Source organism: Cellvibrio sp. BR (assembly GCF_000263355.1).
Classification (GTDB): domain Bacteria; phylum Pseudomonadota; class Gammaproteobacteria; order Pseudomonadales; family Cellvibrionaceae; genus Cellvibrio.
On the sequence record NZ_JH668201.1, the window covers coordinates 1,048,537 to 1,106,207 of the forward strand.

Annotated in this window: 57 protein-coding genes, 1 tRNA gene and 1 pseudogene (2 of these 59 only partly in view); 19 read left to right on the top strand and 40 right to left on the bottom strand. The window is 47.1% G+C overall.

Translation table 11 applies throughout. The features are described from left to right. The 3 genes in view from O59_RS09790 to O59_RS09800 are tightly spaced (at most 44 nt apart) and all read left to right on the top strand, a layout consistent with a single transcriptional unit that may run on beyond the window. A protein-coding gene (locus O59_RS09790) for a leucyl aminopeptidase (protein WP_007642096.1) crosses the window boundary here: on the top strand, positions 1-125 show its 3' end. 1,474 nt of this gene lie to the left of the window's left edge; 125 of the gene's 1,599 nt are visible here — the last part of the coding sequence; its start codon lies off the left edge, out of view; the stop codon is at positions 123-125. Further along, a complete protein-coding gene (locus O59_RS09795; RefSeq protein ID WP_007642098.1) occupies positions 126-545 on the top strand; it encodes a DNA polymerase III subunit chi in 420 nt (139 codons plus the stop codon). A gap of 44 nt (positions 546-589) precedes the next feature. Continuing rightward, positions 590-1,207, top strand: coding sequence for a hypothetical protein (locus O59_RS09800; protein WP_007642099.1), 618 nt, complete (start codon positions 590-592; stop codon positions 1,205-1,207). Positions 1,208-1,235: 28 nt separating this feature from the next. Here the strand turns inward: O59_RS09800 and O59_RS09805 are convergent, their stop codons facing one another. After that, positions 1,236-2,444 carry a sugar efflux transporter gene (locus O59_RS09805; protein WP_157152524.1) on the bottom strand — a complete coding sequence of 403 codons (1,209 nt, stop codon included), beginning with the start codon at positions 2,442-2,444 and terminating at the stop codon, positions 1,236-1,238. Positions 2,445-2,580: 136 nt separating this feature from the next. Here O59_RS09805 and O59_RS09810 point away from each other — a divergent pair, with 136 nt between their 5' ends. Together O59_RS09810 and ylqF are read left to right on the top strand one after the other, a co-directional pair. Then, complete coding sequence (locus O59_RS09810) at positions 2,581-2,901, top strand: hypothetical protein (protein ID WP_007642101.1); 321 nt, start codon at positions 2,581-2,583, stop codon at positions 2,899-2,901. Between the two features lie 30 nt (positions 2,902-2,931). Further along, a complete protein-coding gene (gene ylqF / locus O59_RS09815) occupies positions 2,932-3,870 on the top strand; it encodes a ribosome biogenesis GTPase YlqF (RefSeq protein ID WP_007642102.1) in 939 nt (312 codons plus the stop codon). A gap of 67 nt (positions 3,871-3,937) precedes the next feature. On the opposite strand, the gene O59_RS09820 is transcribed toward ylqF, so the two are convergent. The 4 genes from O59_RS09820 to O59_RS09835 form a co-directional block, all read right to left on the bottom strand. Further along, on the bottom strand, positions 3,938-6,199 hold the full coding sequence (locus O59_RS09820) for a PQQ-dependent sugar dehydrogenase (protein WP_007642103.1): 2,262 nt from the start codon (positions 6,197-6,199) through the stop codon (positions 3,938-3,940). 170 nt (positions 6,200-6,369) lie between these two features. Beyond that, positions 6,370-7,326, bottom strand: coding sequence for a DUF4380 domain-containing protein (locus tag O59_RS09825; RefSeq protein ID WP_007642120.1), 957 nt, complete (start codon positions 7,324-7,326; stop codon positions 6,370-6,372). A gap of 137 nt (positions 7,327-7,463) precedes the next feature. Beyond that, positions 7,464-8,351, bottom strand: coding sequence for a thioredoxin (gene trxA / locus O59_RS09830; protein ID WP_007642122.1), 888 nt, complete (start codon positions 8,349-8,351; stop codon positions 7,464-7,466). Between the two features lie 6 nt (positions 8,352-8,357). Beyond that, positions 8,358-8,891, bottom strand: coding sequence for a YaeQ family protein (locus O59_RS09835; protein WP_007642124.1), 534 nt, complete (start codon positions 8,889-8,891; stop codon positions 8,358-8,360). A gap of 29 nt (positions 8,892-8,920) precedes the next feature. Between O59_RS09835 and O59_RS09840 the strand changes: the two genes are divergently transcribed. Next, positions 8,921-9,775 (top strand): RluA family pseudouridine synthase, encoded by an 855-nt coding sequence (locus tag O59_RS09840; RefSeq protein ID WP_007642127.1) that lies wholly within the window; start codon positions 8,921-8,923, stop codon positions 9,773-9,775. A 3-nt stretch (positions 9,776-9,778) separates the two neighbouring features. On the opposite strand, the gene O59_RS09845 is transcribed toward O59_RS09840, so the two are convergent. The 3 genes from O59_RS09845 to O59_RS09855 form a co-directional block, all read right to left on the bottom strand. Further along, a complete protein-coding gene (locus O59_RS09845) occupies positions 9,779-11,593 on the bottom strand; it encodes a glycoside hydrolase family 9 protein (RefSeq protein WP_007642129.1) in 1,815 nt (604 codons plus the stop codon). Between the two features lie 134 nt (positions 11,594-11,727). Next, positions 11,728-12,441 carry a DnaA regulatory inactivator Hda gene (gene hda / locus O59_RS09850; RefSeq protein ID WP_007642131.1) on the bottom strand — a complete coding sequence of 238 codons (714 nt, stop codon included), beginning with the start codon at positions 12,439-12,441 and terminating at the stop codon, positions 11,728-11,730. Between the two features lie 2 nt (positions 12,442-12,443). Beyond that, positions 12,444-13,853, bottom strand: coding sequence for a DUF2066 domain-containing protein (locus O59_RS09855; RefSeq protein ID WP_157152525.1), 1,410 nt, complete (start codon positions 13,851-13,853; stop codon positions 12,444-12,446). Between the two features lie 248 nt (positions 13,854-14,101). On the opposite strand from O59_RS09855, the gene purM reads away from it, so the two are divergent. The 4 genes and pseudogenes from purM (at position 14,102) to O59_RS09875 (ending at position 17,087) form a co-directional block, all read left to right on the top strand. Then, on the top strand, positions 14,102-15,157 hold the full coding sequence (gene purM / locus O59_RS09860) for a phosphoribosylformylglycinamidine cyclo-ligase (RefSeq protein WP_007642138.1): 1,056 nt from the start codon (positions 14,102-14,104) through the stop codon (positions 15,155-15,157). A 4-nt stretch (positions 15,158-15,161) separates the two neighbouring features. Then, positions 15,162-15,833, top strand: a complete 672-nt coding sequence (gene purN / locus O59_RS09865) for a phosphoribosylglycinamide formyltransferase (RefSeq protein ID WP_007642140.1) — start codon at positions 15,162-15,164, stop codon at positions 15,831-15,833. A gap of 10 nt (positions 15,834-15,843) precedes the next feature. Next, positions 15,844-16,485 (top strand): annotated as a pseudogene (locus O59_RS09870) (DUF3108 domain-containing protein); the annotation flags it as partial. Positions 16,486-16,604: 119 nt separating this feature from the next. Continuing rightward, positions 16,605-17,087 carry a peptidylprolyl isomerase gene (locus O59_RS09875; protein WP_007642144.1) on the top strand — a complete coding sequence of 161 codons (483 nt, stop codon included), beginning with the start codon at positions 16,605-16,607 and terminating at the stop codon, positions 17,085-17,087. A 54-nt stretch (positions 17,088-17,141) separates the two neighbouring features. Here O59_RS09875 and O59_RS22015 read toward each other — a convergent pair whose 3' ends face one another. The 3 genes from O59_RS22015 to O59_RS09890 form a co-directional block, all read right to left on the bottom strand. Further along, entirely contained in the window at positions 17,142-17,327 is a 186-nt protein-coding gene (locus tag O59_RS22015) for a hypothetical protein (protein WP_007642146.1), read from the bottom strand. 26 nt (positions 17,328-17,353) lie between these two features. Further along, entirely contained in the window at positions 17,354-17,923 is a 570-nt protein-coding gene (gene dcd / locus O59_RS09885) for a dCTP deaminase (protein WP_007642150.1), read from the bottom strand. 62 nt (positions 17,924-17,985) lie between these two features. Next, positions 17,986-18,414, bottom strand: a complete 429-nt coding sequence (locus tag O59_RS09890) for a MerR family transcriptional regulator (protein WP_157152526.1) — start codon at positions 18,412-18,414, stop codon at positions 17,986-17,988. 288 nt (positions 18,415-18,702) lie between these two features. Between O59_RS09890 and O59_RS09895 the strand changes: the two genes are divergently transcribed. The 6 genes from O59_RS09895 to O59_RS09920 all read left to right on the top strand — a co-directional run bounded on the left by O59_RS09895 (position 18,703) and on the right by O59_RS09920 (position 25,109). Then, entirely contained in the window at positions 18,703-18,930 is a 228-nt protein-coding gene (locus O59_RS09895) for a hypothetical protein (protein WP_007642161.1), read from the top strand. A 141-nt stretch (positions 18,931-19,071) separates the two neighbouring features. Continuing rightward, a complete protein-coding gene (locus O59_RS09900) occupies positions 19,072-19,467 on the top strand; it encodes a GtrA family protein (RefSeq protein WP_040391830.1) in 396 nt (131 codons plus the stop codon). A 1-nt stretch (position 19,468) separates the two neighbouring features. Beyond that, positions 19,469-20,425 (top strand): glycosyltransferase family 2 protein, encoded by a 957-nt coding sequence (locus O59_RS09905; RefSeq protein WP_040391831.1) that lies wholly within the window; start codon positions 19,469-19,471, stop codon positions 20,423-20,425. 28 nt (positions 20,426-20,453) lie between these two features. Then, positions 20,454-22,304: an NPCBM/NEW2 domain-containing protein gene (locus O59_RS09910; protein WP_007642164.1), complete on the top strand. Its 1,851-nt coding sequence runs from the start codon at positions 20,454-20,456 to the stop codon at positions 22,302-22,304. Positions 22,305-22,365: 61 nt separating this feature from the next. Continuing rightward, positions 22,366-23,337: a glycosyltransferase family 2 protein gene (locus O59_RS09915; RefSeq protein ID WP_040391832.1), complete on the top strand. Its 972-nt coding sequence runs from the start codon at positions 22,366-22,368 to the stop codon at positions 23,335-23,337. 2 nt (positions 23,338-23,339) lie between these two features. Continuing rightward, positions 23,340-25,109, top strand: a complete 1,770-nt coding sequence (locus tag O59_RS09920) for a glycosyltransferase family 39 protein (RefSeq protein ID WP_007642166.1) — start codon at positions 23,340-23,342, stop codon at positions 25,107-25,109. Between the two features lie 25 nt (positions 25,110-25,134). On the opposite strand, the gene O59_RS09925 is transcribed toward O59_RS09920, so the two are convergent. The 3 genes from O59_RS09925 to O59_RS09935 all read right to left on the bottom strand — a co-directional run bounded on the left by O59_RS09925 (position 25,135) and on the right by O59_RS09935 (position 29,825). After that, positions 25,135-26,523 (bottom strand): MATE family efflux transporter, encoded by a 1,389-nt coding sequence (locus O59_RS09925; RefSeq protein ID WP_007642168.1) that lies wholly within the window; start codon positions 26,521-26,523, stop codon positions 25,135-25,137. Positions 26,524-26,637: 114 nt separating this feature from the next. Then, positions 26,638-29,136, bottom strand: coding sequence for an ABC transporter permease (locus tag O59_RS09930; RefSeq protein ID WP_007642170.1), 2,499 nt, complete (start codon positions 29,134-29,136; stop codon positions 26,638-26,640). A 5-nt stretch (positions 29,137-29,141) separates the two neighbouring features. Further along, complete coding sequence (locus tag O59_RS09935; RefSeq protein WP_007642172.1) at positions 29,142-29,825, bottom strand: ABC transporter ATP-binding protein; 684 nt, start codon at positions 29,823-29,825, stop codon at positions 29,142-29,144. Positions 29,826-29,845: 20 nt separating this feature from the next. On the opposite strand from O59_RS09935, the gene O59_RS09940 reads away from it, so the two are divergent. Then, positions 29,846-30,550, top strand: a complete 705-nt coding sequence (locus tag O59_RS09940) for an arylesterase (RefSeq protein WP_232283063.1) — start codon at positions 29,846-29,848, stop codon at positions 30,548-30,550. Between the two features lie 33 nt (positions 30,551-30,583). Here O59_RS09940 and recJ read toward each other — a convergent pair whose 3' ends face one another. The 10 genes from recJ to O59_RS09990 all read right to left on the bottom strand — a co-directional run bounded on the left by recJ (position 30,584) and on the right by O59_RS09990 (position 41,347). Beyond that, positions 30,584-32,320, bottom strand: coding sequence for a single-stranded-DNA-specific exonuclease RecJ (gene recJ, locus O59_RS09945; RefSeq protein ID WP_007642175.1), 1,737 nt, complete (start codon positions 32,318-32,320; stop codon positions 30,584-30,586). A gap of 105 nt (positions 32,321-32,425) precedes the next feature. Then, positions 32,426-33,823 carry a threonine synthase gene (thrC, locus tag O59_RS09950; protein WP_007642176.1) on the bottom strand — a complete coding sequence of 466 codons (1,398 nt, stop codon included), beginning with the start codon at positions 33,821-33,823 and terminating at the stop codon, positions 32,426-32,428. 15 nt (positions 33,824-33,838) lie between these two features. Then, positions 33,839-35,143, bottom strand: coding sequence for a homoserine dehydrogenase (locus O59_RS09955; protein ID WP_007642177.1), 1,305 nt, complete (start codon positions 35,141-35,143; stop codon positions 33,839-33,841). A gap of 145 nt (positions 35,144-35,288) precedes the next feature. Beyond that, the gene (locus O59_RS09960; protein WP_007642179.1) at positions 35,289-36,086 is read right to left on the bottom strand and encodes a DsbC family protein; all 798 of its coding nucleotides are present in this window, start codon (positions 36,084-36,086) and stop codon (positions 35,289-35,291) included. A gap of 57 nt (positions 36,087-36,143) precedes the next feature. Continuing rightward, entirely contained in the window at positions 36,144-37,040 is an 897-nt protein-coding gene (gene xerD, locus O59_RS09965; protein ID WP_040392124.1) for a site-specific tyrosine recombinase XerD, read from the bottom strand. A gap of 192 nt (positions 37,041-37,232) precedes the next feature. Continuing rightward, complete coding sequence (gene rplS, locus O59_RS09970) at positions 37,233-37,583, bottom strand: 50S ribosomal protein L19 (protein WP_007642187.1); 351 nt, start codon at positions 37,581-37,583, stop codon at positions 37,233-37,235. A 10-nt stretch (positions 37,584-37,593) separates the two neighbouring features. Further along, positions 37,594-38,367, bottom strand: a complete 774-nt coding sequence (gene trmD / locus O59_RS09975; RefSeq protein WP_255321699.1) for a tRNA (guanosine(37)-N1)-methyltransferase TrmD — start codon at positions 38,365-38,367, stop codon at positions 37,594-37,596. A gap of 60 nt (positions 38,368-38,427) precedes the next feature. Further along, entirely contained in the window at positions 38,428-38,964 is a 537-nt protein-coding gene (gene rimM / locus O59_RS09980; protein WP_007642189.1) for a ribosome maturation factor RimM, read from the bottom strand. A gap of 33 nt (positions 38,965-38,997) precedes the next feature. Beyond that, positions 38,998-39,246 carry a 30S ribosomal protein S16 gene (gene rpsP / locus O59_RS09985; protein ID WP_007642190.1) on the bottom strand — a complete coding sequence of 83 codons (249 nt, stop codon included), beginning with the start codon at positions 39,244-39,246 and terminating at the stop codon, positions 38,998-39,000. Positions 39,247-39,439: 193 nt separating this feature from the next. Beyond that, positions 39,440-41,347, bottom strand: a complete 1,908-nt coding sequence (locus tag O59_RS09990) for a beta-ketoacyl synthase (RefSeq protein WP_007642193.1) — start codon at positions 41,345-41,347, stop codon at positions 39,440-39,442. Positions 41,348-41,492: 145 nt separating this feature from the next. On the opposite strand from O59_RS09990, the gene O59_RS09995 reads away from it, so the two are divergent. Next, on the top strand, positions 41,493-42,497 hold the full coding sequence (locus tag O59_RS09995) for a GlxA family transcriptional regulator (RefSeq protein ID WP_007642195.1): 1,005 nt from the start codon (positions 41,493-41,495) through the stop codon (positions 42,495-42,497). Between the two features lie 70 nt (positions 42,498-42,567). Here O59_RS09995 and O59_RS10000 read toward each other — a convergent pair whose 3' ends face one another. After that, a complete protein-coding gene (locus tag O59_RS10000; protein WP_007642197.1) occupies positions 42,568-43,062 on the bottom strand; it encodes an Hsp20 family protein in 495 nt (164 codons plus the stop codon). Positions 43,063-43,201: 139 nt separating this feature from the next. Further along, the gene (locus O59_RS10005; RefSeq protein WP_007642199.1) at positions 43,202-44,125 is read right to left on the bottom strand and encodes a TIGR01777 family oxidoreductase; all 924 of its coding nucleotides are present in this window, start codon (positions 44,123-44,125) and stop codon (positions 43,202-43,204) included. 275 nt (positions 44,126-44,400) lie between these two features. On the opposite strand from O59_RS10005, the gene O59_RS10010 reads away from it, so the two are divergent. Further along, the gene (locus O59_RS10010; RefSeq protein WP_007642201.1) at positions 44,401-44,712 is read left to right on the top strand and encodes an HPF/RaiA family ribosome-associated protein; all 312 of its coding nucleotides are present in this window, start codon (positions 44,401-44,403) and stop codon (positions 44,710-44,712) included. 93 nt (positions 44,713-44,805) lie between these two features. Here the strand turns inward: O59_RS10010 and O59_RS10015 are convergent, their stop codons facing one another. From O59_RS10015 to O59_RS10080, 14 genes are all read right to left on the bottom strand, one after another. After that, complete coding sequence (locus O59_RS10015) at positions 44,806-45,555, bottom strand: SapC family protein (protein ID WP_007642203.1); 750 nt, start codon at positions 45,553-45,555, stop codon at positions 44,806-44,808. Between the two features lie 179 nt (positions 45,556-45,734). Continuing rightward, positions 45,735-45,811: transfer RNA gene (locus O59_RS10020), tRNA-Pro, on the bottom strand. Positions 45,812-45,982: 171 nt separating this feature from the next. Next, positions 45,983-46,342, bottom strand: coding sequence for a MerR family transcriptional regulator (locus tag O59_RS10025; protein WP_007642204.1), 360 nt, complete (start codon positions 46,340-46,342; stop codon positions 45,983-45,985). Next, entirely contained in the window at positions 46,323-46,631 is a 309-nt protein-coding gene (ihfA, locus tag O59_RS10030; protein ID WP_007642205.1) for an integration host factor subunit alpha, read from the bottom strand. Before ihfA ends, O59_RS10025 begins: the two co-directional genes overlap by 20 nt. A 12-nt stretch (positions 46,632-46,643) precedes the next feature. Beyond that, on the bottom strand, positions 46,644-49,019 hold the full coding sequence (pheT, locus tag O59_RS10035; RefSeq protein WP_007642206.1) for a phenylalanine--tRNA ligase subunit beta: 2,376 nt from the start codon (positions 49,017-49,019) through the stop codon (positions 46,644-46,646). A gap of 15 nt (positions 49,020-49,034) precedes the next feature. Continuing rightward, complete coding sequence (gene pheS, locus O59_RS10040; RefSeq protein WP_007642207.1) at positions 49,035-50,048, bottom strand: phenylalanine--tRNA ligase subunit alpha; 1,014 nt, start codon at positions 50,046-50,048, stop codon at positions 49,035-49,037. A gap of 125 nt (positions 50,049-50,173) precedes the next feature. Continuing rightward, complete coding sequence (gene rplT, locus O59_RS10045) at positions 50,174-50,533, bottom strand: 50S ribosomal protein L20 (protein WP_007642208.1); 360 nt, start codon at positions 50,531-50,533, stop codon at positions 50,174-50,176. Between the two features lie 31 nt (positions 50,534-50,564). Further along, the gene (rpmI, locus tag O59_RS10050) at positions 50,565-50,762 is read right to left on the bottom strand and encodes a 50S ribosomal protein L35 (RefSeq protein ID WP_007642209.1); all 198 of its coding nucleotides are present in this window, start codon (positions 50,760-50,762) and stop codon (positions 50,565-50,567) included. Between the two features lie 61 nt (positions 50,763-50,823). Next, positions 50,824-51,372 carry a translation initiation factor IF-3 gene (infC, locus tag O59_RS10055; protein WP_081489679.1) on the bottom strand — a complete coding sequence of 183 codons (549 nt, stop codon included), beginning with the start codon at positions 51,370-51,372 and terminating at the stop codon, positions 50,824-50,826. A gap of 74 nt (positions 51,373-51,446) precedes the next feature. After that, the gene (thrS, locus tag O59_RS10060) at positions 51,447-53,372 is read right to left on the bottom strand and encodes a threonine--tRNA ligase (RefSeq protein ID WP_007642211.1); all 1,926 of its coding nucleotides are present in this window, start codon (positions 53,370-53,372) and stop codon (positions 51,447-51,449) included. A 137-nt stretch (positions 53,373-53,509) separates the two neighbouring features. Further along, the gene (locus tag O59_RS10065) at positions 53,510-53,911 is read right to left on the bottom strand and encodes a hypothetical protein (RefSeq protein WP_040391838.1); all 402 of its coding nucleotides are present in this window, start codon (positions 53,909-53,911) and stop codon (positions 53,510-53,512) included. An 85-nt stretch (positions 53,912-53,996) separates the two neighbouring features. Then, positions 53,997-55,376, bottom strand: coding sequence for an efflux transporter outer membrane subunit (locus O59_RS10070; RefSeq protein WP_007642213.1), 1,380 nt, complete (start codon positions 55,374-55,376; stop codon positions 53,997-53,999). 3 nt (positions 55,377-55,379) lie between these two features. After that, positions 55,380-57,323, bottom strand: coding sequence for a MacB family efflux pump subunit (locus O59_RS10075; protein ID WP_007642214.1), 1,944 nt, complete (start codon positions 57,321-57,323; stop codon positions 55,380-55,382). After that, positions 57,323-57,671, bottom strand: partial view of an efflux RND transporter periplasmic adaptor subunit gene (locus O59_RS10080; protein WP_157152527.1) — the 3' end only. The gene runs 1,001 nt beyond the window's last position; the window shows 349 of its 1,350 coding nt (coding positions 1,002-1,350); its start codon lies beyond the right edge, outside the window; its stop codon occupies positions 57,323-57,325. Before O59_RS10080 ends, O59_RS10075 begins: the two co-directional genes overlap by 1 nt.

Here is a 57,671-nt window from a genome sequence, read left to right on the forward strand (position 1 = left end):
AGTGGGCACATTTGGATATCGCCGGCACGGCTTGGCGTTCCGGTGGAGCCAAAGGCGCTACCGGTCGCCCGGTACCGCTACTGGTGCAATTTTTGTTGAACCAAATCGCTGCGAACAACGCTTAAATGACACATATTGATTTTTATGTATTACCCGAAACAACTAGCGAAGCGCGCTGGTTGTTTGCATGTCGCCTGCTCGATAAAGTTCACCGCATGGGCATGCGCACACTCGTGGTAATGGATGATGAAGTTGAAGCGCAGCAGTTCGATGAGCTGCTGTGGACATTCAAACCCGAGAGTTTTATTCCACATCAACTGATCAACACGGGGAAACCTGCGCCGGTGGAAATTACCTTTAATGGTGACGCTGGAGATCATCAAGGTTTGTTGCTTAACTTGAGTAAAACTATACCGCCCTACTTTAGCCGCTTTGAGCGCTTGAGCGAGGTGGTGATCCAAGAGCCCCTGAGTTTACAAACCAGCCGCGAGCGTTTCGGTTTTTATAAACAGCGCGGCTACCCGATCGAAACCAGAAAGTTGTGATTGCAACTTAATTTACCGGCACCGAGCATCAGGTAAAAAATATCATGGCCAACACCAATAAAACCAAAGCCGAGATTTTACAAGAACTGGAGTCCATTAAAGGGCTGCTGCTGGAAGAAGATCACATCCCTATTTTGCAGACAATTGATCCCGACTATCCGGATGAAGCGGCGGTATCAAACGCAACCAGCTACAACAATCCGTCCGTATTGCCGGGTCAAACGTCACTCTTTGAAGATGAGTTCCCGCATCAGCTGGATAGGCGCAGCGCAGGCTCTGACGACAACAAAATTTCATTCACCGATAAAACACCGGGGCCGGCCTCACACTCAACGAATTATCGCCCCACGCTGGGCAACACAATTCATACCAGTGTTTCCCGTCCGCTGGCTAAAGCCAGCGGTGAAAATCCATTTCTACCAAAACATATTCGCGAGCGCTTGCACGGTAATAATCCGCCCCCCTTGTTTGAATATGAAACAGCAAAAAAAATTGTAAATTCAACCAAAAACATTGCCAATAAAATGAATAAACCACGGCAAATATTGGTGGATGAGGTAGTCAATGGTTTGATGCCGCAAATTGAAGCGGAATTACGTCACCGCTTGTTGGCCATGAGTGTGGAGGACTTGGAAAAACTGTTACACGAGGAAGATGAATAAAACACTCCATCTTCCTACTTTCAGCGAATTACAACCGGGTCGGCGCTAACTCACGCGCTGACCTCACCTTGCCAAATGCCCAAATAGCCAGAATCACCAACACCACGTTAACAATAAACACCTGGTGATAGCCAAAATAATCGGCCACTACCCCCACCAATAAACTGCTAAATAAATTGCCCATATGCGTGGTGTTGGTATAGAGCGCCGAAGCACCGCCAGAGCGGCCAGGCATAAGCTCCTGAATGACCGAGACACCCACACCAGCCAACAATCCAATAAAAATAGAGTTGAAAATTTGCAGTACAAACAAGTGCCACAGATCGGTAGCAACATAAACGCCCAGATACAAAAACAAGGCGGCAACACCTGCGCAGCGAATCAAATTCACCAACCTAAAACGGCTGGCGTAATGGCCCGCCAACAACATGAACGGCACCTCCAGGGCGGCAGTAGTGCCCATCACCCACCCCATCCATTGGGCGTCGATGTGTAAGTTATCTTTCAAATGTATTGGCAGGCTGATGAGGTATGCGTTGTTCACGCCCCACATCAACGAGAATGCAACAACACAAAACCAGAGCGATTGTTTAATTGCAGGTGTTAAGGGCGGTAGCATCACCTGCTCACCGGTGTGATCAATATGAGGTGCTTTTTTCGGCAAGCGCGGCAGGAGTTTAAAACTCACAATGCCCACCAATAGATACAGCCCTGCCGCCACCGAATAGCTCAGACTAAAACTGTAATAAGTTGCCAATAAAAAACCAGCTGGTGGCCCCGCAACCCAGGCAAATGCAATTTGTGCACGCATAATTGCGTTAAACAGCGGAATACGCTCAGGGGGAATTTCTGCCTCGGCATAATCCAGGCTGTAAGCCATAATTTGCGCGAAGGACACCATCGACAAACTGAATAAAAATATTGCCGTTACAGCAACCAGCCAATAGTTGCGCGACAGCGCAAATACCACACAAGATACCGCCCCCAATACACAAAAACTGGCCACCAGTGGGCGCCGGTCTGCAAGCTTGTCGGACCAGTGCCCGATCCAATGGTTGTAGGCAATACTGGCAAGCGCGATGCCGCCAAAAACGAGGCCAACCAACAGCGGGCGCACGCCAATCTCTTTCGCGAGAAAGAGACTAAAGGTTGGCAATACCAGCGCGCCCACAATACCCACAATGAAAAACAGCAGGTAAATACCCAGCGCAACAGGGCGAAACAAGGGAGAGGACACTATCACGACCCAATGATCAGGAATGGATGCCTATAATAGCCGAAACCGGTTACGCGCCCCATGGTACAGACGGGATTTCCGGCGCGGATGGGGCGCTTTCTGTATAATCGCGCCACTCGTCGTTGAGGATAAGACCATGCACTGCATCAGTATTCAAATATCCCCCAAACATGCCCGCGAATTTGATCGCCGTGCATTGTTGGATCGTGTTCGCAGCATTCGCTCACCGGAAGTTGATGCGATTGAAGAAAAAGGCAAACTCTTTTTGAGTTTTAATTTTTTTACTGAATACCCTGCCCAGCTGTGGCAAGAGCTGCAGCAGGCACTTTATTTAGATCAAATTTATGCGCCGCAAATCGCACCGGTATCCATCGTGATTTGCGAGGGTGAAACCGAAGATGACTGCCTGCTGTTGCACCATTTTAATCGCGACGAACCGCTCGATAGTTTTACCTAAGCCCCTACTCTTTTTAATTCCGAGTCATTCATGTCAACAATTAATTGGTTCCCCGGCCATATGCACAAGGCCCGCAAAGAAATTGCGGAAGTCATGCCTCATGTGGATGTGGTGATAGAAGTTATCGACGCACGCATTCCTTTTTCCAGCGAGAACCCACTGGTGCCGAGTTTGCGCGGCGACACACCACTGATTAAATTACTCAACAAAGCCGATTTGGCCGACCCGGCAATTACCGCGCTGTGGGTGGAAAAAATGGAGCAGGAAAAAGGCGTAAAAGCCCTGCCCGTAAGCCAACAGCGCCCCGAGCAAATTCGCAACTTGCTAAATGTTTGCACCTCGCTGGTGAGCGAACGCCAACGTGAAGTGCGCCCGGCGCGGGTGATGATTATGGGTATTCCCAATGTCGGCAAATCCACCATCATCAATACCTTGGCAGGCCGTGTAATCGCCAAAACCGGTAACGAGGCGGGCGTGACCAAAGCCCAACAAAAAATAAAACTGGAGCACGGCATTCTGCTTACCGATACACCCGGATTTTTGTGGCCCAAATTATCACCACCTTCATGTGGTTATCGTTTGGCTATTACCGGTGCGATTAAAGATACCGTATTTGATTACGCAGACATCGCACTCTACGCCGCTGAATATTTATTAGCGGCCTATCCCGATGCGCTAAAAAAACGCTATGGATTAACCGAACTCCCTGAATCAGATGTGGAGTTATTGGATGCTATCGGCGTAAAACGCGGCTGCACACGCAAAGGTGGCGGCGTGGAAATCCAAAAAGTCGCTTCGATTTTAATTACCGAATTGCGCGCGGGATTACTCGGACCGATCAGTTGGGAAACGCCCGAGATGACACAACTAGAAGTATTGCGTGCAAAAAAAGAGGATGAAAAAAAGCGCATCGAAAAAGAAGAAGCAGATCGTATTCGCCGCCTGAAAACGCGCAAAAATCGTCGCTAGTATTGATTGTTATGGATACCCGCGTACGCGGGTATGGCGAAAATATATTCTCAAGTGCGTCACCACTTTATTGATCACAATTTTGCAGCCCACCAATCCACGCCGATATAACCTCAACAGCCTCATCATCAACCAAATGTGATGCAAGTGGCGGCATTTGATTTGCGTCGCGCACCTTCATCCGCGCAAGCAAAACTGAACGCTCCGGTTCACCCGGTGCAATAATACGCGCATTATCGATTCCCAAATTTCCTGCCGTTGGTTGCACGTTGCATGCTTGTGTTGCGGCCAGTGCTGTGCTGTAACGCAAATCCAAATTTACCGGCGTCGGCCCATCCACACTGTGGCAATTACTGCAGTTGCTATGTAAATAACTGCGCGCACGCTGTGCCAACGTTGCGTTGCCATCAGCGAGTGCAAACAAAGTGTAGGCTCTGTGGGATTGAGTAATTGAGGAAGAAAACAAGCTGATGTGTGCGAGAGAATCTAATTGATGCGCAGTGACGCTGCTCGCACTGTACAACATCGAATTATTTAACTGCACAGTTTCCAAACCCAACGCAAAGTTGGCCACTTGGGTGTGGCAAGTCAAACACTGCGCAGGGCTGGGATACTGCCACCGAATCCCCTCAACCGATTTCTCTTTACTATCCATTAACAGTTGGGCATCGGCTTGATCATCGCGCCATTCGTAACTAAACCCCTGCCACCCCAGCTCGCTGCGGGCAAATAATCGCGTCTCGATAAAACGATTATTCAATTTAAAGTGCTTCATTAAAACGCTGCCCACCGGAAACAAAAAATCGCCGTTATTGGTGAGTTCTATTTTTGTATTGTCAGGCAGCGCAAAGTAGCGCTCTTTTTCAGTGCCATCTGACCACAAGGGACTGGCTACGGAATAGGGAATCATCGCGGCTGCTGGCAATTGCGGATTGGCTACGTTTGCACAACCTGTTTCAGATAAATTCGTCGCCATTGTACCTGGCTGCAAAGTGCCACCTGTTACTTGCATTTTAACAATTTGGGAACCTGCACCTGACTGACCTATAGCGTATAGCTCACCTTGGTTATCCTGTGCGAATGACACTACGCCACCGGGGGCACTGCCATGTTCTTCAACAAGAATACTGCCGCCACTTTGCAACGTAATAGTTTGAATCGAATTTACACAGTAATCAGTAAAAAAATATTTTCCGTAAGCTGCCGGAAATTGTGCGCCACGGTAGACATAGCCGCCTATCACCGAACAAACTCCAGTATTGTGATTAATAGATAACACAGGTTTCACTTTATTAGTTGTGGAGCAATTGCTGCGCCCGCTGTAACAAAAATCGCCCTCCATATCACCCCAGCCGTAATTGCCACCGACTGTTACCAAATTTACTTCTTCCCAGGCGCTTTGTCCGACATCACCCACCCACAGCTCATCGGTTTCCCGATCAAAACTAAAACGCCAGGGATTACGCAAACCATAAGCCCAAATTTCCGGTGCATCGCCAGTTGTCGCAAATGGATTATCGGCTGGAATTGCATAACTGCGGTTACTACTGGTGTTATCAACATCAATGCGCAATATTTTTCCCAGTAAATTTTGCGTGTTCTGACCGTTTTGTTGTGGATCACCGCCGCTGCCGCCATCACCCGAGCCAATATATAAATAACCATCACTGCCAAATGCAATTTGGCCGCCATTGTGATTTGAATAGGGCTGATTAAAACGCAACAAAATCACTTCAGAATCGGGATTAATGGTTCCATCGCTCGCGACTTCAAAACGCACCACTCGCGTTTCCATTTCGTTGCTGGAATTGCGCCCGATATAGTTGAAATAGACATAGTGATTGGTGGCAAATTGCGGATGAAATGCCATGCCGAGCAAACCAGTTTCACCACCAGAAAAATCCACACGATCTTCAATATTAAGAATCTCTGTCAGGGTATCGACGCTTTCATTATTTTGAAATCGCACCACCCTGCCTGATTGGCGCGTGACATACCAATAACTGTTATCATCCGGGGCTTGAAGTAAATTAGTGGCGCTGGCGATATTAGGCAGAGAGGGAAATACCGCTTGCCAATGAATACTAATAGCCGAGCCAGAACTGACTGGCGACGGAGCAAGGCATGTAGCGTTGTCAGGCCTTACGGCCAAACCGGAAACAATACTGCTGCTGGAATTTGATGCAACAGAGGAACTAATTGCACTCGTCGGGGCTGGCGCACTACTGGTTGATGATGAAGGGGGATTACCCGAGCCCTTACTGCCGCCACAGGATATAAAAAGTACACAACTGGCTATAAGCAGCAAACTTTTTACGCAAGCCTTCATGGTTGTCACCTCGCAGTGCAATAAAAAAAGCGGCAGTGTTTAATCGCTTAATCATGCGCTTTAATACCCACGAAAGTGTGATTAATTGTTCACAAACAAAAAAGCGAGCATCAATGATGCTCGCTTTTTTAAAATCTCATCGTGCTTTACCGCACCAATAACTGGTATTTTTAGTCGGCGCCAGACTGTAATAGATTGCGCACATAAGCCGCGAGGGCTTGTGGGGTGGGATTTTCAGCAAGGTCTGTCGGTAACTTTTTTACGTGCCAGGTCACTGTCCAATCCAGATGCTGCCCAGGCTCAAGTGTAACCAAAGACGCCTGTTGTTTCATCTCAATAAAAATATGCTCGACATGGGCAAATATTTCTATTTCACTTTCACCCTTGGCAGTTGTACCCGCAGGGCTGTCATTAAATTCTTTTACTAACAAATAACCTTGGTCAACATACGCCATCCAACCTTCTTTGCCGTCTTGCATCATCTTGTGATGGTCGGTGCGAATTTTTTTCTTGTCATAATCAAACCAGGTCAGCTCATCAATCATCTGCACATCCAACGGATAAAAAAGACCACTGGAAATTTCGCTGTCACCGCTCGGGAAAAATAAACTGCCAGAGGATGGCAGGCGTGTCACTTCCAACGGCGCTACATTCTTGCGTTCGGTGCTGTGATTGGCAATGCGATAGTCGATGGTAATCCGATCAACACCGCTAGGGCGGTAAGTTTTGGTGAATTGATAGCCGGTGCGTGGATCTATTTCGCTCATCAATACCACACGATCTTCTTCGGTGGTTAAACGATAAGGTTTGTTGTCCAGCACATCAATGGGCGGCCAGCCCCAATCAGTTTGAGGGCTGGACCAGAGCACAGTGCCCCAGTCAGTCACCTTATCCAAATCGACAATGGGCACCAGTAACTCATGCCCTGCATATTTGAGCGACGAGATACGGCCACCAACTTTGGGCATTATTTCCAGCCGAACCTTACCCTGTTTGATCAGCAGGCGAGAGCCATCCTGTTTGCAAAAGTGAGGTAAATCTGCGGACTCCTCTTTACCTTTGCTGCACCCGGCCACAGCCAAAAAGACTATGGCCAAACATGCGATCAGGGAATAGCGAATACTCATTGTCTATCAAAATCCTCTAGCAGTAGCGCAACTGCTACCAAGGTCTAGCGCCACGCGGGCGGGGTTTTACAGTAATTTTACAGCCGCCCCAGTGTACCTATTTTTTCCCGCAACAACCATTTAGAGGCAGGTAAAGCCTAGTAAAGCAAGGTAAATAACTTGCGCTGGAACTCGATCGCCAAAGGGTCTGCCTTACCGAGTGACGCAATAATGGCATTAAACGATTGCCGCGCCTCACCTTCTGCAAAGTTGCGATCCTTACGCAAAATCGCCAGTAAATGCTCAAGCGCCAAACGGTGCTCGAGTTCCTGATGGTATTGCAGCGCCAATTGCAAACGCACCTGTAAGTCTTCGGGTGCGGCAGCGTGAGCAGCTTCCAAGGCAGATAATTCAGGTGTTTTGGCGGCTTGTTTTTTCAGCGCCACCTGCGCCATTAATTGTTCGTAAAAAGCATCCTGATCGACCATTTTTATGGTGGATAAAATCGCTTCTGCATTATCAATACGATTTAATTCCAAATGACACTGGGCGATTAATAACCCGATCGCTGCCAAGTGATTCGACTGATCGTAAGCCTGACGCAACAACGGCAACGCTTGTGCATATTGCGCCTGCGCAATTAACTCTCTGGCTTGTTGTAGCGGCGCTTCCCACGGCTTAGGCAAATACTTGGCAAGCACTTCACGCACTTGTACTTCAGGTAAGGCACCGGTGAAGCCATCAACGGGTTGGCCGTCCTTCATAATCATTACCGTCGGCAAACTGCGCACGCCAAATTGCGATGAAATCATTTGTTGATCATCGGCATTTACTTTTGCCAATAAAAAAGTACCCGCGTATTCATTGGCCAACTTTTCCAAAATGGGCATCAGATTTTTACAGGGGCCACACCAATCAGCCCAAAAATCGATGACTACCGGACGATTGAATGATTCATCAATTAGATACTGCTGGGCATTGTCGAGGGTAATATCGACAACTGTTAATAATGGGCTATTCATCAGGCTATTCATTGGCTCAGTCATTAATCTTTACTCCATCTCACGCAAACTAATTGTCAGGTTTTCAGTCGCCGATGATACATAAGCAATAGTTTCGGTGATGGTTACGCTTAGTTTCATGGTTTTATCGGCTAGCGCGCACAGCTGCTGTAATTCATCGGCGGCAAAATAGTGAATGGATACTTTAGGCAGTGCACGAATGGCGGCGCCATTGGTTTTCCACCAAACATCCATACCACGCCCATAGGTAAATACACGTACAGCTTGCGCTTGACCCGAGGCTTTTTTTAAACGATCCGGCGCCGGCTGCCCCACTTCAATCCATTGCAAAATCGTGCCGTTGTCATGTTTTAACCATAGATCAGGCTCCTCCATGGAAGAGAGACCTTTGGTGAAGGTTAAATTTTCCTCAGCGCAGTAACAAAAGGCTAGAATGCGCACCATCATACGCTCCACCGTTTCCGACGGATGCAGTGCGACAGTCAGGTTATAATCGCCATACACATTGCGATCCATATCCGCCAGGGTAATCGTTGCTTTATAAATTGTTGCCTTTTCTGCCACAGTTTTTCTCACTTAATCAAAGCTAAATAATGTCCGATACTTCGTTTGAAATACCGCAAAAATTTGAATTCACCGTCACCCAAGCTGAGCAGACTGCGCTCGATTTGTTGGCAGAAGGCACTGGATTGTCCAAGCAGCGCATTAAAGATGCGATGAATAAAGGCGCCGTCTGGTGGACACTCAAAGGGAAAACCCTACGCTTACGGCGGGCAACCAAGGTGTTATACAAAGGCTCGCGCATCCAATTTTTTTACGACGAACAAGTGCTTGCGCGCAAACCGGAAACTGCCACGCTGATTTACGATGCCGGCAACTACAGTATTTGGTTCAAGCCGCCAGGCATGCTCTCACAGGGTTCCCAATGGGGCGATCACTGTAGCATTTTACGGTGGGTCGAAGTGAACGGGCAATTTACCCAGGGGCGTGAAAAACGCGAGTGTTTTTTAGTGCATCGTTTGGATGGCGATGCGAGCGGATTAATTATTCTTGCGCACGACAGTCAAGCCGCCGCAAAACTATCAACCTTGTTTCAAGCACGCGATATGCACAAATTTTATCAAGCTTGGGTGGTGGATGACTGCGAAGTACCCACAAGCGGTTTAACGCTGAGCTACGAGCTGGATGGCAAATCGGCCATCACTCACATCAAAAAAATTCGTGCGGAAAATAATAAAACCCTGCTGGATGTAACCATCGAAACCGGCCGCAAACATCAAATTCGCCGCCATCTAGCTAACATCGGCCACCCCATTGTGGGCGACCGTGTTTACGGCAAGAAGGCGAGCGTAGGTTTGCAGCTATTAGCTTATCGGCTGGAATTTATCTGCCCTTTTAGTCAGCAACGCGTGGTCGCGGAGCTGCCTAAAGAGATGCAATTTAACTAGTAACTACTTGGTAAGCACTTGCAACGCCGCTGACACATATACCAATGGCGCATTCCAGTTAATCGCGATTTCATTACTGGCATAACTGCAATAGTGGTCAAGATAAGATTTGGCAGGAATTGCCGACGGATAGGCCACGGGACAGTCGTCTTTATCTTGCTGGCGCGGTTGCGGGCCACCAGCGATAAAACCCGGAATAGGCGCATCGATACCATCCGCGCCTGATGGGCGGTGATGTGGATGCAAGGTAGATTGTTGACCGAAGCCGGTGACAAAGGAGGTATGCACCGCATTGCGCCCCAGCACATAATCCAGCGTTGATTGCGCCGCATCCAAATAATCCCGCTCACCGTTTATGCGATAGGCCTGCAGCAATATCATGCCCTGCCCCAAAGCCACGGAATTACTACCCCAAATAAAATCGCCTGCTTGCATAGTCACGCGGTAAGCAGAATCTGCCCACGTTGAACGCAATTGCTTGGCCAAGGTTTCAACCCGCCCCACAATCAATTCCTGATCCGCAGCGGCACTTAGCTGCGCGCGATGATGCGCGAGAGAAATCCACCCCAAGCTGCGTACATCACCCCAGGAAGGCACGGTTGCACTGATGCTTGCTGCCTTTGAGTCAGTGTAATAGCTGTCTTTTTGGGTGGTGATATACAACTCCGCAGCTGCCCAGAAAAACTCATCGTCCAATTTACGATCACCGTACTCGCCGGTTTTAACATCTACTGGTTGCTGATAAATCACCGTGGGATTCGCCTGCGCCCACAACCATGCAGATTCTGCCGCCGCGAGCATTCGCGCTGACATGCCTGGCAACTGGGCCTCATACTTAGCCAACACCCGACTAGCAGTCGCCATTACGGCGGCAAAATCAAGCGCTGCCGTGGTCGTCTTTTGCACCACATAGCGCTCGGTGGTCGCCTCGTGGGGCATTACCATGCCATCAAACTTTTTGTTGGTGAGTTTGTGATACACGCCGCCATCGCTCGGATCTTGCATGGTCAGCATCCACTCCAGATTCCACAACGCCTCGTTGAGCACATCAGGAATCGCATCGCCACTTTCGGGAATATTTAAGTTTTGCGCGGCAAAAAACTGGGGAAAGTGTTCATAGGCCGCCAAGAGTGAATAAGTAGAAATACCTGAATTAACAATGTATTTGTTGTAATCACCCGCGTCATACCAGCCCTTGGGACTGGAAATCACAGTTCCCTCGGGGCGAGCTGGATTCGCGGCAGAGGCGTGAACTAAAACATTGGTATCAGGATGCCCCAAGGGGCGCGCAAAAATACCGGCATGCTCAGGCAGCAACTCCGCACTATTACGATTGAAATAGAAGGCTTTGATGCTGGCCGCATTCAAGGCAAGGTATGCATCATCGGCGATTTTAAACGGGCGCGAATCGGCAATACCGGCAACGCGCACTCGATATTCACCTGCGCGTGTTAGCTGGGAAAAATCCGCCAACTTTACAGACTCTTCCGCTGGCGCCCACGCGGCGGAGGGAGTCAAATCTCCACCAAAAACCTCATTCCCGCTTGCGACATCAATGACACTGAAACGGCTGGCGCCAACATCAGGCACCAACGCCATTTTTGCAGAGCCGGTCAAAAAGCCCAGTTGATTCAGCTTGATACCCGCCGCTGCCTCAGCGCTCTGCTGTGAGCTTGAAATTGATGCAGATGAGGATGAAGACGGTGCCGGCGGCTGATCGCCCCTACCACAACCGCTCAATAAAAAAGCTGAACCAAGTGTTGCAGCGGTCAACACCACCACGCGCCTAGCTTTGGGTTTTGCGGTAAAAAGTACCATTGAAACGCTCCAGTTCCTGTCAGACCAATCAGGTCTGATCATTATTATGCTGATGCAGAGATAGGATTTGACCGGTAATAGTCAAATCATATCAAAGCGACTGGAGAGGATTCTGGTAGCGATCAGGAGGGAGATCAAATGCTTAGAACTTTCTTTACAAAAGGAATGGTAAGTTTACGTTGCTCGGCAAGCGAGGCATGATCCAAGCGCTGTAATTGCCAAAAAAGCTCATTGGTATCACGCGGTAAGCGCTGGATGATGTACTGCGCCACATCATCACTTAGCTCCAAGCCACGGGCGCGGGCGCGCAACTGCAACGCGAGTTGTTTATCGTCGTCGCTCAAGCTGTGAACCTGATAAGTCAGCCCCCATTGCAAACGTGAGCGCAAATCTTCCAGCGTTAAGGCAAGCTCACGTGGCCCGTACTCTGCCGCAACCAGCAAACGTTTGCCCTCATCGCGCAGACGGTTGTAGAGATTAAAAATCGCCAGCTCCCAATCAGGACGACCAGCCACTGCAGGCAAGCAATCCAGACAAACCAAATCCACCGACTCCAAGCCCACAAACAATTCATCAGGCGCGTACCCCGCCAAATCCCGCAGCGGTAAATATTGCACCGACAAACCACAACGTTGCGCTTCGTGACAAGCCGCTTGCAGCAGGTGCGTTAAACCGCAGCCCGGTGCGCCCCACAAATAGATAAACGCCTCGCCACTGCCATCAACTTGCTGACGCAGGCCCTGCAACACCATTGCGTTGTGAGTTGCAGTTGGCGCATAAAAATTTTCAAAGGTGGCATCGTCGTTCAGGTTAACGCCCAGGGACAATTGTTGCGGCAAATTCACCATCACTACTTCTGCCAAACGTAAATCAGTGGATCCTGCAAAGTGCCGGAATTAATAACTGCCGCGCTCGGTTGCAGGTCGCTAATAGCAGCGGTAACCGGAGCATCCGCGGGAGCCGGGTTATTAGGCATCTGCTCACTGGCCAAGGCGCGTTCAAAATCAGCCATTGCCTCTGCATCTATGCCCTCCGGCAATGTTTCCCCTTGACTTGGTTCAGACTGGGATGCCCCCATCACTGTGGGCTGGGCAAGTGCCAAACGACGCCCCAATGCCAGAGTATTGGTCAAGAGCCGGGTATCCGCCTCTGTCGTTAATCGAACAACGACACCTTCTGCATTTACAGTGACAACTTCCATACGTTGCACTAAAGCCAACCCCTCAAGATAGGCTTGAACTTCTTTAAAAGCGGCAAAACTGGTGATATTTCCCACACGCAACACTATCTGTTGCGCGCCCTGATTGGTTGGCATGATCGCGTATTGATTCGCAAAATAATCGGCAACCTGATCGATCACATTATTAACTAACCCCTTAACCTCCGGAGTTTCATCGGTAAATCTTGTCTGGTTTTCGCCGTGCAACAGCAGCCACTCACCCCGCCATGGACCTTGTGCAGGCTCGGCAGGCGCAACGCCCAAAGCACCTTCATCACTGCTGACACTGGAAGCTGCAGGAGAAACTGCCACGGCAGAACTTGCTAGAGCTGTCTCGGCAGAATCGGCGGTAGCTAGGGGATCGATCACCATCGCAGGCGGAATTGACCCCATGCTGCTAGGCATATAGCGCCCCACCAAAATGGCGTCAGCGTTGTAGCGAACAGAAGCCGCCAAAATCTTTTCCTGATTCACCGCCCACAGATCATCGGCCACAATAGACATACTGTCCTCAACATCGTGCTTGGGGAACATCAGGGGCAAACCACGATAAGCGGCAGCACTGTTGATCGCCTGAAAATCAACAACTTCGGGCACTAGATGCAAACCGCGAGAATCCTTGAATACCAGCCACACCAACAAGGTTGGACGCTGGGCAGGCCAGAGCGGCAACTGTGCGTCACGCAATAACTGGCCAATGGCCTGCGGCTCGTAATCCAATTGCAGTGCAAGCGCGGTAAAACTACGCGAGCCCTCGATCAGTTTTTCACTGGAGGATTTGTAGCTAAAACCAAACAGATAGTTTTGGGCTTTAGGCATAGCGGCGCGAACAACCGGGTTATCAAGCGCATTGCGCTGCCCCGAGATTCGCACCATTAACTCGCCAAAAGTCGCGCGTGCCGCTGCATTACGCTCAGCCTCAGCCTGGGATTTCACCAGCGCTTGGGCACGATAAATGTCGACCTGCTGACCAGCATAAGCAGGACTTACACAGATAAAACACAGCGACCACAACAAGATACGGATCAATGAAAGACGCACCAAATTAACCCCTGAAAACAGCCAATAAATGGGATGGGGTCGCATTGTAACAGGCTTAAACCAGCCAACGGCAAGCGCAATTGGGCGCAGATTCAAGAAATTCACAGATACGCGAGCATCGCTAACATCACCGTAGAAGAATAACTTTCACCCTAACCGTGCTTTGCACTGCACGCCTCACCATAAGCTGTTAGAATGGCGGCCTTTTTTTAAACCACTCCAACTGCAAGAGCTGTGAGCCATTTCCTATGAGCCAAAACCAAACTCCCACCCCATCCCTTAGCTACAAAGACGCTGGCGTTGATATCGAAGCTGGCGACGCACTGGTCGAGCGCATTAAAAGTGTCGCCAAACGCACCCGTCGCCCGGAAGTGATGGCAGGCTTGGGTGGTTTTGCTTCTCTGGTAGAGATCCCTGCCGGTTATCGCCAACCCATTCTGGTTTCTGGCACTGATGGTGTAGGCACTAAATTACGCCTCGCCATGAACTTGCAAAAACACGACACCATCGGTATCGATCTGGTTGCTATGTGCGTGAATGACCTGGTGGTCACTGGCGCCGAACCACTGTTCTTCCTCGATTATTACGCCACCGGCAAACTCAATGTTGATGTGGCCGCCGCGGTAGTTTCGGGTATAGGTGATGGCTGCGAATTAGCTGGCTGCTCCCTGGTTGGCGGTGAAACCGCTGAAATGCCCGGCATGTATGAAGGTGAAGACTACGACTTGGCAGGTTTCTGTACAGGCGTGGTGGAAAAATCTGAAATTATTGATGGCAGCAAAGTAAAAGTGGGCGACACCCTAATCGCCCTCGCCTCTAGTGGCCCGCATTCCAACGGCTACTCGCTGATCCGCAAGATCATCGACGTTACCAAGGCCGATTTGAATCAGGATTGCGGCGGTCGCCCGTTAGGTGACGCCCTAATGGAACCAACGCGCATCTACGTTAAGTCTGTATTGAAACTGATTAAAGAATCGCAGGTTAACGCTATGGCGCACATTACCGGCGGTGGCCTGACGGAAAATATTCCGCGTGTTTTGCCTGACGGAACCAAAGCCGTACTCGACACCAAGAGCTGGGCTTTTCCTCCAGTATTTCAATGGCTGCAGCGCGGCGGCAATGTAGACATACGCGAGATGTACCGCACCTTTAACTGCGGTGTTGGCATGGTCATCGCAATCCCCGCAAGCGAAAAAGACAATGCGTTAAATATTTTGCGCAATGCCGGAGAAAACGCATTTGTAATTGGCCATATCGCCACTGCAAACGCTGACGAGCATCAAGTAGAACTGCAAGGTATCTAATTGCATGCCCACCTCTTCTCGCCCCCCACTGCGTGTTGTTGTTCTTATCTCTGGTAGCGGCAGCAACTTGCAGGCGCTGATTGACGGTGCCAACAGCGGCGAGCTACCCATTGAGATAGCTGCCGTTATCAGCAATCGCCCGGATGTTTTTGGCCTGACACGCGCCAAAGATGCAGGAATTGTCACGCAAGTACTCGATCATAAAGGTTTCGCTAGTCGTGAAACCTTTGATGCCGCATTGATGCAAACCATCGATCACTATCAGCCCGACTTGGTCGTACTCGCGGGCTTTATGCGTATTCTGACCCCTGAATTCACCCGGCACTATCTGGGAAGAATGCTAAACATTCACCCATCATTACTGCCCAAATTTCAAGGGTTGCACACTCATCAACGTGCATTGGATGCAGGCGAAAGCCATCATGGCGTCACCGTTCACTTTGTCACTGCGGAGCTGGATGGTGGGCCTGCGGCAATTCAGGCAAGAGTGCCAGTTCTGCCAGGCGATGACGCAACGCAACTGGCAAAGCGGGTTCAGCGCCAAGAACATATTATCTACCCTCTTGCCATAAAATGGTTCGCACAGGGGCATCTAGTGATGCACGAAGGTAAAGCCCTGTTAAATGGTGAACTTTTACCCGCAAGTGGTTATCAAATTGAGGCAAATGAGCCCTAAAGGATTTCCTATGCACAGCCTCCGTATCATTTTTCTCTCTCTGGCCACCCTGCTTTCAACCGCCACTTTAGCAGCCGAAGCCCCCAAAACCTTTGACAATGAATACAGAGCCAAGCTCTATGGCTTTAATATCACCGTCACTAATCGCCTGAGCAAGACAGACGATGGCAAATACAATTTGCTATTCAAAGCGGATTCCATGATTGGCACCATTACCGAACAAAGCCATATGCAATGGAACCCCAAACAACAAACAATTACCCCACTAAGATACACCTATGTGCGTCGAAGCCTGGGCAAAGACCGCAATGCTGAATTAATTTTTGATTGGCCTAATAAAACTGTCACCAATAACGTGCAAAAAACCAGCTGGGAAATGGACATAGCGCAGAAGGTACAGGACAAATTAAGCTATCAATTGCAAATGCAGCAAGACCTACTCAATGGACACAAGAATTTTGAATACCAGATTGCCGATGGCGGTCGACTCAAGAAATACAAGTTCGCTACTGTGGGCGAAGAAATGCTGGAAACACCATTGGGGAAAGTCAACACCGTAAAAATTAAACGCAGCCGGGAAGATAACGAGCGCGTTACCTATGCATGGCTTGCCAAAGACTGGAACTACCTACTGGTTCGCTTGCAGCAAGAAGAAAAAGGTGAGACCTACACCATTTATATCCACAAAGCGACAGTTGATGGTAAAGCCATTACCCATTTTTAATCTATACCCTGTATCGTTTTCTTTTTACTTAACCTGAAAGGTTCATTATGAATATCTCCGAAAATTGCGTTGCCAGCTTCCACTACACTCTGACCGATGGTTCAGGCAAGGTGCTCGACTCATCCGAAGGTCAAGAGCCGCTGTCTTACTTACACGGTGCAGGCAACATTATTCCAGGCCTTGAAGACGCACTGGAAGGCAAAAAAGTGGGCGATAAATTGAATGTTGCCGTTAAAGCAGCAGAAGCTTATGGCCTGCGCGACGACAGCTTGGTACAACAACTGCCATCAAACATGTTTTCAGGTATTGAACAAATTGAAGTTGGCATGGAATTTCATGCTGAAACCGAGCAAGGCCTGCAAGTAGTCACCGTTACCCACGTAGAAGGCGATCAAGTGACTATTGATGGTAACCACCCATTAGCTGGTGTGGATTTAACCTTTGATGTAGAAATCACCGAAATCCGCGCTGCCACCGAAGAAGAGCTGAACCACGGCCACGCTCACGGTGCTGGTGGCCATCATCATTAAATGATGCTGCACAAAAAAGGCTCCATTACGGAGCCTTTTTTATTTCCTCGACGTTTATTTCAACTCCACCTTCTGCTCGCCACAACGAGCGCATTTATAGATAGTGACCAATTTCCCCTGCTTCACATCAAACTGCTTTTCCTTAACAACTTCCCACTTATGGAAGCCACTGCGACACAGAGTTTTACCCTTATGTTTTTCAAAAGGGCTCGGTTTTTTAAACTGGATTACATCACCCATAACTGCCCTCAGCCGAGACAATAACCTTAAGTGCGCGGTAGAGTCACACCACGCTGACCTTGGTATTTACCTCCGCGGTCTTTATAGGATGTCTCACAAATCTCATCCGATTCAAAAAACAACATTTGCGCCACACCTTCATTGGCATAAATTTTTGCAGGTAGAGGTGTGGTATTGGAAAACTCCAAAGTCACATGCCCCTCCCACTCCGGCTCGAGAGGGGTGACATTCACAATAATACCGCAGCGCGCGTAGGTAGATTTACCCAAACAAACGGTCAGAATACTGCGTGGAATTCTGAAATATTCAACTGTCCGGGCCAGCGCAAAGGAGTTGGGGGGAATAATGCAAACATCGCTTTTAATATCGACAAAACTTTTTTCGTCAAAATTTTTAGGATCGACCACCGTTGAGTGCACATTGGTGAAAATCTTGAACTCATCGGCGCAGCGAACATCGTAACCATAACTGGAGGTGCCATAAGAAACGATACGTTGACCAGCAGCATCGTAGCGAATTTGCCCCGGCTCAAACGGTTCAATCATGCCGTGCTCTTCAGCCATCCGGCGCATCCACTTATCGGATTTGATGCTCATAATTTCACCTGTCGCAAAATGTTAAACGGCGCGCATCATAGCCTTTTTGGCAACGAAAAACATCAATCGCACCCGGTATCAATGAGTGTAAAAGCCATTGGATGGGGCAGATTTTCCATACCTGATTGTGCAGCCATCGACACGGGATCCCCGCTACATTCATCAAGCATCAACTCCAAACTGGTGCGCATTGAATTCAAAGCAATAAATTGCTGATCCAGCTTACCCAGATACCCTTTGAGCAACAGACGAACCTGTAGATTACGCCGCCCCGGATCACAATAAAGCACTAACAACTCGCGACACTCTTCAAGACCAAACCCCACCGCCCTCGCCCGCTGCAAAAATCTCAACCGCTCAACATCTGCCATAGCGTAAATTCTATAGCCATTAGACGCTTGCCGCGCAGGCACTACCAGACCAACCTCCTCGTAAAAGCGGATCGTCTTAGTCGGCAAACCACAAGCCTGTGACGCCTGACTGATATTCATAGCCCCCTCCAATATTTCGATAATACCCATGAACACAAACATTACATAAACAGAAAGGTTAGCTCAAAAGAATAACTATTCCCTTTCATTTTTTATACGAAAGGCATGTTTTTTCACCGAAACAGGAGTAAAAAAAGTCAAAACCAAGAGACACAACCCACAGTTGTAGAATAATATTTTTGTTTTAAATCATTATGTTAAAGATGTTTGTTGACAAATAGATTTAATAATACAAAATTGGAATCACAAACTGCTGTTTTTCTCCTTACTCAAACGCGGAAACAAGCAATGGAATACCTCGACATTAACCATGCCGAATGGCAGAAAATGTGGGATGAGTTGGCCAGTTACCGCCTGAATGAGGGTGACCCACTGTGCGTAAATGATGGCCATTGCTGGGAGTACATGGGGTCTACTGCGCATCATCACCATTTACGCCACGCCTGTCACCCCTTAACTAACAAGCCTGAATATATCTATATCGAGCGTATGGGCGCAGCTTTACGCTGGGCCTAGAGCAGCGTCACCCAACATGGAAAAGAATTCTATTTGAGACCGTGCAATTCACATCCTTTCCTGTGCAAAAATGTGTTAATGTTCTGGCGCTTTTTAACTGCGCGCGCCCATTAACCTCAAAAATATAATGTAAAAATAACAATGAAACGCTTCGCTCTATTCGTTGGCATTGGAGGGATCTCCAGTCTTATTCAATTCCTTCTACTTATTATTTTTATTGAAACAAAACTGTTAACAGAGGTTTCTGCTTCAGCTGCCGGATATGTGTTGTCATCGTTATTCAACTACTGGGCAAACTACCATTTCACTTTCAAGAGCAGCCGAAGCCACTCAGAGACTTTCCCCCGATTTGTTATTGCAGTGTGCATAGGCTTGTTTTGCAATACAGTATTGTTTGCCGCCTTTTTATGGCTGTTTGACAACTACTTGCCTATTCCCTGGGTTGAAAATTATTTAGTGGCGCAATTCATCGCAACAGGCATTACTGTATTTATTAACTTCGCGGTTCAAAAAATCTGGATATACAGGAATCACTAACATGACTGCATTCATTCCGTCTCTTGCAATCGTCATACCCTGTTACAACGAAGAAGAAATGCTCCCCAAAACATTGGCAACCATGCTCGCATTACGCGATGGGATGATTGCGCGCGGAAAAATTAATGACAAATCCAAAATTTATTTGGTCGATGATGGCAGCAAGGATAAAACCTGGGAAATACTCGCACGAGAAGCTGCACAAAACTCCGCATTAGTAGGGGTTAAACTTTCGCGTAACAAAGGTCATCAGAATGCGCTTTATGCTGGACTATGCACCACAACAGAAGACATCACCGTCAGCATAGATGCAGACCTCCAAGACGACCCGCAAAACATTGAAGCCATGGTAGATGAATACCTGAAAGGCAATGATGTGGTTTATGGTGTACGTTCGGCTCGCAACACCGACACATTTTTCAAGCGTTTTACCGCTGAAGGCTATTACCATTTGATGAAAAAAATGGGAGTAGATCTAGTCTTCAATCATGCCGACTTCCGCTTACTCTCACGTCGCGCCCTGGAATCACTCAAAGAATACGATGAGTCCAATTTGTTTTTACGTGGCATCGTACGTGAAGTAGGCTACCCCTCATCGGTAGTGGAATATGAACGCCAAGCGCGCGAAGCCGGCGAAAGCAAATACCCATTGAAAAAAATGCTCTCTTTTGCATGGAAAGGTATTACTGCATTTTCTACGGCGCCACTGCGCATGATCACAGTGCTGGGATTGGTATCAGGCTTTGCATCATTCACATTAATTGCTTGGGTACTGGCAATTCGTTTTTTTACCGATAATGCTACGCCGGGCTGGGCATCTGTACTTCTGCCATTATTATTTATTGGCAGTGTGCAGCTTTTATGTCTTGGAGTAATTGGCGAGTATCTTTCAAAAATTTACGAAGAAGTAAAAAGAAGACCAAAATTTCATATTAGTGAAATTATTAAAAAGGATTAATTCAACATAACCGGTATAAATTAACGTTATGAACGCTCAAGAATCCAACAATAACAGCCCAGCAATCGAACCAATTAACGGCCTCTCACTATTTTCGCACGCCACCACACAGCCTCCGGCGAGCATACTGCAAACCTATTTAGTATTCGTGGTTATACTCAATTTCAGCTTATTATTTTTAAAAGGCTACAGTCAGGATTTAGGCTATTGGCAAGATTGGGTAAGTCAATTATCTAATAATGGCTACGATGGTTTTAATGGCAACTACCCTCCTGTGTATATTCACTGGCTATACTTGGTTGGAAAATTTTACAATCTGACGGCAATACCACTTGAACACAATGATCTTTTAAAATTCTTAACACAAATTCCAGTCACAATATGCCACTGTTTATTAACGATTGTGATTTTTCGCCAATTACAAACCACCAAAGCAAAACCGGCACTATTACAAGCAGTAATGGTACTTACCGTTTTTAACCCAGCGATTTTGGTGAACGGCCCTATTTGGGGGCAAGTGGATCTTGTTCCTGCTGTGATGGTGTATTGCAGTTTGGTTGCAGCCAGCAGCTGGCGCTATGCACATTTGGCAATTCCACTCTTTACCCTGGCATTGCTAACTAAATTCCAAACAATTGCCTTTGCACCTGTTTTTGGTTTTTTATTTTTTAATAAAATTCGCCAACACTTACTTGGCATTTTGATTGCCGTGGCTCTTGGTGTATTAATATTTTTACCGTCAATTATCGCCGGACATTTCTGGCAATCCTTCCGCCAAGCCTATATTGATACGCTAGGCCAATACCCAATGACTACGTTTAATGCCGCAAACTTGTGGATTCTGCTCACGGGAAATACCGTACCAGACAATATTATTTTGTTCGGTGTACCGCAGGATTCAATCTGGGCGCGTATCTTTATGGCAAAGTATTTTGGAATGCTATTGTTTTCAATAGTTTCACTCCTTATATTCATTCATGGTGTTTATTTTTTAATAAAAAACAAATTGTATGTAGGTAGTAATCAATTATTAAGTTATTCGCTTTTTGCGGCAACTATATGTGCCCTGGCATTTTTCACGCTACTGCCTGCCATGCATGAACGATATCTATTTCCTGCTACCGTTATGGCATTGGGTTATTGCGCAACTGCGCGTCAAAAAATATTCTATCCTGCGCTGATTAGTATTGCTTGTGCGCTGAATATGCTAATCATTCTGGAGATCAACGGCTCAAACATTTGGCTTGGTTTATCGTGGTTAACCGTTGGAATACTAATAATTGCCTTAACAGACCAACTGACGAATCATCAACTATTTACAAACCTTCAACACACTCTCAAATACAGTTATCGAATTCCATTTTTGGGACTGTGGTTTTTTGTGGTGGCGACCGGGCTGATGATGACCTATTTATACGACCGGTATCATATTCATCAAATTGAGTTGACAGAAAAACAGGTTCTGTTAACCAATTTACCATTGGTTTATGCCCGCCAAGACCACGGCACCATGGCCGTTAACCGTAGCTTTGACGGCAACAAACTGTCTGTCGCTAATCGCAGATATGCCCAAGGTATAGGCACCCATGCCAACTCTGACATTCAATATCAATTACCAGACAACGCTGAAATATTTAGCTTTATGGTTGCACTTGATGATGAGGTGGGCACTGCAGATGTTCAGTTTTCGGTGTGGGGCGATGGAAAATTACTCTGGCAATCAACCATTATTTATGGATATGAACGATATCGCCCCACACATGAAATAGATGTGCGTGGAGTAAAAATACTAAATTTGAAAGTATCTTCGTTAAAAGACGAAAGATGGGATCATGCCAACTGGATAAACACAGTCATTACAGTCACGCCAAATAATTAACGACTAAAAAACATAAAATTCATTTATTTTGCATAAAAATATTTTAAAAATGAGAATAAAAATGACCCAAAAAACTCTGTCTGTAATCATTCCGGTGTTCAATGAAAGCGAAATGATTCAAAAAAATATAGAGCGAGTCACAACAATTTTAAAAAACAGCAAAATCAATTATGAATTAATCCTAATTGATGATGGTTCAAAAGATAGTTCTTGGAGCAAAATCAAAGATAGCGCTCAGATGATACCCGGAATAAAGGCAATAAAGCTAAGCCGAAATTTTGGAAAAGAAAGTGCACTTTGTGCAGGCTTGGACCTAGCTACCGGCGACTGCTGTGTTTGTATAGACGCAGACATGCAACACCCTCCCGAAATAATTCCGCAGATGTACCAGCTATGGGAAAATGAAGGCTACGATATTGTCGAAGGAGTTAAAAAAAATAGAGGCAAAGAAAGTTTAAGATATAAAGTAAGCGCTGGAATATTTTACAAAATCCTTCACAAAACCTCGGGAATAGATTTAAACAATGCCTCAGACTTTAGGTTGCTTGACCGAAAAGCCATCAATGCATGGAAGGCCATGCCAGAAAAGCAAACCTTCTTTCGAGGAATGTCTAGCTGGATCGGATTTTCCCGAGCTCAAGTGGAGTTTATTGTTGCAGAACGCGAAGCTGGCGAATCCAAATGGTCATTTATTAGCCTAGTAAAGCTTGCAATAAAAGGAGTTACGTCTTACACAGCAGCACCTTTGTATGCATCAGCTTTTTTAGGTTTTGGCCTTTTGATTGCCTTCGTATTCCTACTTGGTCAAACATTAGTAATGAAAATTTTGGGTTATGCTGCGAGCGGCTTCACTACAGTAATAGCACTTCAATTGGTTATAGGTGGAACACTTATGATGTCCGTTGGTGTTATTGGAATTTATATCGAAAAAATTTATGAAGAAGTAAAAGCACGACCTCGGTATATCATTGAAAACATGGAAGATCGTCTAATCCCAAATAATAATGAAAAGCGTCATTCTGACGGAGAATAAAAATGATTTTTGAAACTATATTTATCGGTTTTACACTTGCCACAGTGATATTCGCTCTCATAATTCGACTCACTTACCAACCAAACCATCCCCATCCAAGTAATAAATTAAAATTTAGTTTTTTCAGCTCAATTAGTAATTGGAGCTCCGTAAACTATCAAAATTTTTTCCTGACAATTATAGCAATAGTAGCAATTATTGTTAGGTCATGGGATTTTGGTGTTATACCTGGTGGATTCAATCAAGATGGCGCGATGGCAGCGGTAGATGCAAAAGCCCTTGCTGATTACGGAACCGATCGCTTCGGTATGTCCTTACCTGTACATTTCACAGCTTGGGGCTACGGACAAATGAGCGTACTGCTCTCGTACCTCATGGTTCCCTTTATAAAAATCGGAGGGCTCAACGAAGTTACCGCCAGACTCCCACTACTCATCGTCAGCCTTTTTGGTCTCTTAGCTTTATATGGTTTTATTAAAGATTCATTTGGCCGAACAACAGCTGTAGTTGTGTTGTTTTTGGCAGCGATCAATCCTTGGCATATTATGCAAAGCCGGTGGGCTTTAGACTGCAATCTATTTCCTCATTTTTTTATTATAGGTTGCTATTTTCTCAACAAAGGAGTGGATAAAAGATACAACCTTTATTTTGCAATGTTTGCATTCTCATTATGCATGTATAGCTATGGCATTGCGTTTCTAACTGTACCTATCTTTTTATTTTCCGTCGCACTTTACGCGCTTATAAAGCGAATTTTTCACTTCAAAGATATAATTATCAGCATTTTTATCTATTCTCTTCTTTCAGCTCCAATTTGGCTGGTGATGATTATTAATTACTTGAAATTACCCACCATTCAATTTCTCTCCATAACAATGCCATTCTTTCCAGAAAGTGTAAGATCAGGAGACATTCTCTTTTTCTCTTCCGATTTATGGGCACAATTGGGAACGAATTATAACAGCCTTTTAAATACAGTAATCCTTCAGAATCCTGACGCGCCATGGAACGCGTTAGATAAATTTGGAACCCAATATCTATTCTCCCTACCATTTGTTGTCTTGGGTTTGGCATACTTAATCGTAAAAATTATTTCTAACCAAGACGAATCAAACACAAATCCAACCATCAAGCTTGGCCCTTTTATCATCCTCGCAGGTTTAGGCATAGGGTTGTGGACAGGCATAGTCATAGCCTCAGTGAACATTAACCGCATCAATATAATCTATTATTTTATGATTATTTTTGCAGGTTTGGGGCTAACGCTTACTTTGAGATGGTTTAGATCTGGCTTTATTATAAGCGGATTAATTTATGCCTCCTTCTTCTGTTTATTCTGTAATTACTATTTCAATATATGGTCAAAAGAAATAGGGAAATATTTTTTTGAAGGAATGGGAAAAGCACTACAACAAGCTTACAAAATTAATTCCCCTAGATACTATATTACTGTAAATAGCCAATATAATGGTTCGAAGAATGTCAGCGAAATTCTTACATTATTTCACCATAAAATTGACGCCAGATATTTTCAAGGAACAAACGCCTTACAAAGTAACAAAACCATTGGCTTAGCTACAGCCTCACTAGATCAAGGTGAAATCCCATATTTGCAACGTTATAGATATGTCAACCCTGGTGATATGATCATCAACCCCGAAGAAAATGCTGTTTATGTGGTTAATAGCCAAGAAAAACGATTTTTTGATGCTAAACGGTTTACATTTATTGATTTTGATGGATTTACGTTAATAACCCCCCGGAATCAATAAATACTTCAAACTTCTCACACCAGACCTAGCGGAAATCTGCCGCGCGCGCTTCGCGCGCTGCAATTCCAGTATGCATCCATTTCCCCTGCTTCCAGCGCCAACCTTTTATTAGGGCACGCAATAACTCATCAAGTATGGCTGCTATTAATAATCCATAAAGCCCAAACCCCAAGGGTATAGCCAATGCATAAGCAAGCGGGACAGAGAACAACCAAATTACTGCAATACTGGAAACCGACGTAAAGGTTGCATCACCCGCACAGCGCAAGGCACCTCCCACAACAATATTTACCGTACGCCATGGCTCGGCCAAAAAACTCAATGCAAATGCCCATACACCGATCGCAATAACCTCTGGGTCATTGCTAAACATTTTCAAAATAGATTGATTGAATACCAACCACATAAGCGCCAAGGTTGTTGTGCCTATAAGTGCTATTTTCAAACTCTGTTTTAGTTGCTTATCAACCAAATCGAATTCTTTGCGCCCTACTCGCTGAGCAATAATGGCTTCGGTCGCCATGCCTAGTGCAATGGAAATCATTAAACAAAAGAGAAATGTATTGTAGGCATAGACTTTTACTTTTAACGCGAGATCGCCCACCTCCGCTGCAATCCAGTTGAGTGCAATCATATAAGCCTGAAATGACATAGGTTCAAGTACAGAGGGGGCGGCAATCATAAGTACAGGAGCCATTAGTACTGAAAAGTTTTTCCAGCCCTCATGTAGCGGGATATGAATACGCAACTTGAAATGCACAATCACAACGACAAATAATAAACTCGCCCCTGCTGCAACAATACTGGCAATAGCAACACCCACAACACCGCTAGGCGGAATCCCCATAAACCCATACACCGCAATCGCATTGCCGATTATATTCACTCCAAATAAAATAATATTGCTATAGGTGTTCCATTGCGGCTCACCATATATATTCAAAATTGTTTGATAGATAACACGGCAACCCCACAGCGCCACCATCCACCCGATAATCGACAAGTAGGTGCGCGCGTGCTGCTCGACCTCACCGCTTAATGACATAGCAGAGGCAACCCATGGGCCGCCATGGTTCACCGCTAATGCGGCGATTAAGGCAAGTACCACAACAAAAATTGCATAGGCAGCGATAGTGGCATTACCGCGAAGGTAATCATTCGCTCCGATACGCTGGCTTGCGATGCTAGCACCAGCAAACGCGCTCACAATTAAAAAAGCATTAGCCACAAACACCAGAGGCGTGATTGCACCAACAGCCGCCGCTGCACTATCTGAAATACGACTTAGAAAATACATATCGATCAGCGGAATCGTGTAAGTCACTGCCTGATCGAGAAACATAGGGCGACTCATGCCCCAAATGCCTTTATCTAATACTCGGCTTTGCGGCATGGGTTTATGTGCAGGTTTCATAGTGATTAACTACAAGAGATGTACGTAAATAGCTAAACCCGGCGCACCGGGTTTAGAGTTGAAGTAACTATTGTATGACGCGCGTTGTTGCAGAGTATTACTAGAAAACAATCATTACGCCGCTTCGCGCAAAACAACTGCCGGTGGTGTTGTAACTGTGTGGCGGCAACAGATATAGCCCAATGCTGAAACAAATACCGCGCCACTCAGCGGCGATATCAACCAGTAAATATAGTGGGGCTGCATCGGAGTTTCCAGAACGAAAGTCTGCAGGCTAATTAATAATATTTCGGTACCAATAATAGCAATCAGCCCTGCCAGAAAACCGAGTATGGCGAACTCCGCACAAATACTGCCCACAATCATACTCCGGGGGCTACCCAAGGCTCGCAACAATCCTGCCTGCTGTTTACGCGCAGCAATACTCCCCATCACTGCCGCAAGCAACACCAAACAGCCGCCGATCAGCGTTAACCAGAGCACCAGTAAAACACCATCACTTACCTGATTAATGATACTGCGGATTTGGCCAATAATGCGATCCAACTCCATCACCAAAATAGTGGGGTGATCCAACAACAACTTGTTAATGACCGACTTCTGATCGGCTGGCAAATAAATACTGGTGATAAACGTTGGTGAATAGGCATCTAATGACCCTGGCTCAAAAATGAAAAAGAAGTTGGGCCTCATGCTGCGCCAATCCAAACTACGAAAACTGGCAACTTCTGCGTCGAGCAATAATCCACCAAATGAAAACTGTAATTTATCGCCGATGTTTAGCCCTATTTCTTTAGCGGTATCCACTTCTACTGACACACCCGGCAAATTAGCCGCACTGCGCTGCCATTTATCCCACCACAAACCAGTGATAATTTTATTATCCTCTGCCAAAGTGTCTGACCAAGTGACATTTAATTCACGCCGCAATGCGTTTGCAACCGAGCGCTGCTCCTCTGTTGTTTCTACGCCGTTGATATGAGTCAAGCGCGCACGCATCATTGGGTAAAGTGGTTCGGGGCGAACCTGATTTTCAGCCAGAATCGCTTGCACATCTTGCAATTCAGCAGGGGGAATATTGACGAGAAAATGATTGGGCGCTTCATCTGGTACTTGCACCTTCCACTCCTCAATCAAGGAGGTGCGTACAATCGTTAGTGTAAACAACAGCATAATCGCAATAGAAAACACCAAAATCTGTACCAGGCTTTGGCCACGCTGACGCTGTAAATTGGCAAATGCCAAACGCCAGAAACCACCCAAGCGCAATACCATTTTTTTACTCAGCAACAACAACCCATAAGCCGCGGCAATGGTAATAAGAATCACGGCCAGCAATGCGCCGCTAATACTTAACGCCAACTCGATATCACGACTAAATAAAATTACCAACACCAATACAGCCAACAGTGCAAGCAATGCTTGCAACCAAACCTGCGGCATGTTGACCGCCAATTCACGGCGAAGAATTTTGAGCGGCGGGATAGTTGGTAAATGCCAGAGCGCAGGCAATGCAAAAAAAACCAAACACAATATTCCGCTAAAAAAACTCAACCCATAGGGATAAAAACTTGCCGCACCCAAGCGTATTTGATAAACCTGCTGTAGGCTGACAGCCACAGAGCGTTGCAAAAACTCGCCAATAAATAAACCAATCAGCGACGCGATAATGCCAAGAAAAATAAGCTGCGATACATAAAGTGAACGAATACGACCGGCACTCGCACCGAGACTTTTCATAAGCGCCACTTGATCAGTATGGCGCGCCGAAAACTGACGCGCGGTTATTGCAATCGCAACTCCCGCCAGCAATACCGCAATAACCGCCGATAGCAATAAAAATTGGCGGCTGGTATCTAATGTACGCCCCACCCGCTCTTGAGCGGAGTTAATATCCACCAGTCGTTGATGTTTACTTAGCTGCGGTTTTAAATCATCAATAAAACTCTTCAAGCGATTGTTATCATCCGAGGCAACCAACCATTGATAATCAACCCGGCTTCCTGGCTGCACAACTTGGGTTTTTTCCAAATCAGCAATATTCATTATCAGCCGCGCACCAGTCATGCTAAATGGATTGGCACTGTCAGGCTCACGAATCAAAACACGGGTAATACGCAAGTCGTATTCGCCTACTGCAACCTTATCACCCAATTCAATTTTTAATAGCGGTAACAAACGTGAATCAACCCAAGCTTCGCCAGGATCCGGAATTGCACTGGCAACTTCAATATCAGCAGCATTCATCGCAAATGGAATTTTGCTAACTTCAAATTGACCACGCAGTGGATAATCTTGGTCTACCGCTTTTACCGACGCAAGATGCATTTCATCGCCAGCAAATACCATAGACGAAAATAATGCCGAACGAGTGTGTTTAATCTCTGCCTGTTCCGCAACTGTATTCCAAGCGTTGTCGTGTGGTTTTGAGCCACGCACAATGTAATCTGCACCCAGCACACTATTACTTTCACTGATCAAGGTGGTTTCCAGTCTATCAGTAAAAATAGCGATGCCGCTCAAGACCGCAACGGCGAGCATTAATGAAAACCCTAAGAGTTTTAATTCGCCGCTACGCCAGTTACGTCGTAATAAATTAATTGCCAATTTCATCGCTATTACTCCCGTCCGGAAACCAAAGCACCGGCCGCCAATTCAATACGACTTTGACACAACTGCGCCAAACGCTCCTCGTGGGTGATAAAAACCAGCGTCGTTCCCTGCGCACTATTCAAGTCAAATAAAAATTCGATAATACGTGCACCAGTTGCGCTGTCCAAATTTCCGGTTGGCTCATCGGCAAATAACACTTTAGGCTCACTCGCAAAAGCACGGGCAATTGCCACCCGCTGCTGCTCACCACCCGACAACTGTTGCGGGTAATGTTGCAATCGCTGCTCCAGACCAACACGCTGCAAGAACTCGCGTGCTTTACTACTTGCCGCTTTATCGCCGCGCAGCTCCAGCGGCAGCATTACATTTTCATGAGCACTTAATCCGGGCAATAACTGAAATGATTGAAATATAAATCCCACGTTGCCGGCGCGAACTTTTGCACGCCCTTCCTCGTCTAACAGAGAGAGGTTGTGCCCATTAAGAATTACTTCACCTGTACTCGGCACATCCAAACCGGCAAGAATGCCCAATAAAGTTGACTTACCAGAACCTGAGGCACCGGTTATCGCCAGCGATTCACCAGCATTTACGGTAATTGAGATGGGATGAAGAATCCTTAAGGTTCCTTCTTGCGTATTAACTTCTTTGGTAACTGAATTTGCTTGAACCATAGCAACAGCAGACATAATTAAGTAACCTTTATCCGATGAGTAGTCTGGATGATTGTTTAACCCAGATGAGAGAACGTTCAGAAACACCAATAAGTCCATTCTATGGGCATAGGATTTTGATAACCATGAACAAACTGAAGATTTACCTGTTTTTACTCCTGACAATTGTCATCAGTGATGTGTATGCCCAACAGCCGACTAAAGTTTTGGTCATGGGTGACAGCTTAAGTGCGGGCTATGGCATAGACATTGAGAAAAGCTGGGTCAGCTTGCTTGAAAAAGAATTAACGAAAAAAAATGATGTGCAGATCATTAATGCCAGTGTGAGTGGCGAAACCAGCTCTGGTGGGAACAACCGCTTAGGCGCACTGTTAAATGAACACAAACCGGATATCGTCATATTGGAACTGGGGGGGAATGATGCCCTACGTGGTCAACCGCTAAAACTGCTCGAAAAGAATTTACAAGCCATGATTGATTCCAGTAAAAAAAATAATGCAGAAGTATTACTGACTGGCATGCAAATTCCCCCTAACTACGGAGCGCGCTACAGTAATCAATTTAAAGAGCTTTACCCGAAACTGGCGGAGAAAAATAACATCGCACTGGTGCCATTTTTGCTTGAAGGTATTGGCGGTAGACCAGAGCTGATGCAGCGAGATGGCATTCATCCCACCGCTGAAGCACAACCCATTATCGTAAATAATGTAAAACCAGCACTGGAAAAAATGTTGCAGTAGCTGCTATTCAGCTAGCATAGCTTTCAATGCTTTTTATGGTGCAATAGGCTCAAGATAATCGACCAGCAACTGCAAATTGGATTTACCGCGAAACTCATTGATATCCAATTTAAACGCCGCCCGTACTTTTTGTAGATGGGCATTGGGCCAAAGCGCTGGATCAATATTAAAGGCGATAGCATCAATCAGTTGTTGCCCCTGTGCGTCAACCGCAAGCGTCATTTTTAAGTGATTGGCGCCCACCAATTTTTGTTGCAACAGATAAAACTCACCATCAAAGGTTGGCTCAGGAAAATGCTGCCCCCATGGGCCAGCGTCGCGCAACTGACCAGCCAATTGCAGTGAAAAGTCTGGTGCGGTCAATTCACCGTCACTAATAACAATTGCTTGTAAATCGTCATCATCCAAGTGGCGACGAACTTCTGCATCAAACGCTTGGGCAAAATCATCAAAGTGTTCACGCAACAAACTCATACCTGCCGCCATTGCGTGACCACCAAATTTTTGCAACAAATGAGGATGGCGAGCAGCGACTGCATCCAATGCATCACGAATATGAAAACCGGGCACCGAGCGCGCAGAACCTTTAATTTGACCGTCACCAACATCGGCAAAAACAATTGTGGGGCGATGGTATTTATCTTTGATACGCGACGCCAAAATACCAATAACACCTTGATGCCAAGTCTCATCAAATAAACACAAACCCCAAGGCAAACTCGCGGCATCAGCCTGCAAAGTTTTTTGCAGCATGGCCATCGCCTCTTGCTGCATACCTGTTTCAATTGCTTTGCGGTCGCGATTCAGTTCATCCAGCTGTGCTGCCATTTCACGTGCAAGATTTTCGCTCTCGCACATCAAACATTGAATGCCGAGCGACATGTCATCCAAGCGCCCCGCTGCATTTAAGCGCGGCCCTAACGCGAAACCAAAATCACTCGCAACCAATTTATGCGCTTGTTTACCCGCGACTTCCAACATAGCTTTTATCCCGGGGCGACAAACTCCGGCGCGAATACGCTGCAAGCCCTGAGCGACCAGAATGCGGTTGTTGTAATCCAATGGCACTACATCCGCGACAGTACCCAGTGCGACCAAATCCAAAAAACTCGCCATATTAGGTTCGGTAAAGCCACTTTCTTCAAACCAACCCATTTGCCGTAACTCGCCTCGCAAGGCATTCATTACATAAAAAATAACGCCAACACCGGCAAGATTTTTACTGGGAAACTCACAACCGGGCTGATTGGGATTCACAATCGCATCGGCATCAGGCAGTTCAGCACCCGGCAAATGGTGATCAGTAACGATTACGGCAATCCCCAATTCACGCGCGGCATTTACACCATCGATACTGGAAATGCCGTTATCCACGGTGATAATAATATCCGGCTGCTGCGCAGCCGCAACGGCAACAATTTCTGGCGTCAAGCCGTAACCATATTCAAAACGATTGGGCACCAGAAAATCCACATCCGGCAAGCCCATGGCTTTTAATGCCAACACCGCCAGTGCACTGCTGGTAGCGCCGTCCGCATCAAAGTCACCCACAATGATTATTTTGGCTTGTGCCACAACGGCATCGGCCAAAATACTTACTGCCTCAGGTAAACCTTTGAAATTAGGCTTATGTAAATTCAACAAGGGATATTGCAGCTCGCGTTCACTCAGCACTCCGCGCGCCGCATAAATACGTTGCAACAAAGGATGTACTGCTGCAGTAAATTCAATAGTGGGCGACAGCTCTCGACGACGGATAGCTTTTTGCATAAGTACTTTTTTAACTCAGATAATTAATTAAAGTTTGATTCGCAACAATAAAAAAACGCCGCAGAGACTGCTCCCTGCGGCGTTTGTTAGCACGATAAATAAAAATTATTTGCGCACATTGGCAGCAACAAACTCTTGCACTTTGGCAAGATCTTGCGGCAATACCGTGTAGCGCTCTTCGCGCTCAAATAAATCTCGCATATGGTGAGGCAATACCGGATCTGCGCCCTGCCCTGCTTTACGTACCGCTTCCGGGAATTTCGCCGGATGTGCTGTAGCCAAAATAACCATCGGAATATCCTGACGACGACGGGTTTTACGCGCCGCATCAACACCAATCGCAGTGTGTGGATCGAGCAAATATTCGGTGCGGTCAAACACCGAGCGAATCACATCGATAGTGACTTCATCGCTCACACCATGGCTGGTGAACAATTCGCGCGCGCGCGCCAATGCTGATTCTTTCAGGGTCATGCTGCCGGATTTAAAATCTTCCATCAGCTGACGAATTGCATTGCCATCGCGGTCATACAAATCAAACAACATACGCTCGAAGTTGCTCGACACCATAATGTCCATACTCGGCGACAAGGTGTGTTGCAATTGGTTTTTGCTGTGATCATTACTGCTAATGCAGCGATGCAAAATATCATTGCTGTTAGTCGCAATCACTAACTGGTCAATGGGCAGTCCCATTTGTTTGGCGAGATAGCCAGCAAAAATATCACCGAAGTTGCCAGTGGGAACCGAGAAAGCGATAGGACGATGCGGGGCACCCAATGCCAAGCCTGCATAAAAGTAATACACGATTTGCGCCATGATACGCGCCCAGTTAATCGAGTTTACGGCAACCAGTTGGCGGCCTTCAGGCAGGAATGATTGATCGCCGAAACTGGCTTTCACCATATTCTGGCAATCATCAAAATTACCTTCGAGCGCGATGTTAAATACATTCGGCGCAAGCACGGTGGTCATCTGGCGACGTTGAACATTCGATACACGATTGTTCGGGTGCATAATGAAAATATCGATGTTGTCGCAACGGCGACAACCTTCGATAGCAGCAGAACCGGTGTCACCAGAAGTAGCGCCCATCACTACTACTTTTTGATTGCGCTTTTTCAACAAATGATCGAGTAAGTGACCTAAAAACTGTAACGCAAAATCTTTAAACGCAAGTGTTGGCCCCTGGAACAATTCCAGAATCCACTCGTTGTGACCGGTTTGTACCAGCGGTGCAATCGCATCGTGGCGGAACGTTGCGTAAGAATCCGCGATAATTTTTTTGAAATCTTCATCGCTAACAGCACCAGCAATAAAGGGTTTCATCACGTTAAACGCGAGTTCTTGATAAGACAAACCTGCCCAGGAAGCAATTTCTTCTTTGGTAAATTTTGGCAGGGTTTCGGGCACATACAAACCGCCATCAGGTGCGAGGCCAGTGAGTACCACTTCTTCAAAACTGAGTGCGGGCGCTAGGCCGCGGGTGCTTATGTATTTCAAGATTAGGCCCCTTAATTATTTCAATGCTTCAACACGGATGCGCTGTACCGCACCACTAATTGAGTCCAGCGCTTCAATGCTGCGAATCGCTGCTGTGAGCTTTTTGTCTTGCACTTTATTAGTGAGCAAGATGAGCGGCACAGTAGACTCGCCCTCTGTTGCCTCACGCTGAATCATCGCTTCAATACTGATACCGGAATCACTCAAAATGGTCGCAATCTTTGACAGTACGCCAGGCTTATCCTGCGCCGACATGCGCAGATAATTAGCAGTCTCCACCTCTTCAATAGGCAGAATTGGCTGTGCAGACACAAATTCTGCACCGAAGCCTAAATAGGGAACACGGTGTTCCGGGGATGCCGTCAAGGTGCGCGCCACATCGACAATATCACCGACAATTGATGAACCGGTTGGCTCTGCGCCAGCACCGGCCCCGTAATACAAGGTAGCCCCCACTGCATCCCCCTTGACCAATACCGCATTCATCACACCATCAACATTGGCAATCAAACGCTTTTCGGGAATCAGCGTGGGATGAACACGCAACTCAATACCTTTATCAGTACGACGAGCGATACCAAGGTTTTTAATGCGATATCCCAACTCTTCTGCGTAAGTTACATCTTCGGTGGCAATCTTGGTGATGCCCTCGGTGAATACCTTGTCAATTTCCAAAGGAATACCAAACGCGAGCGACGCCAGAATCACCAACTTATGTGCCGCATCGATCCCCTCAACATCAAAGGTAGGATCAGCTTCGGCATAACCCAATGCCTGGGCTTCAGCAAGCACATCTTCAAAGGAGCGACCTTTGTCACGCATCTCTGTAAGAATGAAGTTTCCGGTGCCATTGATGATGCCGGCCAACCATTCGATATTGTTAGCTGCCAAGCCTTCGCGGATTGCTTTGATGATGGGAATACCACCAGCAACAGCCGCCTCAAATGCAACCGTTACACCTTTGGCTTTTGCGGCCGCAAAAATTTCATTGCCATGATGGGCGATGAGCGCCTTGTTGGCAGTGATGATGTGCTTACCGTTTTCAATCGCTTTAAGAATCAAATCCTTAGCAACGGTAGTACCCCCCATGACCTCAACCAGAACATCAACATCCGGGTTGTTGGCCACATCAAATACATCACGTGTCACATTGTATTTTGAGGTATCACAGTTTGGATTATCGCGGCGCGCACCAATTTGTACGATGGTAATGTCGCAACCGGCACGGGCATCAATCAGCGCTTTATTGCGCGTGAGAATATTTACTGTACCACTGCCCACGGTGCCCAGACCGCAGATGCCAATTCTTACCGGTTTCAAGGTGAATTCCTCGTCAAATGCTAGTGAAAATTACGCCAATACTAAAAAAGACGGCCACCATACTCATGGTGGCCGTCAGTGTCAATTGCGCGGTGAAGGCCGGGTAAAAGAAGTCCCGACCGACCTTCAAAATCTCCGCAAGCGCTTATATACCCAAGGTTTTTGCCAACTCCTCTGGCGGCAAATAGCCAGGCATTAACTTACCATCTGGTAAAAATAATGCCGGTGTTCCGTTAACACCTAATTGGCCACCCAACTGGAATTGTTTTGCAACTGGATTATCGCAAGTTGCGTTAGCTACCGTCTGACCTGCCTTCAGTTTTGTCATAGCATCCAGCTTGTCTTTCGCACACCAGGTTGAAACCAACTTATCTGCCGATGGACTGGGAATTCCTGCACGAGGATAAGCCAGGTAACGTATCTCTATACCCAGATCGTTGTAGCCTGGTTTTTCCTGACCACCCTCATTATAAGTATGCATTTGACTGTGCAATTTACGGCAATAACCACAATCAATATCCGTAAAAACATAAACAACTGCTTTGGCTTTACCTTTTGGTTTGAAGTTAATACTGTCTTTTGCACTTAAACTTGCTAGCGCTTTTTTACGCTCCTCAATGACATAAGGATCTTCAATTTTCGAAAAACCTGTCGCATCAATCCCAAAAATCTCACCTGCTATAAACTTGTCACCTTCAGGTGTCACAAACAACAACGGACCACCGGGAACTTGTACTTGATAAAGCCCTTTAATAACAGCAGGACGTGGCTCGCCAAAATTAATGTCGGGACGCGCTTGGCGCAGCTTTTCCAGAATGGTTTCCTCTGTGGTTTTGCGCTTTAAGAGGTCACCTTGAGCAGACGCTAAAGGTATTGCAACAAATGCACCCAGCGAGAAACCAGCCAAGGCGATAAAACCGAGTTTTTTTAATATTTTTATCATCTATATATCTCTTAAAAAAGTGAAAATAATATGAGGTTAAACCACACCTATTATCAGTCAACCGCGCGGATGGTGTTCAGCATGCTGCTGCTTCATACGAACCTTTGCGATATGGGTATAAATTTGGGTCGTTGATAGATCGCTATGACCGAGCAGCAACTGTACCACACGCAAATCCGCCCCGTGATTCAATAAATGTGTCGCAAAAGCATGGCGCAGGGTATGAGGGGACAAATCTTTTTGAATTCCAGCAACCATCGCCCAATGTTTGATGCGATACCAAAAGGTCTGACGCGTCATAGGCTGCGCACGCGTACTAGGGAATACTATCTCATCAGGCACATTATTCAGCAACACAGGTCGCGCTTCTCGTAAATAGCGAGCCAACCATGCAGAAGCTTCCTCCCCCATCGGGATTAATCGCTCCTTGCTACCCTTACCCAATACCCTAATCACATTTTGGCGAAGGTTAATCTGTGACATCGTCAAATCTACCAGTTCACTAACACGCAAACCACACGCATAAAGCACTTCAAGCATAGTGCGGTCGCGCAGACCAACAGGGTCACCAAGGTCAGGCGCAGCCAGCAATGCTTCGACATCAGCTTCACTCAAAGATTTCGGCAAAGAACGCGATAATTTAGGATTATCAATAAGCGTTAATGGATTTTCTGCCACTTTATTTTCGCGCAACAAATACCGATAAAACCCACGCACACAAGATAGAAAACGAGCCGCTGTGCGACTGGATAAATTCGCCTGTAAGCGCTCACCCAAATACTGCTGCACTAACATGGTATTTACACCGACCAGATCAGCCCCCACGTTTGATAACCAAGAAGCAAATTGCTCAAGATCGCGTCGGTACGATTCCTGAGTATTGCCACTCAATCCTTTTTCCATCCAAATAGCATCTAGATACTCCGCTATCAATTGGGTATCTGCCCCAGATATTTCTGCTTTAACTCCATCACTCATATTCCGACACCACACACCGAAGCACTTTCTTAAAGGACTGTAACGGTTTAAATGATCTCCAGCAACTAATAACATGCCCATAAAAATGCAAAAAGCCGGAACAGTTTCCTGTCCGGCTTTTTACGTACGATGTATTTAACCCACAGGCTAAGTGCACCGCAATAAATCTTATACCAGCTTCTCTTTGATACGAGCAGCCTTACCAGTAAGGTCACGCAGGTAGTAAAGTTTGGCTTGACGCACATCACCACGACGCTTCAGGGTTACGCTGTCGATCATCGGGCTGTGAGTTTGGAAGGTACGTTCAACACCTACACCGTGAGAAATTTTACGCACAGTGAATGCAGAGTTAAGACCACGGTTACGAATGGCAATTACAACACCTTCGTAAGCCTGTACACGCTCGCGATCACCTTCTTTTACTTTCACGTTTACAACAACAGTGTCGCCTGGTGAAAACTCGGTGAGATTTGCTTTCAGTTGTTCGTTTTCCAACGCCTGAATAATTGGGTTACTCATTGATATTCTCCTAAGAGTCTATAGCTTCACAGCTAGAGTTTGTCGTATCAAGGTCACGACGATATTCCGTCAACAGCTTATGCTGCTCCTCGGTTAAATTTATTGCACGCAATAAATCGGGCCTTCTCAGCCACGTTCGCCCTAACGCTTGTTTCAAGCGCCAGCGCCGAATCAGTTCGTGATTACCGGATACCAACACCTCCGGCACACGCATTCCTTCAAAATCTTCAGGACGAGTGTAATGGGGGCAATCCAATAAACCATCCGTAAATGAATCTTGCTCTGCTGAAAGTGCGTGCCCAAGAGCACCTGGAATCAGCCGTGTTACTGCATCGATCAGCACCATTGCTGGCAGCTCACCGCCACTTAACACGTAATCACCGATGGACCATTCTTCATCGATAACTGTTTGTATCAATCGCTCATCGATACCTTCGTAACGACCCGCCACCAACACCATATTGCTGTAGCTCGCCAACTCAGCTACACCAGATTGATCCAGCGTGCGTCCTTGGGGTGAGAGATAGATGACTTTTGCATCATCACCTGCCCAAGTTTTGGCGGCAGCTATAGCATCGCGCAGTGGCTGCACCATCATCACCATACCGGGACCGCCACCAAAGGGGCGATCGTCTACCGTTGAATGACGATCATGTGCAAAATCACGCGGAGTTAGTGTTTTTAATTCCACTAAACCTTGCTTGATTGCGCGACTGGTTATCCCAAAACCGGCAATCGCGTTAAACATGTCAGGAAAAATGGAAACAACCGCAATTTTAAGCAATTGACGATTACCCCTCTCGCCTCACAGCGTTTACGCCAAAATTTTGAGTTTTAAGATAATTTAAAACTCAGGATCCCAATCGACCAGCATTTCGCCAGCATCTAGATCAACAGCTAGCACGAACTGCTCGGGAACATAGGGTATCAAACGCTCGCGCTGATCAATACTCTGTGCATCTGCCGCAACAACTAATACATCGTTTGCGCCAGTTTCCATTAATTTGGAAATTACCCCGAGACGCTGACGCTCACCACTAAACCGGGTAAACACTACCAAACCCTCAAGCTGGCTCCAGTAATACTCACCATCATCTAACTCAGGTAAGAGGTTACGCTCTACTGCAATATCGACTGCAGTGTACTGTGCTGCCAAATCACGATCATCAATACCGACAATATGAGCGACATACGCGTCACCATGAGGTCGGGCCTCATCGATCTCAATTTTTTTAACACCGTGCTTGGTTTTTAAAAACCAGGGCTGGTACTCAAATAAATTATCTTGCGGCTCAGTGTAAGAGTGGATTTTCACCCACCCCTTTACACCATAAACAGCGGTAATTCGCCCAACATTAACTAAATTAGATTCCGCAGACATCAGGCGCCTTCAACTATTTATTTGGCGAGGCAATTAAGCCGCTTTTTTGCTTTCTTTAACCAGCTGTTCAGCGCGTTCAGAGAATTGTGCGCCTTGACCAACCCAGTATTGCAAACGATCCGCATCAATACGCAGACGCTCTTCTTGACCACGAGCAACCGGGTTGAAGAAACCAATGCGCTCAATGAAACGACCATTACGGGCGCTGCGGCTGTTGGTTACGGTCAGATGATAAAAAGGGCGCTTTTTAGAGCCACCACGAGACAGACGAATAGTTACCATTGAGGTCTTCTTCCTGTGTTTACTGGTAAGGGAAAGGCAAGCTTTCCGGTTAAAAATCGTTAGTCGCACAATAAGCTATGCGAAAGGCGCGGCATTTTAAGGGAAAGATATTACTTTGTATAGGGCAATAAACTAATCCAGAGAATTAACCCACCCCATTAGCTATGGGGCGGCAGTAATTCAACCACTAGATCTAGACAAACATATCCGCAAAACGATTAGTGAAAGACAAATCAATCGGCTGGGCAAACCCGGGCAAACACAGCTTATCCAGATCCACAGTAATCAGCGACTCATCAATTAAACCTTCACCAAAATGGTAGATGGTCGCAAAATCACCCTTAAGCGCAGCGGCGTCGTAGGCGACCGAGGCCGCACGCACTGATGCGCGCTTGAGCTGATATTCAGCGAACTTTTCCGCCCCATAACGACAAGCCAGCATCGACTCCACAACGTGAGGCGCAAACACGCTGGCGGTAGCATTATTACCACCAAAGCCTTTTGAGTTCAGAAAAGCAACATCAACCGGCTCATTACGCACCACATCGACCGTCGAAATAGCGAGACGATCCGCAAAAACATCATCAGCAACCTTATCGATAGTCTTAATACCAGGAACAATGCCGTACTTAAAAACACCCAAACTAGTGATCAGCTGCTCACCACTGGCTGCCGATAACGAGTGCCCAACGTAAGCCTTTACCGCAGCCACAGGCCACTTGGTAATGCCAAACACTTGTGCAATCTGATCAAAAATTTGCGATTCGGTCACACGGTTCTGCGGTGTACTCGACCCATGCGCCTGCACCAAAGAGCGTTTTTGAACAGCCTCATCACCAAGAATTGCGCGCACCGATGCCACCGCTTTGGCCATGGTGATGTAATTGCCTGGACCAGGCGCTGAGATAGACTTTTTAAAACCATCCGCATTGATAAACACATCACCCACGGCGCCGTGCACATCAGCCCCCAACTCCATTACCAATGCATCATCCATCAAGACAACATATTGGCTCGCCTCTGCCATAGTAAAACCAGCATTTTCACCAAACGGGCGACTGGTACGACGAGGATCTACCTCATCAACACCGTCCAATTTCTTGAGCTTATCTTCGCTTGCCAGTGCACCCATAGTGGCATAACCGTCGATAATCTCGGCAACAATAGGGGCTTCGGCACAACCAACCAGCGCAACGCGGCATTTACCCGAAGCAATATCATCCGCCGCCGCTTGCAGGTTGTAGAGGAAAGAGGCGCAAGCACCAGTAATGGCGCCGGTCTGCCCTACACTTCCCAGAATGTAGGCGTTCACAAAATCCGCCGGCATAGTATTTAAACCGAGCGGACACTGCTTGGCACTGACACGCCCCCCCTTGAGCCGTGATTGCAATAAACCACCAAAACCATTTTCATCCATCTGACTCATAACATTGCTGGCATAGACACCAACCTGGTCAGGTTTTACCGAATCGATAATTACCTGCCAATCCAAACCGGTTGACTGCAGAGCATCGGAGGCACCAATCACAGCAAGCTGCAGCGCACGCGGATGATAATGGGAGTTGTAGAGTGCGCCAGGATTAAAACCGCGAGGCATTTGACCGGCCGACTTAACCGGTAAATCCCGGTAGCTGTCAAATTTAACACTCAACCCAGTTGGAGAAGTAACGCGAACACGATCAGCGTCAACCTCCTCCACCAACCAATCTGCAGGAACAGGTTCTGGCAGATCGCGCTTACGCATCTCAACGATGAGTGGCGCATCGCCCGCCCCCAAGGTGGCAGACTTCTGCCAATGGGCAGCATCAACATCAAAAAAAGTCTTGTCGATACGGCGAATTAAAGTGCCATCGAGAATTTCTGCGCCAAAACGTGACTCTATGGTAGCAAGATCAATTGGTTCATCGTTTTGGTCGCGATAGCTGCCTTCTACAAAACTAATCAGCCCCATCATGACGGCTAAACCAGCCAGAGTTTCCTGCCGCTCATGAGCATCAAGACTCTCTATTACCATGCGACGATAGGCGTGATGCCCCGAACTGCGACCCGCAGCATTAAATCCACCAAACCCCACAATAATCGGTAGGCGCGCAAGAGACATACAAACTCCAATATCCACAATCAAGAAATTAGCGAGAAGTGTATGGTGATCCCTATACAAGATCACCTTCTTATTTAGTCATTTTTACTGCTAAATTAGCCATGCATACACAAACCCATTCAGATATAGCGGTACCCCAAGCCTTATGAACAATATCCCACCAATAAAAATTCACTTTTTGCTGTGCGAACACATGCTTGCCACCAGCAGTACCCTACCCATGGAGATGCTGTTAGCAGCAGAAAGCGCTGTACGAACCATGTTGGAACCGGAGCAACGGCGAGATATTGAGATACACACCCTCGCGATCACCAATGAACCCATACTGACGCGAACCGGAATGCACTGGCGACCAGACCTGACCATCAATCAGGTTTCACAGAGCGATTTAATTTATATTCCAGGCTTATGGCGCAACCCACGCCCCATTATCAAAAAAAATGCTGCGATAGTGGCATGGCTGCAACAGCAGCATCAAAACGGCGCCATCATTAGCGCAGTAGGCACTGGCTGCTGCTTTCTCGCCGAGGCAGGTTTACTCGACGGCAAAGCAGCCACAACCCATTGGCATTATTTTGACCAGTTTCAAAAGGACTACCCGCAAGTTCAACTCAAACGACAATATTTTATTACTCAAGCGGGCAGTCTCTACTGTGCTGCAAGTGTCAACTCTCTTGCCGACTTGACCATTCACTTTATCCAACGTTTTTTTGGAAAGGAAATAGCCAGCCATGTTGAGCGCCACTTTTCCCATGAGATCAGAAAGTCTTACGAGAGTAGCGGTTTTTTTGAGGCCAACAAAAATCCGCACCCAGATGAACAAATCACCCAGATACAAATCTGGCTTGAAGACAATTATTATCGTGAAATTTTATTTCCGCAGGTATGCGAACGTTTTGGTATGAGCGTGCGTACACTTAACCGCCGCTTCAAAAATGCACTGGGGCAAACACCACTTGAATATCTTCAAAATATTCGCATCAATACCGCCATAGATTTACTAAAAACCAGCAATTTATCAATAGCAGAAATCGCTGATAAAGTCGGCTATCAAGACACCAATTACTTCACCACTTTATTTAAAAAACATCTTGCAACAACACCCAATGCCTATCGCGAAACAGTGCGGGCAAAATTATTCCGCACATAAAAAAACCTCGCCATCGATGGATAGCGAGGTTTTTACTCTTAAATATAAAACTATTTAGACCAAAGAAAAATCAAGCCGCACTCACAGTTGCATCCTCGGGAATACCAGATCCAGCCTGCACAACAGTAAGCTTATCTGCTTCGCGAACACCAATAGGAATAGTGCGTGGCTTCATAGACTCAGGAATAACGCGCTGCAAATCTATGTGCAAAAGCCCATTCTCGTAGTGCGCCGACTTTACTTGCACATGGTCAGCCAACTGGAAGCGACGCTCAAAACTACGCGCAGCTATTCCTTGATGCAAATAAGTACGCTGCTGCTCATCACCCGCCTTGTTTGCAGATATTGTCAGGTTATTTTGATTCACTTCTATGGTTAATTCAGCCTGATCAAAACCGGCAACTGCCATAGTAATTCGGTACTTATCCTCCCCCGTTAATTCAATATTATAGGGAGGGTAACTGGGCTGGTTTTGTTCTGCGCGAGAAAGATTGTCCAGCAGATTCGCCATGCGATCAAAACCAATTGCTGAACGATAAAGTGGGGTGAAGTCAAAATTACGCATATCCGATATCCTCAAATGAGCAATACAAATGTAGCGGCTTATCTATGATCAAGCCATTTCAAAATAGTGATTCTCTATCATCGAGCCATCACGTAACTGAAATGAGGATGTAGAAACAATTTTCAAGGCAACCAATAAATTATTTTCCAAAAATTTTTTCAAATGCCGTTTGTAGCCGAGGATATTCAAATGAGAAACCTGACTGCAGAATTCGCTCAGGCATTACTCGCTGGCTTGCCAACAACAGAGCATCCGCCATTTCGCCAAATAATAACCGCAGCAGCATCGCAGGCATAGGTAACAACGCGGGACGATTTAACTGCTCCGCCAAACGCGCCGTAAACTCACTGTTAGTGACAGGCTCTGGGGCGACAGCATTGTATACGCCGGATGCATCACCATGCTCCAGCAAATAAATAAACAAGCGAATCAAATCATGGCGAGAAATCCACGACATATAATGCTCGCCAGCTCCCATCCACCCCCCAAATCCCCATCTGAACGCAGGCAGCATTTGTTTTAGCGCACCGCCATGACTATCGAGCACGACACCAATTCGGACTATACAAAGACGGGTAAAGTTAGACGCAAACTGCCGTGCAGCCAACTCCCAATCACGACACAACTGAGCAGCAAAACCATCACCAACGGCTGCCGATTCATTCAAGATGGAGCTTCCCGCATCACCATAAATACCTATGGCACTAGCATTAATCACTACAGCAGGGAAAAGCTGCTGATCTGCAAAAAAACGGTACAGTGTGTTCGTAAAATCTATTCTGCTCTGCCGGAATAGTTGCTTTGATTGCTCATTCCAGCGCCTGCCTCCCAGCGACTCCCCCGCCAAATTAATTAAGGCCACAAATGCCACACCTGCAAGTTCGCTTAAGCCACTTACAAGACGAACCTGTTTATTCAAATAACGCGACGCACGCGGCACGTCACGGGTCAGCACCCAAACTTCATATCCATGATCGATGAGCTCAAGACACAGCGCACCACCAATAAATCCACTCCCGCCGGTCACCAATACACGACCCTTATCCAATGAATCATTTTTCATAACAAAGCCTCCACTGCATATCACCCTAATTTAAGCCTTAAGCCTTTGATTTTTATTACCTCAAAACAAATCAAAACGATCACCCTACGCCACCATCTTAAGCACTATATGGCACTAAGATCACAAAGCTCTATAAGAGAGACCAAAATGTTATTAAGAAAATGAGCAGAAAACTTGATATTTATATCAGGATGATCAATATAAGAAGTGAGGGCAACTGAAACCTGCCTAGGCAGTAACAAACCCTCTCAACATAAACGTTAAGGAGCTTTACGATGAAACCTGCTGTCGACGTTGTATATCGTGATTTGGATTCTTCTGCTGCACTCAACGACATCATTACCAAGAAACTCGAAAAACTCAGCCGCTACACCGACCAAATAATTCACAGCCGCGTCGTCCTGGATGCCCCACACCAACACAAACACAAAGGAAAACAATACCGAGCCTCCATTGAGCTCGATATCAAAGGCCATCCTGTGGCGATTACTCAGGATGATGAATCGATTCATGTTGCTGTACGTGATGCTTTTTCCAGCGCTGAACGCAAAGTTAAACAACTTGCCGCACGCCACCGCGATCGCTGAAAAAACAAGCTGAGCCACTGGAACTTTATCTACCTGAAATAAAAAAGGCCGAAATCAATTAAGATTTCGGCCTTTCAGAAAACCTACAAATTATTATTTTGTGGCTTCAAGTTGTGCAGATTTTTTGCCGATCAACACATTCAAGTTGGATAAAGACTGGATGTGACTGTAGATCAATTCCAAGCCATCCTTTTTGAACAAATCCAAAGCATCTGCATCACTAAGTGCTTTAAGCTTTTCACGCTTAACCACATAAAAACCCATTAGGTTCATATTGGCATCTTCACGCCCCTTAAAGGTAATATTGGCTTGCATAGGCTCAAGTAAATCGAGTTCATGCAGACGCTTACAAAATACCTTGGTCATTTCAGCGCGATATTGATAATCCTTAAGGAACTCCACAACCTCTTTCAAATGCGCGCTTTGCTCACCATTCTCTTCAAACAGCTTACGTCCCTTGCTGCCGTCTTTGATCACTGTTGCGCTATCCGCATCAATGCAAAGCGCCATAGTATCAGCTGCTTTATCGCCCCCCAATACAAATGGATAGCGACGAATGAATGCAGGAATGTAGCGAGAAGTAAATTGATTCTTTTCATTTAGAACCAGATTTTCGCCCTCTTTCAGCCCCATAATAGCTAGAGGAATATACTCACCTTCATTGGCGGTTGCCGAAAAAACAATAGGGAATTCAGCGGCAGCAAAAGGAATTTCTGTGGCCAGAACCGGCACAGAAATCATGTGCGATACAAAAGAATAATCTTCAACTTGTACCGACCAGTTACGATGAACTTCAGATGACAGTGGTTGAATGTTGTCATAAATCATTAATTGCTTTGCCACGAGAATACCTCTATTTATTTTCTATGCAGGGAGTTAGCGATAAACAATACGAGAATGCATGTTAGCACTTTGAGGAAAGACTGCCACTAGAATTGGCACAGTGAAGCACGGCTATAACAGGAGAAGAAAATTCTGACAATAAAAAAGCCGCTTATAAGCGGCTTTTTTATAAAACTAATTGGTCGGAACGGCGGGATTTGAACCCACGACCCCTACACCCCCAGTATAGTGCGCTACCTGACTGCGCTACGCTCCGATATTTTCTGTCGCCCCAGCAGTTCGAGCCGTCACGAAGAGGATCGGCATAATACCCGAATTTATTACCAATGCAATCGTAGTTTTAATAATTAGCATTGGCATTGGTGAAATCAGATATTTCACAATCAAAACGATTATGAATTCACCAAATAGATAAGTTTGAAGTACTTTATTTAACCTTCAATAAATCAAGCAAGTGCTCCAAATCATCGATCATGCGCACTACTAACTGATTGAGCTGGCCAGAGCTGGAGCCATTATCCTCATTAGTCATCTGCAGCCGGGCACCACCAATAGTAAAACCCTGATCATATAAAAGACTGCGAATTTGGCGGATAGTTAATACGTCCTGCCGTTGATAATAGCGACGATTACCGCGCCGTTTAACCGGATTTAATTGCGGGAACTCTTGCTCCCAGTATCTTAAAACATGCGGTTTAACTGCACATAACTCACTGACTTCACCAATAGTGAAGTAGCGCTTACCGGGTATTACGGGAAGTTCGTCGTTATGACTCGGTTCCAACATAAGCTTCTACTCGTGCCTTAAGTTTTTGTCCTGGGCGGAAAGTGACCACACGCCGAGCGCTAATAGGAATTTCCTCGCCCGTCTTGGGGTTCCTACCAGGACGCTGACTTTTATCGCGCAATTCAAAATTGCCGAAGCCAGAAAGTTTGACCTGCTCGTTATTTTCCAAAGCATGGCGGATCTCTTCAAAGAAGAGCTCCACCAATTCTTTGGCTTCACGCTTATTGAGTCCGAGATCCTCATAAAGTTTCTCGGCCAAGTCTGCTTTGGTCAGAGCACCGTCCGACATAGTTATTATTCCCTATCTGAGGGTGGCGGAAAAATTCGCCCCCAGATACTGAACAATCGAGTCAATGGAGGCGTTGATCTCATCTTCATTAAGAGTGCGTGAAGGATGCTGAAAGGTCAACCCCATAGCGACACTTTTTCTATGTGGATCAATACCTTTGCCCATATATACGTCAAAAACCTTTAAGTCGATAAGGTGTTCACCCGCCTGCTCTTTAACCGCCGCCAAGAGCTTGTCAGCAGCCAAATCGCGATCGACCAACAGCGCCAGATCGCGGCGCACCTCAGGGAACTTGGACAGGGAAGTAAAGGCCGGGATTCGCGCCTTTAACAACGAACTGAGACGCACTTCAAACAAATACACCGACTGAGGTATATCCAGCTGCCGCTGCAAGCTTGGATGCAATGCCCCGACTACTCCCTGCCACTCGCCATCGCGATAAATCGCTGCCGTCTGGCCAGGGTGTAATGCGGAATGATTGCCCGGCTTAACAGTGAATGCTGATTCATCACCTGTTAGTGCCAGCAGTGATTCAAGATCCCCCTTGAGATCAAAGAAATCCACTAGCTCGGCAGCATTAGACCAGGACTCAGGCGCGCGACTGCCATAGATCAAACCAGCAAGCATAGCCTCCTGTTTAAGACCATCTGCTGACGGAACAAAACGCAACCCCGATTCAAACAAACGCACACGGTTCTGTTGGCGATTGAGGTTGTTGCGCAACACGCTGACCAAACCTGGCATCAAACTGGTGCGCATTGCTGCCATATCAGCGCTGATGGGGTTACGCAACACAACCGGTGACGTTTCCGGATCAAACAATGCGGATAACTTCGGCTCGATAAAGCTGTAGGTAATCGCCTCTTGATAACCGCGTGCGATCAGCTGATTGCGCAGAGCTGGCAACCCCATTTTCGCTTCGGGGTGAGGTTCGATATCCAGAGGTGCAGCAAGGCTTCTTGTTGGCAAACGGTTGTAGCCATATACGCGCGCCAGCTCTTCAAGCAAATCTGCTTCGATGGAAATATCAAAGCGGTAGCTGGGAACAGCAAACACCCAGCCTTCTGCGTTTTGCAACAGCAAAGTCAAACCTAACCGGGCAAGAATATCGACGACCTCGTTGTCCGCCATCTCCAGACTCAGGCCACTAAAAATGCGGGCTTTACGTAAGGTGACCTGGCGCTCTTGTGGCAAATGCTCGTTGGTGACATGAACAACAGGACCCGCTTCACCACCAACAATTTCCAGCAGCAAAGCGGTGGCACGCTCAATAGCATCCAACTGCAAGCTGTAATCCACACCGCGCTCAAAGCGATGCGAGGAATCGGTGTGCAAACCGTAAGAACGAGCACGGCCAGCTATCGCCAGCGGATTAAAGAAGGCACTTTCCAAAAAGATATCGCGCGTAGTTCCTCCTACCGCACTTTGCTTACCACCCATAATGCCAGCAATAGCCAAGGCTTTTTGTTGGTCGGCGATAACCATGGTATCGGCATTGAGTTTGATCTCCTGCCCATCCAATAATTGAATCGATTCACCCTGCTGCGCCAACCGCACATGAATGGCACTGCCGAGTTTGGATAAATCAAATGCGTGCATAGGCTGGCCCAATTCGAGCAGCACATAGTTGGTCACATCAACCACGGCGTCGATACTGCGCAACCCTGAGCGAAACAACTTATCTTGCAGCCAAGCCGGACTTGGGCGAGTGATATCAATATTGCGGATGACACGGCCGACGTAGCGGCTACAAGCGAACCCCGCTTCAAGATGCACGGGGAAACTGTCGGTAATGGATGCAGCTACAGCAGGGATTGCCGGCGCAGTGACGGGAGCGCGATTCAATACACCAACCTCGCGTGCAACACCTTTAACACTCAAGCAATCGCTGCGATTCGGAGTCAAATCGACTTCGATCAACTTGTCATCAAGGTTCAAATATTCGCGCAGATTAACGCCCACGGGAGCATCGGCGGCCAATTCCCATAAACCGGTATCATCATCGCCCGCTTTTAACTCGGTTTGGCCACAAAGCATCCCAAATGATTCAACGCCACGCAGCTTCGCCTTTTTAATCTGGAAGTCGCCCGGTAATTGCGCACCGATAGTGGCAAAGGGGATTTTGATCCCAACACGCGCATTAGCTGCACCGCACACAACCTGACTAAGACCATCGGGCAGGCCAGCTACCTGGCATACACGCAGTTTGTCGGCATCGGGATGTTGTTCACAGCCAACAATCTCGCCAACAATTACGCCGGTAAAATCACCAGCGACAGATTCCACCGCATCAACTTCCAAACCAGCCATAGTGAGCTGGGCGACTAATTCATCGGTACCTATGGCTGGGTTAACCCACTCGCGCAGCCAGGATTCACTGATTTTCATATTTCATTCATTCCGTTAAAACTGTTTCAAGAAGCGCAAGTCGTTCTCAAAGAACAAACGCAAATCGTTTACGCCGTAGCGCAACATCGCCAAGCGCTCTACGCCCATACCAAATGCAAAACCGGTATAGGTTTCAGGATCAACACCACTGGACTTAAACACTTCCGGGTGAACCATGCCGCACCCGCCCACTTCTAGCCAGCCAGTGTTTTTACACATGCGACAGCCTTTGCCACGGCATTGCGTACACTGGATATCCATCTCGGCTGATGGTTCGGTGAATGGGAAATAAGATGGGCGGAATCGTACCGGAACATCAGCCTCAAAGAACGCCTTCAGGAATTGATCCATGGTGCCTTTGAGATCGGCAAAACTGATATTTTTATCGACCACCAACCCCTCAACCTGATGAAACATCGGCGAGTGAGTCACATCAGAATCGCAGCGATAGACACGACCAGGGCAAATCACGCGAATCGGTGGCTGTTTGTTTTCCATGGTGCGCACTTGCACAGGTGATGTGTGGGTGCGCAATACGTGAGTATCATCCACATAGAAGGTATCGTGCATCGCCCGCGCGGGGTGATGGGATGGAATATTGAGCGCTTCGAAGTTGTGATAGTCATCTTCGATTTCAGGGCCCACTTCAACGCTATAACCGACAGCAGCAAAGATTTCTTCGATGCGCTGCAATGTACGAGTTACCGGATGTAATCCGCCGGTGTGCTGACCACGGCCTGGCAAAGTCACATCAACTACTTCGCTGGCGAGCTTGGCGTTAATCGCTGCCTGCTCTAACAATTCTTTGCGCACATTAAGCGCGTCCTGTACTGCATCTTTAGCTTTGTTGATTTCAGCACCAGCAGCAGGACGCTCCTCTGCCGATAATTTACCCAACGTTTTCATCAACGCGGTAATGCTGCCATTTTTGCCGAGATAATTCACACGCACTGTATCCAGCGCAGTCAGATCTTGGGCATCGGCGACGAGTTTGAGCGCTTCTTGGGTAAGCGCAGCGAGATTTTCCATCTGCTTTTCCAGTACGAATCGTTAACTATCGAATAAATACAGCCATAAAAAAAGGGAAGAACCCTAAAGCTCTCCCCTTTCATCGCGTTCACACAAGCCCTTGCGGGCTTGAGGTTGTTGGACGATTAAGCAGCCAGAGCTGATTTAGCCTTCGCAACAACAGCAGCAAATGCTGCTTTGTCATATACAGCCAGATCAGCCAGTACACGACGGTCGAGAACGATGCTCGCCTTTTTCAAGCCAGCAATCAATTGGCTGTAGGACATGCCTTCAGCGCGCGATTGGGCATTGATACGAGTGATCCACAAAGCACGGAAATTACGCTTTTTAACGCGACGATCGCGGTAAGCATACTGACCAGCTTTGATAACCGCTTGTTTGGCAACACGGAATGTACGCGAACGTGCACCGTAGTAACCTTTAGCAGCTTTTAATACTTTCTTGTGACGACGACGCGCCTCTACACCACGCTTAACACGGGCCATATTACAATCCTCTCAAAATTAATAAGCGCTATTAGATAGCACGGAACAAACGTTTTACGCGTGGTACATCGGCTGCATCAACGATGCTAGTGCCGCGCAGTTGGCGCTTACGCTTGGTCGTCATTTTGGTCAGGATGTGGCTCTTGTTAGCGTGCTTGAATTTAAAGCCAGCGCCGGTCTTTTTGAAGCGCTTTGACGCGCCGCTATGTACTTTAGCTTTGGTTGCCATGTGATAGAACTCCACACATATAGGTAAATAATATAAATAATCAAGGCAGCTAAAAGCCCGACTATTTTCTCTTTTTGGGGGCGATCACCATGGTGAGCTGCTTACCTTCCATTTTGGCAGCCTGCTCTACGGTGCCCATTTCTGCCAGATCGGTCTCGATGCGCTGCATCATTTCCATCCCCAGCTCTTGGTGGGCGAGTTCGCGACCGCGGAACTTTAAGGTTACCTTGGCCTTGTCCCCATGCTCAAGGAAGCGCATCAAAGCCTTTAATTTGACTTGATAATCCGCTTCCTCCGTCCCTGGGCGAAATTTCATTTCCTTCACCAGCTGCTGCTTTTGTTTCTTTTTCGCAGCGGCTTTGGTTTTCTTGATTTCAAACAGATGCTTGCCGTAATCCATAATCTTACAGACTATTGGATCGCTATCAGCAACGATCTCCACCAAGTCAAGGGTAGCGGCTTGCGCCTGCGCCAGTGCATCGCTCAATGCGACGATACCGACCTGCTCACCCTCTGCGTTGATTAAACGAACCTGCTTGGCTTCGATCTGATCGTTGATCCGCGCTTTCTTAGAATTGCCTTTGGCCGCGGGAGCGTTATCTCGTTTGATAGTTGTATCTCCAGTAAATTAATAGAAATAAATCTTTTTTCGCTTTAGCGACTTTTTGGTCAAAAAACTTTCTTTTAAGCAGAAATATTTCGACCTCGACGCGCTATATCGGCGGTCAAGTGCGCGATGAAAGCTTCCAGATTCATTACACCCAAATCTTGTCCGTCCCTTGTACGAATCGCAAGTGATTGATTTTCAACCTCTTTATCGCCAATGACGAGCAGGTAGGGAACCCGCTGAATTGTGTGCTCGCGGATTTTAAAGCCGATCTTCTCATTTCTCAAGTCCGGAATGACGCGGAAGCCCTTTTCACGCAAGGCTTTTTCTACCATTTTGACGTAATCGGCCTGATTATCGGTGATATTCATGACCGCCACCTGAGCTGGCGCCAACCAGGTTGGGAAGGAACCCTCATAGTGCTCGATCAAAATCCCCAGGAAACGCTCGAAGGAACCGAGAATAGCGCGATGTAACATCACCGGACGTTTACGCTGATTGTCTTCTGCGACATATTCCGCATCTAGGCGCTCGGGCAATACATAATCGAGCTGGATAGTACCGCACTGCCATGAACGGCCAAGGGCATCTTTGATCTGATATTCGATCTTCGGACCATAGAAAGCGCCTTCACCCGGCAACTCTTCCCATTCCAGACCAGCAGCGCGCAGCGCCGTGCGCAGCCCCTCTTCCGCCTTATTCCAGGTATCCAAAGTACCGGCGTACTTTTCAGGACGAAGGGACAATTTCACCGCGATATCGGTAAAACCAAAATCGTCATAGATGGACTTGAGCATCTGGTTAAAAGAGGCAACCTCAGAGACGACTTGCTCTTCAGTACAGAAGATATGCGCATCGTCCTGCACAAAACCGCGCACACGCATAATGCCGTGCAGTGCACCGGAAGCTTCATTGCGATGGCAAGAGCCGAATTCCGCCAGACGCAGCGGCAAGTCTTTGTGTGAACGCAAGCCGTGGTTGAAGATCTGGATATGACCGGGACAGTTCATCGGCTTAACTGCAAAATCGCGCTTTTCCGATTCAGTGGTAAACATGTTGTCACGATAGTTTTCCCAGTGGCCAGATTTCTCCCACAGGGTGCGATCCATAATCATTGGTGTTTTGACTTCTTGATAACCCCAATCATTTTGTTTGGCACGCATGTACTGTTCGATTTGCTGCCACAGAGTCCAGCCTTTGGGGTGCCAAAACACCATGCCCGGTGCTTCATCTTGCAGATGGAACAAATCAAATTTCTTCGCCAGTTTGCGGTGATCGCGTTTGGCGGCCTCTTCCAGCAAATTCAAATAGGCTTTTAATTGTTTGGCATCGGCAAATGCAGTGCCGTAGATGCGCTGCAACATTTTATTGTTGGAGTCACCACGCCAATAAGCGCCGGACGTGCGCATCAATTTAAAGTTCAGGCAGAAGCGCATGTTGGGCACGTGGGGGCCACGGCACATGTCAACGTATTCCTCATGGTGATAAAGACCCGGCGTTGCATCTTTAGGCACGTCGCGATCCAGAATCTCCAGCTTGTAAGTCTCGCCACGCGCTGAGAAAACATCATAGGCTTCTTGCCAGCTGACTTTCTTTTTCACTACGTCGTATTCGGTTTTGGCCAATTCCAACATGCGCGCTTCCAAACGGGCGATATCCTCGTCGGTCAGCTTCTGCTCAAGGTCGATGTCGTAATAAAAGCCGCTGTCGATGGTTGGGCCGATCGCCATTTTCACATCGGGAAACAGTTGCTTGATTGCATGACCGAGCAAGTGCGCGCAAGAGTGACGAATAATTTCCAAACCGTCTTCGTCTTTCGGGGTGAAAATCACCAGATCCGCATCTTCAGTGATCATGTCATGGGCATCGACACGCTGACCATTCACACGGCCACCGAGTGTGGCTTTAGCCAGACCAGCGCCGATAGAAGCAGCAACTTCATAAACAGAGACGGGATTATCGAAAGGACGTTTGGAACCGTCGGGGAGAGTAATTACAGGCATGGTAGATCCTTGTCAGTGGTGGCCCCTACGAAAGGTCACGTGATTTTAAGAAAGTAAAAAGTAGGCAAAAACTAAACCCCGCACCTACGATTGTGCGGGGCGACGAGTATAGGGGAGCTTAAGGAGCAGAGGCAACCTCAGCGGGATGACAAGACCAGCCAGCGATTGCGCCATTTAAGTGCTGCAACGCATAGTGTGAACAGTAAGCAGGCAGCCAAGGCGATAAGCACTTCGCGCAGATGCGGTGAAAAAATCACCGTATAGCCCTGCCCTTTGATAAGCGATGAAAAACTGGATACTGCAAAAGGCATCCAGAATAGCCTGAATGTTTGCCACGGATTTGCGAAGGGCGATTGGCCATTGCTGACACTCAACATCAACGCAATACCAATCACCACACTGATTCCCAGCGCATTAATCCAGATTTTGGGATTGGGATCAAAATGGAAATAGACGGTAACGAAATACCAGATGAGGTAATACCAAAGCACCATTTTCCCGAACGGTAAACGAGAAAAATAACACAATAACGCCGACATATGCCCAATAACCTCCTCTGGATTTATAGCTGCTATTCGCAGCGCCTAAAAATACCAGCAGAAAAAGTGCCAGTTCATCCCTAAATTAAAGATTCCAACCACCACCAAGGGATTTATACAATTCCACTGCGGCATTTAAACGGGACATTCGCTGTTGCACCAGAGAATCCTGTGCCTGAAACAAACTGCGCTGAGCCTCCAGAAGTGATAGCAAATCATCTGTTCCTTCACGGTAACGTGCTTCAGACAAACGCAAACTGCGTGCGGCATTGGTGACTATTTCCTGCTGGCTGATCTCCTGCCTGGCACTGATATCAGTGGAAACCAAAGCGTTATCTACCTCTTGCAATGCAATTAAAATCGCTTTGTGGTACTGCAAAACCAACTCTGCGCGACGAGCTTCGCTCAAACGCCTTTGATTGACCAAGCGCCCCCCGTTAAAAATAGTTTGCGCTAGCGACAGAGTCCATCCAGAGGCTTGTGTTGCCGGGTTAAGCGCAAATAATTCACTCGCCGATTTACTCGCACTGGCACTAAAACTAATACCTGGCAATAGCGCTGCACGTGCCGCATGAATATCTGCATCAGCCGCTGCCAAATCAGCTTCGCGCGCGGCCAAATCCGGGCGACGCGCAATCAACTCCGCCGGTGTACCGGGTGTAATTTGCGGCACAGCTACTGCGAGTAAATTTTCTGCAATCAGCACAAATTCTTGTGGCGTTTTTCCCAACAAAATTGCAAGGGCTGATTGCGTTTGCCGCGCTTGCAATTCAAGCGGAAAAAGTGCTGCTCGCTGCGATAGCAGGTTGTTTTTTTGTTGCGCCACATCAGCAGCAGTGGCTGCACCATTGCGAAAACGTGCATCAACTATGCGCTGCACACGCTCGGCAATAACGATATTTTTTTGCGCCGTCACGATGCGCTCCTGCAAGGCCAACCATTGAAACCAACCGCTGGCGATAGCCGCTTTTATGCTCAGCGCAGCCGCATCCTGATCATAACGTGTTGCGTCAAAACCCGCTTTAACAGCAGACCTATTGGCAGCCAACCCACCCCATAAATCCACCTCGTAATTCACTCCAATACTGGCACGCATGGATTCACCACGTTCACTTCCCTGCCCATCCGCTTTAGTGCGCGACTCACCGGAAGATGCAGTGGCAGTTAATGACGGAAACAAAGTCGCGTTGGCAATGCGCATTTGCAATTCAGCTTGACGCACACGCTCGGCAGAGATCAGTAAGTCGGGGCTTTGTTGCTGCGCAAGCTGGATTAATTCATTTAGTGTTGGCGATGCAAATGCCTGCCACCAATCACTGTCGATTTGGATTGCGGCGGTAGTATTAAGCGTTACAGAATAAGCATTAGCATAATTAATGAGTGGCTTTTCTGATGGGGCAGCACTGCATGCTGACAACAGCATCATGCAGGAAGCCAGTGCAATTTTTTTACTGAACAAGTACATAAACTACTCCGATGCCAAAGCGGTAACAGGATCAAGCCGAGCCGCTTTCCGCGCAGGTAAATAGCCGAACAGCAAACCAGTTAAAAAAGCACAGCTAAATGCCATCACAATCGGTGTCAATGAATAGGCAACGGTTGTACCCAAATAACTTACCAACATGGCCACACCCAAGCCCAGTGCCACACCCAGCACTCCACCAAGCGCAGACACCACCAATGCTTCAATTAAAAATTGTTGCATTATGTGGCGGGTGCGCGCACCGGTGGCCATGCGAATACCAATTTCGCGAGTACGCTCGGTTACACTAACCAGCATGATATTCATTACACCAATGCCACCTACCAGCAGTGAAATAGCGGCGATAGAACCCAACAAAACTGTCATGGTATTTTGTGTTTCAGAGACCATATCAATCAGCGATGACATACTGCGAATTTGGAAATCTTCAGTGCCGTGCCGTTCCATCAATAACGCATGTACACGAGTTTGCACAGCCTCCATATTTTTCTCATCATCAACCGAGATTGTTATGTTGCGCAAAAAGCGCTGACCAATCACCCTTAAGCTACCGGTTTTAAACGGCACAAAAACCTTATCATCCTGATCCTGGCCACCAGGGTCAGCGCCACGCTCACTCATAACACCTATGACTTGAAATAACACATTATTGATAATAATAAATTCGCCAATCGCATCTTGTTGTGGAAATAATTTAGTGGCTACTGTTTTTCCCAACACCACCACTGTCGCATAATTTCTATCATCTTCTTCGCTAAAGAAAGTTCCTTGGGCAACATCCCATTTTCGCGCGTGAGGGAATTGTGCCGCCGTAGCATTTACTTCTGTGGTGTGATCCACATTGCCATAACGCAAGGTAAACTGACCGTTTAGCTCAGGCAATGCAGCGGCAATATTGGGCAGTGCTGCAATCGCATCCACATCTTCCGGCACCAAGGTTACCGAGTCCCAGCGGAAACGTTGTGTCGGCCCACCCGGCCGCACCAATAACAAATTGCTACCCATTGCGCTAATACTGTCTACCACGGATTTTTTAGCACCATCACCAATGGCCATCAAAGTAATTACCGAGGCAACGCCAATTACAATGCCTAGCAGAGTTAACACGGTGCGAAAAATATTGCTGTGCAGGGAGCGAAATGCCGTTTTAGTTGCCTCAAACAATTCATTGCGCAGGCTGGATTCACCGCGCAACGCATGCTCTTCCAGTGGTGGTTGCGATGGAATTTTTGGTCCGGCATCAGCAATAATTTCGCCATCGCGGATTTCAATCAAGCGCTGGGCATGATGTGCCACTTCCGCATCGTGGGTAATTAAAATAATAGTGTGACCTTGCGCCGATAATTCTTTCAGCAAGCGCATTACTTCTTTGCCGCTGTGACTATCCAACGCGCCGGTTGGCTCATCCGCTAAAATTATCTGGCCACCATTCATCAGTGCACGTGCGATAGATACACGCTGCTGTTGCCCGCCGGACAACTGACCAGGGCGATGATGCAAACGTTCGTGCAACCCGAGTGAACCTAATAATGCAGTTGCCCGTGTGCGGCGCGCAGTAGGCGACAAGCCCGAATAGGTTGCAGGCATTTCCACATTTTCACAGGCGGTTGCACCGGCCAACAAATTGTAACTTTGAAACACAAAACCGAAGGCTTCGCGCCGCAACTGGGCAAGGTCATCAGTACCCAACGCGTTAATATTTTTTCCATCAAAAAAATAATCGCCAGTGGTTGCACGATCCAGGCAACCGAGAATATTCATGAGAGTGGATTTGCCCGAACCCGATTGCCCCATGATGGCAACAAATTCGCCGGGGTAAATTTCCAGGTCTATGCCGTACAATACTTGCGTAGCAAGCTCGCCATTGCGAAAAGTTTTGGTGATACCCGTTAATTTAATCAGCGGTTGAATAGCATTAGGCGTTGTCATTAACGTCTACCCATGCCCATACCAGGGCCACCCATGCGCATACCGGCTGCCGCTTTTGGTTGTGAGGGGCGCGAGCTGCCACTGACCACTTGCTCGCCCTCCGCAACACCTTCAATAATTTCTGCCTGCACACGATTGGTAACACCGACTAACACCTTGCGCTCTTCAAGGCTGCCGTCGCTTTTCATAATATTCACCAGCGCTGGGCGCTGAGAATGCACCGTTTTATCGGCACTTAGGTTTCTGCTATCGATGCTTTCTTTTATTTCAGCACGACGTTTTTTCCACTCGGCTTTTTGTTGTTCCGTGGGTTCAGGGCGATTGGCAGTTTGCGCTTGTGGGCGATCG

What these genes read in the sequence shown, in the direction of transcription:
- O59_RS09795 (WP_007642098.1), top strand. Translation starts at nt 126, where the DNA reads ATGACACATATTGATTTTTATGTATTACCCGAAACAACTAGCGAAGCG.
- O59_RS09800 (WP_007642099.1), top strand. Translation starts at nt 590, where the DNA reads ATGGCCAACACCAATAAAACCAAAGCCGAGATTTTACAAGAACTGGAG.
- O59_RS09810 (WP_007642101.1), top strand. Translation starts at nt 2,581, where the DNA reads ATGCACTGCATCAGTATTCAAATATCCCCCAAACATGCCCGCGAATTT.
- ylqF (WP_007642102.1), top strand. Translation starts at nt 2,932, where the DNA reads ATGTCAACAATTAATTGGTTCCCCGGCCATATGCACAAGGCCCGCAAA.
- O59_RS09820 (WP_007642103.1), bottom strand. Translation starts at nt 6,199, where the DNA reads ATGAAGGCTTGCGTAAAAAGTTTGCTGCTTATAGCCAGTTGTGTACTT.
- O59_RS09825 (WP_007642120.1), bottom strand. Translation starts at nt 7,326, where the DNA reads ATGAGTATTCGCTATTCCCTGATCGCATGTTTGGCCATAGTCTTTTTG.
- trxA (WP_007642122.1), bottom strand. Translation starts at nt 8,351, where the DNA reads ATGACTGAGCCAATGAATAGCCTGATGAATAGCCCATTATTAACAGTT.
- O59_RS09840 (WP_007642127.1), top strand. Translation starts at nt 8,921, where the DNA reads ATGTCCGATACTTCGTTTGAAATACCGCAAAAATTTGAATTCACCGTC.
- O59_RS09845 (WP_007642129.1), bottom strand. Translation starts at nt 11,593, where the DNA reads ATGGTACTTTTTACCGCAAAACCCAAAGCTAGGCGCGTGGTGGTGTTG.
- hda (WP_007642131.1), bottom strand. Translation starts at nt 12,441, where the DNA reads ATGGTGAATTTGCCGCAACAATTGTCCCTGGGCGTTAACCTGAACGAC.
- purM (WP_007642138.1), top strand. Translation starts at nt 14,102, where the DNA reads ATGAGCCAAAACCAAACTCCCACCCCATCCCTTAGCTACAAAGACGCT.
- purN (WP_007642140.1), top strand. Translation starts at nt 15,162, where the DNA reads ATGCCCACCTCTTCTCGCCCCCCACTGCGTGTTGTTGTTCTTATCTCT.
- O59_RS09875 (WP_007642144.1), top strand. Translation starts at nt 16,605, where the DNA reads ATGAATATCTCCGAAAATTGCGTTGCCAGCTTCCACTACACTCTGACC.
- O59_RS22015 (WP_007642146.1), bottom strand. Translation starts at nt 17,327, where the DNA reads ATGGGTGATGTAATCCAGTTTAAAAAACCGAGCCCTTTTGAAAAACAT.
- dcd (WP_007642150.1), bottom strand. Translation starts at nt 17,923, where the DNA reads ATGAGCATCAAATCCGATAAGTGGATGCGCCGGATGGCTGAAGAGCAC.
- O59_RS09890 (WP_157152526.1), bottom strand. Translation starts at nt 18,414, where the DNA reads ATGAATATCAGTCAGGCGTCACAGGCTTGTGGTTTGCCGACTAAGACG.
- O59_RS09895 (WP_007642161.1), top strand. Translation starts at nt 18,703, where the DNA reads ATGGAATACCTCGACATTAACCATGCCGAATGGCAGAAAATGTGGGAT.
- O59_RS09900 (WP_040391830.1), top strand. Translation starts at nt 19,072, where the DNA reads ATGAAACGCTTCGCTCTATTCGTTGGCATTGGAGGGATCTCCAGTCTT.
- O59_RS09905 (WP_040391831.1), top strand. Translation starts at nt 19,469, where the DNA reads ATGACTGCATTCATTCCGTCTCTTGCAATCGTCATACCCTGTTACAAC.
- O59_RS09910 (WP_007642164.1), top strand. Translation starts at nt 20,454, where the DNA reads ATGAACGCTCAAGAATCCAACAATAACAGCCCAGCAATCGAACCAATT.
- O59_RS09915 (WP_040391832.1), top strand. Translation starts at nt 22,366, where the DNA reads ATGACCCAAAAAACTCTGTCTGTAATCATTCCGGTGTTCAATGAAAGC.
- O59_RS09920 (WP_007642166.1), top strand. Translation starts at nt 23,340, where the DNA reads ATGATTTTTGAAACTATATTTATCGGTTTTACACTTGCCACAGTGATA.
- O59_RS09925 (WP_007642168.1), bottom strand. Translation starts at nt 26,523, where the DNA reads ATGAAACCTGCACATAAACCCATGCCGCAAAGCCGAGTATTAGATAAA.
- O59_RS09930 (WP_007642170.1), bottom strand. Translation starts at nt 29,136, where the DNA reads ATGAAATTGGCAATTAATTTATTACGACGTAACTGGCGTAGCGGCGAA.
- O59_RS09935 (WP_007642172.1), bottom strand. Translation starts at nt 29,825, where the DNA reads ATGTCTGCTGTTGCTATGGTTCAAGCAAATTCAGTTACCAAAGAAGTT.
- O59_RS09940 (WP_232283063.1), top strand. Translation starts at nt 29,846, where the DNA reads ATGAGTAGTCTGGATGATTGTTTAACCCAGATGAGAGAACGTTCAGAA.
- recJ (WP_007642175.1), bottom strand. Translation starts at nt 32,320, where the DNA reads ATGCAAAAAGCTATCCGTCGTCGAGAGCTGTCGCCCACTATTGAATTT.
- O59_RS09960 (WP_007642179.1), bottom strand. Translation starts at nt 36,086, where the DNA reads ATGATAAAAATATTAAAAAAACTCGGTTTTATCGCCTTGGCTGGTTTC.
- rplS (WP_007642187.1), bottom strand. Translation starts at nt 37,583, where the DNA reads ATGAGTAACCCAATTATTCAGGCGTTGGAAAACGAACAACTGAAAGCA.
- rimM (WP_007642189.1), bottom strand. Translation starts at nt 38,964, where the DNA reads ATGTCTGCGGAATCTAATTTAGTTAATGTTGGGCGAATTACCGCTGTT.
- rpsP (WP_007642190.1), bottom strand. Translation starts at nt 39,246, where the DNA reads ATGGTAACTATTCGTCTGTCTCGTGGTGGCTCTAAAAAGCGCCCTTTT.
- O59_RS09990 (WP_007642193.1), bottom strand. Translation starts at nt 41,347, where the DNA reads ATGTCTCTTGCGCGCCTACCGATTATTGTGGGGTTTGGTGGATTTAAT.
- O59_RS09995 (WP_007642195.1), top strand. Translation starts at nt 41,493, where the DNA reads ATGAACAATATCCCACCAATAAAAATTCACTTTTTGCTGTGCGAACAC.
- O59_RS10000 (WP_007642197.1), bottom strand. Translation starts at nt 43,062, where the DNA reads ATGCGTAATTTTGACTTCACCCCACTTTATCGTTCAGCAATTGGTTTT.
- O59_RS10005 (WP_007642199.1), bottom strand. Translation starts at nt 44,125, where the DNA reads ATGAAAAATGATTCATTGGATAAGGGTCGTGTATTGGTGACCGGCGGG.
- O59_RS10010 (WP_007642201.1), top strand. Translation starts at nt 44,401, where the DNA reads ATGAAACCTGCTGTCGACGTTGTATATCGTGATTTGGATTCTTCTGCT.
- O59_RS10025 (WP_007642204.1), bottom strand. Translation starts at nt 46,342, where the DNA reads ATGTTGGAACCGAGTCATAACGACGAACTTCCCGTAATACCCGGTAAG.
- ihfA (WP_007642205.1), bottom strand. Translation starts at nt 46,631, where the DNA reads ATGTCGGACGGTGCTCTGACCAAAGCAGACTTGGCCGAGAAACTTTAT.
- pheT (WP_007642206.1), bottom strand. Translation starts at nt 49,019, where the DNA reads ATGAAAATCAGTGAATCCTGGCTGCGCGAGTGGGTTAACCCAGCCATA.
- pheS (WP_007642207.1), bottom strand. Translation starts at nt 50,048, where the DNA reads ATGGAAAATCTCGCTGCGCTTACCCAAGAAGCGCTCAAACTCGTCGCC.
- rplT (WP_007642208.1), bottom strand. Translation starts at nt 50,533, where the DNA reads ATGGCCCGTGTTAAGCGTGGTGTAGAGGCGCGTCGTCGTCACAAGAAA.
- rpmI (WP_007642209.1), bottom strand. Translation starts at nt 50,762, where the DNA reads ATGGCAACCAAAGCTAAAGTACATAGCGGCGCGTCAAAGCGCTTCAAA.
- thrS (WP_007642211.1), bottom strand. Translation starts at nt 53,372, where the DNA reads ATGCCTGTAATTACTCTCCCCGACGGTTCCAAACGTCCTTTCGATAAT.
- O59_RS10065 (WP_040391838.1), bottom strand. Translation starts at nt 53,911, where the DNA reads ATGTCGGCGTTATTGTGTTATTTTTCTCGTTTACCGTTCGGGAAAATG.
- O59_RS10070 (WP_007642213.1), bottom strand. Translation starts at nt 55,376, where the DNA reads ATGTACTTGTTCAGTAAAAAAATTGCACTGGCTTCCTGCATGATGCTG.
- O59_RS10075 (WP_007642214.1), bottom strand. Translation starts at nt 57,323, where the DNA reads ATGACAACGCCTAATGCTATTCAACCGCTGATTAAATTAACGGGTATC.